The following is a 53,871-nucleotide window of genomic DNA, read 5'->3' on the forward strand; positions in this document are numbered from 1 at the left end:
GCTTCCACACCACCTTCCTGGTGCAGCACTGGGTCGGTAACGAGGGCATGCCGCGCCGCTACGCGGACTACCTGCCCACCGACGGCTTCACCACCCTCAACGTGATCTCGACGATCGGCGCGTTCATCCTCGGGGTCTCGACGATCCCGTTCGTGTGGAACGTGTTCAAGAGCTGGCGCTACGGCGAGCCAGTGGTGGTGGACGATCCGTGGGGTTACGGCAACTCGCTCGAATGGGCGACCAGCTGCCCGCCGCCGCGGCACAACTTCACCGAACTACCCCGAATCCGTTCGGAGCGACCGGCATTCGAGTTGCACTACCCGCACATGGTCGAACGGATGCGGGACGAGGCGCACATCGGTGGCGGCCCGCACCCGGCCCACGGCGACGTCACGGAGATCGACGACGTCGCGGTCCGTTCATGACCGGGGTGACACTCAGTACACCTCGCGCACATAGCGTTTGGCGGCGACCAACTCCCGCTTGTAGTCATGCGCACGTTTCGCCGGACATGCCGCCGTGCTCGCGGATGACGGCGGTGGGGGCGTCGTCGACGTCCTTGGCCATCCGGGTGGCATCGCCACAGACGAAGAAGTGCGCGCCATCCTCCAACCAGCGCCACACGTCGGCTCCGTAGTCGCGGATCTTGTGCTGCACGTACACCCGTTCCGGCTGGTCGCGTGAGAACGCCAGGTCGAGCCGGTTCAGCAGACCGTCGTTGACCATGTCCTCGAGATCGGCTCGGTAGTAGAAGTTCTCGGCTCGGTGCTGATCGCCGAAGAACAACCAGTTGCGGCCACCGTGGCCGAGTGCCCGGCGCTCCTGCAGAAATCCGCGGAACGGTGCGATGCCGGTCGCGGTCCCGACCATGATCATCGGCGTCGCTCCGTCCTCCGGCGGCCGGAAGTGCGGCGACGGCTGAAGGAAGACCGGCGCACCGGAGGCCCGATCGGCCGGGAACGTCGAGCACACTCCCCTCGTTCGATTCGGTCACTGCCCGGACACCGGACGACCGACACCGTCAACTGGACTTCGTTGGGGTTGACCAGCGGGCTGCTCGAGATCGAATACGACCGCGGCGTCAGTCGCACCATAGCGTCGCGCCACTGCGCCGCCTCGGCGCGGACTCCGAACTCCGCCACGACGTCCACACCGTTGCGGCCTCTGAGCCACCCGTCCAGCTCGGATCGACTGCGGCGCAGGACTCGCAACGAGCCCGCCCCGTCGCCGGCCTCGGCCACGAAGTCGAGGAGGTTGGGGGTGACGCGACAGATGTCGTAGTGCGTGGACAACGCATCGCGCAGTGCCATCTCGCGTCCGTCGACCTCGATCACGTCGTCGGTGGACAGAGCGGTGGCCGCGAGCAATCGCGCCACCGTCTCGTCGCTGTTGGTGGCGTACACCCCCAACGCGTCCCCGACCGAATACGAGACCCCGTGCGCGGAGACATCGAAACCGAACTGGTGCACCTCCTTTGCCGCTCCGGGCGCCGTGAGCACCACGTTCCGGCTCAGCGGAGCGTCGACCGGCTTGGCTCGGGTGAACTGTTCGACGGTGCGGGCGGGTGCGCGGCCCACGGCGGCCCTGACGTTCGCGGTATCCGCCGGTGTCGCCGTCACCAGGGTGGTGACCGTCTAGGCCCACCGCGCCATCGGTTCGTCGGCGGAGGACTCGCATTCGATGCGCTCGGTCAGCTTGGTGTCCCCCAGCTCGGCCAGGCGGGGGTCCACGGACTTGGCATGTCCGCAGAAGTTGTCGTACGAGCGGTCGCCGATGCCCAGCACCGCGTACCGCACCCCGTCCAGATCGGGGGCGTCGGCTGACGCCAGACGGTGCCAGAAGTCAGCACCGTTGTCCGGCGGTCCGCCGTCGCCGAAGGTGCTGGTCACGACCAGGACGTCACCGGCCGCGGCGAGGTCGGAGAGCTTACAGGCGTCCATGTTCATCACGCGCGCAGGCGCGCTCGAGGTGCCGAGCCGATCCACCACCCGCGCCGCGAAGTGCTCGGGATTGCCGGTTTGGGAGGCCCACAGCACCAGTGGCCGCGGGCCGGCCGCCGGCGATTCGGCATCGGCTGACTGCGCGCGGGAGTAGGTTCCCGCGAGCATCCCGTCGACGTACGCGCGCACCGATGCACTCACCGGCGCTTCGCTCGGCAGCACCGGGACACCCCGAACGACCGGTGGCAAGGCTCTGAAGAACCCTGCCAGATAGTGCTTCTCGACATCGGCGAGAACGGGCGACGGCTGATCGTCGAGCCCCAGTGCGGACCCGATCGCGTTCATCTGCGCGGTCGCGGTCGCCAGTTCCGACGGCGCAGGCGCCGGCCCCGCCGGACGCATGCTGACCGCGCAGGCCTTGAACTCGGGTTGCAGCGAGTCGGGGTCGACGGCATCGGTGGTGACGGCGTCGATCGCGACATACTCGCCGTGCTCGTCGTTCCAGTGGAACGGCACGAAGCAGTTGCTGGGACGCACCCGTTCGGTCACCACCAGGGGCAGCACCGCGCGACCGCGTCGCGACGCCAGCTCGACGGGCTGGCCGTCGACGAGGTTCTGCGCCTCGGCGTCGATCGTGTGAATCTCGACGAAGGGTCCCCCGTCGAGCTTGTTGAGCTTGGCCACCTTGCCCGTCTTCGTCATGGTGTGCCATCGGTGTTGCAGGCGGCCGGTGTTCAGCACCATCGGATAGTCGTCGTCGGGCATCTCGCTGGCGTCCAGGTGCGGCCGGGGGTGGAAGGCCCCGCGCCTCGACGGGGTCGGGAAGGCCAGCCTGGGGCGGTACCCGTGCTCGTCGACGTGCGGGTTCTGGCTGACGCCGTCGTTCAGATAGCGGATCGGATGCCGGTCGTCGTCCCCTCCTGACTGGTCGAGCGGTGGCGCGGGCAATTGCACCGGACCGTTCCGCAGGCGGTCGTAGCCGACGCCACGCAGGTCGTAACCCGTTCGGGGATTGGAGAACTCGCGGATCTCGTCGAAGACCTCCGCACTCGATGCGTAGGTGAAGTGTTCGCCGTAGCAGAGCTGCTCGGCGACCTGTCAGATCAGCGACCAGTCGGGCCTGGCGTCACCCGCGGGTGGAATTGACTGCTGCAGCAGGGTGACGCTACCAAGGGTGGGCCACGCGCCGACGGACTCACCGACGACGACGCGGTCCTGTGCCCGCTGCACGGACGGACCTACGACCTCAGATCCGGCGAGGAGACCACCGGCGGCGGTCCCGGCGCGTGCTCGCACGACGTGCACACCGACGCCGACGGGTCGATCAGGTTGACCCTCGAATGCCGCTGAGCGCGGCCCGAACTCACATGTCCGCGTGGCGACTGCGGATGAATCCGTAGGCGCCGTAGGCGGCCAGACCCAGCGCGGCGATGATGAGCAGCGTCTTGCCGAACGGTGCCCCGCCGAGCGTCTTCACCGCGGCATCGATGCCGGAGGCCTTCGCAGGATCGGCGGTGAACGTGGCGACGATGACCAGGATGCCCGCGCCCGCGAGAACCAGGCCCTTGGCGACGTACCCGACGATCCCGACCCACGTGACGGCGGTGCCGCCCGAGACGTTGAGGTCCTTGAGGAACTTCTTGCTGGCGCCCTTGTAGACGTGATAGCCGCCCACTCCGATCACCACGAGCGCTACCACCACTAGAACTGCCTTACCCCAAGCGGATTGCATCATCTGCGCGCTCAGGCCGGCATTCTGCTGGCCGCTGGACTGACCGCTGCCCATGGCGAACTTGCCCGCGGAGACGGCAATCGCGAGGTACACCACGCCGACGGCGGCGGACTTCACCCGGTGTTTGGCGTCGTCTCCGAGGAACGTCTCGACGAGGTACCACAGGCCGAGCGCGGCGAGGACGACGGCCGCCACCCAGAGCATGACTGCGCCACCGGGCTGCGCGGCCAATTTAGCCAGCGCCCCGGACTGATCGGCGTTGCCGCCGGTGCCGAGCGCCAGGCGCGCCACGATGAATGCGAGGAGCAGGTGCAGGAGACCGCTCGCCGCAAAGCCGCCGCGAGCGGCGCGCTCGAACCAGGCGTTGTCGTGGGCGGTGTGGGCCGCCGACCGGGTGTCGACCATGGGACGCGTGTACCCCTGGTGCGGTGAGCCAAACCACAAATTGACGATCGGGGCGATTATGGGGCCAATCAGCGGGTTTGACTGCCAGCACGGGTTCTGGCACTCCAGGAGAAGCTGTTGGGAGACACTTCCCAGCAACAGTTTCCCGACCGGGCGTGCGTTGGACGGTGGCGCGGCGGACTATCTGATCAAACCGTTCGAGTTCCCCCAGCTTCACGCCAAGCTCGAGGCCTTCGCCGCCAGGGCCGAGGCGCTGGCGTCCGCGACCGGAGCGGACCAATCACTCATCGACTCATTCTTCGGCGGGCCGGGGGGCCGTCGGCGCCACGCCCGACGATCAGCTGCCGAAGGGGCTCGGCGCCGTGACGGGTCAACTGGTAGTGGACGCGGTACGTGCCGCCGGTGAGGTGTCGGCCGCAGAATGCGCGGAACTGGTGGGCATCTCGCGGCTCAGTGCGCGCAGGTACCTGGAGCACTTCCTGAGTGTCGGCGCGCTCGAACTGCGCCTGCAGTACGGCGCCGGAAGACTCGAACGGCGCTACCGCGGATCGCGCGCACCATAGGCTCTGGCCATGGCCTTCCGTCGACTACCCGGCATCCTCCTCTGCGCAGGACTGCTGCTGACCGGGTGCGCCCCGGTCACCCCGGCGCCGGAGGAGTCCACCTCGGCGGGCAATGACGAGCGGGCGGACGCGGTGATGCGAATCGTCGACGACGTCATGAAGCAGTCGCACCTCTTGGCCGTCATCGTGCGGGTGACCGAGGACGGCGAGGAGGTCGTCACGCGCGCCGTCGGCGAGTCCATGACGGGCGTCCCCGCCAGGACCGACATGCACTTTCGCAACGGCGCCGTCGCGATTTCGTACGTGTCGACCCTGTTGCTGCGCCTCGTCGACGAGGGGAAGGTCCGCCTCGACGACAAGATCTCGACGTGGCTGCCCGACGTGCCGCACTCCGACCGGGTGACGCTGGGCCAGCTCGCCCAGATGACCTCGGGCTACGTCGACTACGTCATCGGCAACACGGCCATGAACGACGCCCTGTACGCCAACCCGTTTCGACAGTGGAGCACCGACGAGTTGCTCGCCTTCGCCGTCAACCGGCCGTTGCTCTACGAGCCGGGTACCAACTGGAACTACGCGCACACCAACTACGTGCTGCTCGGGTTGGCGCTGGAGAAGGCCACCGGTGAGTCGATGCCGAAACTATTGTCGGAGAAGGTTTTACAGCCGCTCGGCCTGACCAATACGGCGAACGCCGATACCGCCGAGATTCCGTCACCCGTGCTGCACGCCTTCACCTCGGAGCGCCGCGCGGCACTGCAGGTTCCCAGGGGCATCCCCTTCTACGAGGAGAGCACCTACTGGAACCCGTCGTGGACGATCACCCACGGCGCGATCCAGACGTCGAACATCTACGACCTCGAGGCCACCGCGGTGGGCATCGGCTCGGGTCAGCTGTTGAGTCGTGACTCGTACCAGAAGATGGTGTCCACCGATCTGCGAGGCAAGACCAGGGCGCAGCCGGGATGCGCCACGTGCGCTCCCATGGTCGACGGGTACACCTACGGTCTCGGCGTCGTCGTCTCCGGTGGCTGGCTGCTGCAGAATCCGATGTTCGCCGGGTACTCCGCCGTCGAGGCCTACCTGCCGGAGAAGAAGATCGCGATCGCCGTGGCCGCGACGTTCGCGCCCGAGGCCTTCGACGATCAGGGCAACTACTCGAACACCGCCGAGGTGCTGTTCCGCCGCATCGGCGCCGAACTGGCCCCGGATCGAGCCCCTCCCGTACCACCTGCGAAGTAGCCTCCCGCCCCAAGACGGGCGAGCCCCCGTATCCTCTAGCGGTGGCGAAGAAGGTGCTGTTCCTCTACAACGACCCGACTGCTCCCGAGGCGATGCTGGGCGGTGCATTCGGCGAATGCGGTTACGACGTCGAGACATTCGAGGTCGTCACCGCGGCCAGAGCAGTAGATCCGACGTTCGACGTGACGCTTCCCGATCCGCACGGTTACGACGCGATCGTCCCGCTCGGATCGCGCTGGTCGGTCAACGACGGCGACCGCGGAATGGACTGGATCACCTCCGAAGTCGCGATGGTGCGCGCTGCGCACACGGCGGGCGTGCCGATGCTCGGCGTGTGCTTCGGCGGCCAACTCCTCGCCCACGCGCTCGGCGGTTCGGTCACCCGGTCGCCCGCGCCCGAGATCGGTTGGTACGACGTCGAATCCGCCCGCGGCGACCTCGTTCCCAGCGGCCCCTGGTTCGAATGGCACTTCGACCGCTTCATGGTCCCGGAGGGGGCAGTGGAGATCGCCAGGAACGGCAATTGCTCCCAGGCCTTCGTCATGGGCCGGACGATGGGCCTTCAGTTTCATCCCGAGGTGGACGAGGGGCTGCTGGAGATGTGGCTGGAGGGCAACGGTAGGGAGGAGATCGCCCAATTTGGGCACACCGCCGACGAACTGCGCAACGCCACGACGCGGGAGCTCGAGAGCGCCACCAAGCGGGTACACGCCCTGGTCAGGGCTTTCGTGGACACGGTCGCCACCCGAGACGCCTGAACCGCAGGCCGGGTCAGCTCGGGTCGTGCCCCAGCTGGTGGGCCAGAGCCTGCCCGATCAGCGGTTGGCGGAACCGGTGGCCGACCGCCTGCAGCTTGGCCGGGTCGACGCGCTGATTCGCCTCGGCCAGTTCACGCGCGCCCTGGCGCCCCAGGAGCAACCGCGGGCCGAACGTGGGCACGGGCAACACCGCGGGGCGGTGCATCGTCCCCGCAAGTGCCTTGGTGTAGTCGACGTTTCGCACCGGGTTGGGGGCCACCGCATTCACGGGTCCGGTGAGTCGCTCGTCGTACAGCGCCCGGTAGTAGACGTCGATCAGGTCGTCGATGCCGATCCAGGACAGCCACTGCCGGCCACTGCCGAGCCGTCCACCCAACCCGGCGGCGAACAGCGGGCGCATCAACTTGAGAGTGCCACCGCGGGCCGCCTGCACGATCCCGGTGCGCACCGCGACGACGCGCAGGCCGGCATCGACCGCCGGCGCGCTCGCGGCCTCCCAGTCCGCGACCACGTCGGCAAGAAAACCGTCGCCTCGGGAACTGTCCTCGCTGAGCAGGGCGTCACCACGGTCGAAACCGTAGTAACCGATCGCCGAGGCGGTCACGAACGTCCGCGGACCACCCGTGCCGCGTGCCGCGACCTCGGCGAGTTTGCGCGTCGGCTCGATGCGGCTGTCGCGGATCGCCGCACGGTGCGAGTCGGTGAACCGGCCCGCGATCGACGTGCCCGCCAGGTGCACGACGGCGTCCACGCCGTCGAGCAGGTCCGAGGCGGGGGCGTCGGGATGCCACTGCCGTTCGTCGGGACCTTCAGCGGCGTGCCTGACCAACCGAATCACCCGGTGGCCTCCGGACGTGAGCAGCGCGGTCAGCGCCGAGCCGACGAGACCGGACGATCCCGTGACCGCGACGGTGAGCGGCGGCAGACCCGCCTCGGCGGCCTCGCGGTGCGCGGCGAGGTCGTCCGCCAGCTGGCGGTGGCGGTAGACGAAGGTCGATCTGAGCGCTGCCGCGGGGACCGCCGCCTCGACGCGGTCGTGGACCCGGGTGGCCCCTGGGCCCTCGGCGCTGAACGAGTGGGTGTGGCGCCAAGTCCCGATGATCCGGGGCGGCCACGATCTCAGCCCGTCCGAGGAGAGTTGATCGACGAATCGGTACGGCGGGTCGAAGTCCGCGGCCTCGTGTTGCGCGACCCAACGCAGACCGGCGGGCAGGCCGAGCACCGCGCGCCCGTCGGCCAACGACGTCGTCTCGGCGACGACCGTCATGGGCTGCCAGGGCGGAACCAGTCGCGGCATCGCGCCGGGGCGGGTATGCCAGGCGAACACCTCGTCCAACGGATGGTCGACGACACTCTCGTACTCGATTCCCACGATCTTCATTTGTAGCGGCTGCCTCGCGGGATTGCGAATCCGGCCAGCCGAAGTGGGCATGGCTCCGAATCTCGTAGGTGACTTCGAACGTCAAGGCGGCCGTCCTGGTGCTGCCCGGTGGGCGACCCAGGAGTGAGGCGCCGTCGCGGCCGTGGCAGCTGGCCAACCTTCGGATCGCACTGCTGGCCCGGTCGTTGCAACGCAGGGTCGGCGGGCAAGTGGAAGTCCGACGCGTGCAGTACCGGCTGCGGGGTTGGAACCCGCGTTCCCTCGACGCACTGCGCGACGCCAGAGAGGCACTGGACGAGATGCTCGACGGGGTCGGCGACGGTCCCGTCGTCCTGGTCGGACACTCGATGGGCGGGCGCGTCGCGGCACATCTCGCGGCTCAGCGGCGCGTCGCGGCCGTCGCGGCGCTGGCCCCGTGGTGGCCGGAGAATGACGGCGACCTGATCCCGCCGACGTGCAAACTGCTGACCATGCACGGGAGCGCGGACACCTGGACCGATCCCGCGGCGTCCCGGGCGCAGACGCTGCGCGCGTCCTCGCGCGGTGTGGACGCCGAGTGGGTGGACTTCCCGGGAGCCGGACACTTCCTGCTGCGGGACTATGCGCGGTGGCACACCCTCACCGCCGAGTTCGCGATGACGCAGTGGGCGGCGCGTTCGCAGGCTTAGGCTCGGGTGATCGGAAAGTCTGCTGATCGCACATTCGGGGACCGCCGCGAGGCTGGCCGGGCCCTCGCCGAGGAACTGGTCGGCCACTGCGCCGGAAGCGATGTCGTGGTGCTGGGCCTTGCCAGGGGTGGAGTGCCGGTCGGCGCCGAGATCGCCGCCGCACTGCAGGCTCCGTTGGACGTGTTCGTCGTCCGAAAGCTCGGAGTTCCGCAGTGGCCGGAGCTGGCCATGGGCGCGATCGCCAGCGGTGGCGGGGTCGTCGTCAACGAACAGGTGATTTGCAGCCTTCGGATCGGCGACGCGCAGCTGCAGGCCGTCATCGCTGCCGAGGTCGAGGAACTCGAGCGGCGTGAGACCGAGTATCGCGGCGCCACGTCACGTCCACGACTGACTGGCAGGACGGTGGTGCTCGCCGACGACGGAATCGCGACGGGTGCGACGATGCTCGCCGCGGTCCGGGCGGTGCGAGCAGCCCGCCCGGCGCGGGTGATCGTCGCGGTACCGGTCGGGCCGCCTTCGGTGGACGAGCGGCTGTGCGGTGAGGCCGACGACGTCGTGGTCGCAGTCACCCCTCGGCGCTTCGACGCCGTGGGTCAGGTGTACGCCGACTTCACACAGGTCAGCGACGACGAGGTGCGGGCCGCGCTTCGAACCTAATCGCGCTTGCCCTCTGCGTTGCCATCGTCGTGCGTGTCGAGGCCCACCGTGGACGGCTCGGGTTCGGCGACGACCTCGGTGGGTTCGTCTGGATAGTCCTCGGTGACCTCGGACTCCGTGACGGCCGGGATGACCGTGGTCTCGTCGTCGCGGTTCTCGACGTCCTGTTGGTCGGAGTCGGCACCTCGGGAGCGTTCCCGTAGCGCGTCGACGATCAGGAGCAGGACACCGATCACGCTCGCGCCGATGCACACCCACGCAATCAGTTCGTTACTGGTGACAACGGCGGTAACCAGGGCCGCGAGGCCGATGACGGCAAGGACTAGCGCAACGATCAGCATCAATCAGCCGATCAGTTGTTTCCCCGGTTGAACTGGTTGAACCCGCCGCCGTCGGTGTTCGCGGTGGAGTCAACCGGTGCAGCCGATCCGCGCTGGCCAAGTTCCTCGAGCTGAGACTCCAGATAGGTCTTGAGCCGCGTCCGGTACTCGCGTTCGAAGGTCCGCAGCTGTTCGAGGCGACCCTCGAGGACGGTGCGCTGTTGGTTGATGGTGCCCATGATCTCGGAGTGCTTGCGTTCGGCGTCGGCCTGCAGTGCGTCGGCCTTCTCCTGCGCCTGCCGAAGCTGCGTCTCGGACCGCGTCTGGGCATCCGAGAGCATGGCGTCGGCGCGGGCCTTGGCTTCGGAGACCGTGGTGTCCGCCGTCTGGCGGGCCTCGCTGACCATGGCGTCGGCCTGCGCGCGGGCGTCGGCGAGCAGCTTGTCGGACTCCGCCTTCGCGGTGCCGGTCAGGCGGTCCGCGGTGTCCTGCGCCAGTCCGAGGATCTTGGCCGCCCTGATGTGCGAGTCCTCGCTGACGTGGGCGACGGCGACGGGTTGCGGCGGGGCCTCGTACACCGGCTGCGGGGGCGCGTCGGGCTCGGGCTCCGGCTCGGGCTGCTGGTACTGCGGAATGGACTGTGTCGCTTGGACTCCGCTGCCGGACCGCGCACCCGCGAGGTCCTGGTCGAGTTCGGATACCCGCTGACGAAGGTCGGCGTTCTCCTCGATGAGGCGGGTCAGCTCGTTCTCAACCAGGTCGAGGAACGCATCGACTTCGTCCTCGTTGTATCCCCGCTTGCCGATGGGCGGCTTGCTGAACGCGACGTTATGGACGTCGGCTGGTGTGAGCGGCATTGTCTGCCCCCTTGAGGTTTGGACCGTCAACCGGTGTCAAAGTGTTAAGCCGTACTGGAAGTAACTGGCGCCCATCCTGTCACAGTAGACCCGGCGGTTGCGGGTGAGGTCCAGAAATAAGAGCGAAATTCAAAGTACGAGGCGCGGACAACCGCCCCGCCGAACCCGTTCTTGCTACCCCTGAACTACTGACTCCACGCCAGCTCCATACCGATGAATGCGGCGAGCAGAAGCACCATGATCGACAGGTCGAAGCGCACCGCACCTATCGTGAGCTGGGGAATGATCCGCCGCAAGAGCTTTACCGGCGGATCGGTCACCGTCATGATGACCTCCAGGACCACGACCATGAAGCCCCTCGGGCGCCAGTCCCGGCTGAAGGACCGAACGAACTCGACGACCACCCTTGCGATGAGCAGAAGCCAGAACGCGAACAGCACGAAGCCCAGGATCGAAAAGAACAGCGACAACTGCGCGACCTCACTCCAGGCGGTGGTGACCAACGGATACGGCTGGGATGCGAGTCGGACGGGACTCGATTCCCCGTCAGCCTACCCGTCGTCAACCGGACCATCGGGGTACCGGCGGGCGGTCACTGGTGGGCGTAGAAGCCCGCCTCGGCGATCCGCCTGCGCTCGTCCGCGGTGACGTCGACGTCGGCCGGCGACAGGAGGAAGACCTTCGTGGCGACCTTGTCGAACGACCCGCGCAAGGCGAACGCCAACCCCGCGGCGAAGTCGACGAGGCGCTTGGCGTCGGCGTTGTCCATCGACACCAAGTCCATGATCACCGGGGTGCCGTCGCGGAAGCGCTCGCCGATGGTGCGGGCCTCGCTGTAGTCCTTCGGGCGCAACGTGGTGATCTTCGCCAGCGGGCTGCCCGCTTCGAAGAGCTCGGCCATCCGGCGCGGCTCCATCGCCACGGCACCGTGGGTGGCGCCGCGCAGCGTGTTGAAGCGCGGACGCTCGAAGTCACGCCTGCCCCGGAAGGAGGGCTCCTCCAGGTAGCCGCCGCGGTAACCTGCAGGGGCAGCGGCCATTTCGCGCTCGAACTCGCGTCCACTGACGCGATCCATGCGGTCCTCGTAGCCACGGCTCTCGGCGGCGCGGGCATAGCCTTCGTCCTCGAACCGGTCCTCTCGGGGCCGGCGTGGGTAGGCACGCGACGAGCGATCTTCGTCGTCGTAGTACTCGTCGTCGTAATCGTCCATCGGCGCCATACCGAAGTAGGCCTTGACCTTATGCAGTGTGCTCATCGGAGACCCTTCTGATGACTGAAATCTGTGTTGTCCGTGATGAAGATGTGACTGGAGTGACTACTCAGGGTGACGTTAGAGGACGCTGACCCATAAGCGCGGTACCGACACGCACACACGTCGAGCCGTGTTTCACCGCCGTCTCGAGGTCGCCGGACATACCCGCCGAAAGACCGAGCCGCTGCTGGTAGCGGGTCTGTACCCGCGTCAGTTCGCTCGCCAAACGTGCGAACGATTCCTCCGCGTCGGCGTCCAGCGGTGGGATGGCCATCAAGCCGACGAAGTCCAGGCCCTCGGTCTCGTCGGCCTGCGCACACAGTTCGTCCACGAGATCCGGCCGATTGACGTCGACGCCGCCCCGGGCCGGATCGCCGTCGAGGCTCAACTGCAGATACACGCGCAGGGGCGCGGCACGCCTGCCCTCGGCCAGCGCCTCGGCTGCCCCGCGTCCCAGCGCTGCGACGAGGGCACCGCTGTCCACCGAATGGGCGGCGTACGCCCACCCGGCAACCGCGCGTGCCTTCTTGCGCTGAATGCTGCCGATCATGTGCCAGCGAATCGAGGGCACCGGGACTCGGCCCGCAGTGTGAGCGGCTATCTCGGTGACCTTCCTCGCCGCTTCCTGCTCGCGTGACTCGCCGAACGCGTGGCAGCCGAGTTCCATCAATTCGACGATGTCGGACACCGGAAAGAACTTCGTGACGGGGAGCAATTCGATGTCGGCCACGTCGCGACCCGCCGCCGCAGCGGCGTCGTCGACCCGCGCCCGCAGCGCGGCCAGGGACCCGGCGAGTTCGGCGGCGCGTGCGGCGGTCATTCCATCCACACCAGGGAGGCCAGCCGTCCGGTGGGAGCGGCGCGACGATGACTGAACAGATTCGGGTCGTCGACCGTGCAGCGCGGATCGACGTCGATCGCCGTGATGCCCAGTGCGGTGAGTTGCCTGGCGATTCCGGATCGCAGATCGAGCCCGGCGGTCCCGCGCGCCGTAGTGGTCCGACTACCGGGCACCGCCGCCTCGACTTCGTCGGCCATCGCGTCGGGCACCTCGTAGTTGCGGCCGCTGACGGCGGGGCCGAGCAGCACGGAGACGTCCTCGACGTGCGCACCTCGCGCCAACATGACCTCGACCGCTCGCGCCACGATTCCCTTCTGCGCGCCCACCCTGCCCGCATGCACGGCGACGACGACGCCCGCACGCGCATCGGACATCAGCACCGGGACGCAATCCGCGGTCACGACCGCCAAGGCCAGCCTCGGAGTGGTCGTCACCAATCCGTCGGCATCGTCGATGGCGCCCTCGACCGGGCCGTCCACGTCGACGACGCGGTCACCGTGGGCCTGGTTCATCCAGACGATTCCATCGTCGCCCAAGCCGATCGCCTTCGCAAGGCGGGCGCGGTTGGCGGCCACCGCGGTCGGGTCGTCCCCGACGTGGTCGCCCAGGTTGAACGTGTCGAACGGCGGAGCCGACGCGCCGCCAGCACGGGTGGTGGTCACACGTCGGATGCGAAACGTCACGGTTCCCAGTATCGACCCACGCGGTCGGCAGACTTCGGGGTCAGTGGCGCATGAAGGGTGGCACGTCGACGTCGTCGTCATCGTCACCGCCGCCGCCGCCGCCGCCGATGCTGACCGTCGCCCCATTGGTGTGCAACGGAACGCTTGCCGGATCGGGATCGAAGGCGGACGGCGCCCGCAGTCTGCCTGCGGTGCCCGACGCGACGGCCGGCCCGGCTCCCACCACGGGTTTGCGGCTGGGACCGGCGGCATCGAAGCCGGCGGCGATGACCGTGACTCGTACTTCGTCGCCGAGGGAGTCGTCGATCACGGTGCCGAAGATGATGTTGGCCTCGGGGTGCGCGGCGTCCTGGACCAACGAGGCCGCCTCGTTGATCTCGAAGAGGCCGAGATCACTGCCGCCGGCCACCGACAGCAGCACGCCCTGGGCGCCTTCCATGGACGCCTCGAGCAGGGGCGAGTTGATCGCGGTCTCCGCCGCCTTGAGGGCGCGCCCGTCGCCGCGCGCCGAGCCGATGCCCATCAGGGCGGTGCCCGCACCCGACATGACGCCCTTGACGTCGGCGAAGTCCACGTTGATGAGGCCGGGCGTCGTGATCAGGTCGGTGATGCCCTGGACACCGTTGAGCAGCACCTCGTCGGCGCTCCGGAACGCGTCCATCAACGAGACGGCGGCGTCGCCCATCTGGAGCAGCCGGTCGTTCGGAATCACGATGAGGGTGTCGCAGCTCTCCCGCAGCGCGGCGATGCCGGCCTCGGCCTGATTCGAACGGCGCTTGCCCTCGAAGGAGAACGGGCGCGTCACCACGCCGACCGTCAGGGCGCCGAGCTTGCGGGCGATCGTCGCCACGACGGGCGCGCCACCGGTGCCGGTGCCGCCGCCCTCGCCTGCGGTGACGAACACCATGTCGGCACCGCGGAGCAGTTCCTCGATGTCGTCCTTGGCGTCGTCGGCAGCCTTGCGACCGACTTCGGGGTCGGCGCCTGCGCCGAGGCCGCGGGTGGAGTCACGTCCGACGTCGAGCTTGACGTCGGCGTCGCTCATCAACAGCGCCTGCGCGTCGGTGTTGATGGCAATGAACTCGACGCCCTTGAGGCCTTGCTCGATCATCCGGTTGACGGCGTTGACGCCGCCGCCACCGATGCCGACCACCTTTATTACTGCGAGATAGTTGTGCGGGGGTGTCATCGGTAGTCTTCCTCCTGTGCAAACTCTCAACCTCAACCATAGGCTTAGAGTTATGTCAAGTAGTTTCGCGCAAACAGAACGGTAGGGCGAGTACGCGAGGTATCCGTGCAGGCGCGCCGAACGTGTCGTGGGATTTTCCGGCGGCCGACGCGCAGAGCCCTACTTGACGGTCGGCAAATCCGGACTGGAGACGTCGTAGGTGGTACCCGGCTGAGTCAGGAGCGCCCCCAACTTCAGCGCCTTCTCGTCGGTGCGGTCCGTGGTTCCCCAGATCACCTGCCGACCGTCGAACAGGGTCAGGGTGATGGCGGCGACCGACGGCGCCGCGATGCGGCTCACCTGGCCCGCCACTTCCGGCCGCAGTGCGGTGAGCACCTCGAGCGCCGCCAGGGTGGGCAGGTCGCTGGGCCCCGGCGTATCGGCGTCCAGGTACGGCAGGCCGGGAGGCGGAGGCGCCGTGGCGAAGTCGACGCCATCGCGGTCGAAGAGGTGCGGGCCGTCGGGATAGTCCTTGACCACCACCGGAACCCGCTCGACGATCGTGATCTTCAACGTCGACGGGTATTCGCGCTGCACCCTGGCGCTCGCCACCCTCCGAATGGTCGCGACGCGCTCGGCGACGGCGTCGGTGTCGATCTGCAGCAGCGGCGTGTCCGGCGGGACCGCGGCGGCCTGCTCGACCTCTTCCTGCGTGACGGTGTTCAAGCCCGTGATCGCGGTGACGCGCGCCGACATGATGGGCGTGAAGTACAGCAGTAGTCCGACACCGACGGCGATCACGCTGACCAGCGCCGACCACATGAGCGCCTTGAGGCCCCGAATGAGCCCGCGCGCAGGGGGTTTCGGCTCGTCGGCCAGCCGACCGGTGACCCGCCGCTTGGCCTCGCGCCGGGCGTGCTCGATCGCCATCGCACGGTCCTGCGCCGCGCGCCGCTCCTCGCGCTCACGCCTGGCCCGTCGCCGCGGACCCTCGAAGTCCGATGCCTCGTCCCCGGCGACCACGTCGTCGGCGATCGCATCGTCGGCGACGGCGTCTTGGTCCACCGGATCGCCGGACCCGTCGGCGGTGTCGGTCGGCCTGTCGGTCGGTCCCGTCACGACGACCGCGCCCCCGGCGCGTCCCCCGCCCGCGACTGCACCGCAGCCAGGATCTCCCTGCCGAGCAGCGTCACGTCGCCCGCACCCATCGTCACGACGACGTCACCGGGCCGCGCCGAGTTCGCCACCAGATCGGCGACGGCGGAGAAGTCGGGAACGTACCGCGTGGGGACGCTGACGTGCTCGGCGACGCTGGCCCCGCTGACCCCCGCGATCGGCTGTTCTCGTGCGGCGTACACGTCGAGCACGAAGACCTCGTCGGCGAGGCTCAGCGCCAGCCCGAACTCGCGGGCGAAGGTCTGGGTCCGCGAGTACAGGTGCGGTTGGAACACTACGAGGGAGCGGCCCAGTCCGGCGACGGCGCGCAGCGCCTCGAGGGTCGCGTGCACCTCGGTCGGATGGTGCGCGTAGTCGTCGAACACCCGCACGCCTGCCGCGGTTCCCACCGACTCGAAGCGGCGCCGGACGCCCTCGAACGCGGCGAGACCGTCGAGAACCGTCTCCGCGTCCGCGCCCGCCTCGACCGCCGCAAGCAGCGCGGCCAGCGCGTTGAGCGCCATGTGCCTGCCTGGCACGGCCAACCGCATCCCCCGGGGCTGGGATTCACCCCAAAGCTGGACCGTCGACACGCTACCGGTCCCCTGCTGTTCCCAATTCGTCAGGGCGCCAGCAAGATCCGAGCCACCGGCCCCTTCGCCGCTGCCGTAGCGCAGCACCCGTACCCCGTCGGCCGTCGCACGTTCCGCCAGCGCCTCGGCGCCAGGATCATCGGCGCACACGACGAGGGCGCCGCCCGGGCGCAGCCGCGCGACGAACTCGTCGAACACCGCGCCGTAGGCCTCCGCGCTGCCGAAGAAGTCGAGGTGATCGGCCTCGATGTTGGTGACCACCGCGACGTCGGGCGTGTATTCGAGCAACGAGCCGTCGCTCTCGTCGGCCTCGGCGACGAAGCATTCGCCGCTGCCGTGGTGCGCATTGGTTCCTGCTTCGCCGAGGTCGCCGCCGACCGCGAACGACGGGTCGAATCCACTGCGCTGCAGCGCCACGATGACCATCGACGTCGTCGTGGTCTTCCCGTGCGTGCCGGTCACCATCACCGTGGTGTAGCCGTCCATCAACCTGGCGAGGACCGCCGGCCGAAGGATGACGGGAATGCCGCGGCGCCGGGCTTCGACCAGTTCCGGGTTGTCTTTCGGAATGGCGGCGTGCGTGCTTACGACGACGCTCGGCCCACCGGGCAGCATGTCGAGCGACGACGCGTCGTGTCCGATCCGGACCTGGGCGCCGCGGGCGCGAAGCGCTGCCACGCCGCGCGACTCCTTGGCGTCCGACCCCGACACCAGACCGCCGCGGTCGAGCAGGATGCGCGCGATGCCGGACATTCCGGCTCCCCCGATGCCCACCATGTGCACTCGCTGCAATTCCGGTGGCAGTTCACGCGTGTTCATCGTGTCCGCCCTCGGTTTTCCCTGGCGACTTCGAGCGCCACCTCGGCCACCCGGCGCGCGGCGTCCCGGTGCCCGGCGAGGGCGGCAGCCGTGGTCATCGCCGCCAGCCGTCGTGGGTCCCCCAGCAGAACGCGGACCGTCTCCGCGACGAAGTCGGGTGTCAGATCCGCGTCCGCGACCAGAAGCCCGCCACCCGCGCCGACCACCGGCAACGCATTGAGACGCTGCTCGCCGTTGCCGATCGGCAACGGGACGTACACCGCGGGCAGGCCGACCGCCGTCACCTCGGCGACCGTCATCGCACCGGAACGGCAGATCGCCAGATCGGCGGCGGAGTACGCGAGATCCATCCTGGTGAGATACGGCACGGCCACATAGGGCCGATCGCCGGCGGCGGGCTCGCGGAGGTCGAGCACGTTCTTCGGGCCGTACGCGTGCAGCACCGAGATACCTGCTGCGGCAAGGTCTTCCGCCGCTGCGGCGACGGCACGATTGAGGGACTGCGCGCCCTGCGAGCCACCGAAGACCAGCAACACCCTGTCGTCGTCGGCGAACCCGAAGTGGGCGCGGGCCTCGGCCCGCAGGGCCGCCCGATCCAGCGACGTGATGGACTCCCGAACCGGCACGCCGACGACCTCGACGTCTCGCAGACCCGGGTCGGGCACCGCGGACAGCACACGACGCGCCGTACGGGCCCCGACCCGGTTGGCCCAGCCTGCGCTGGCGTTGGCCTCGTGGATGACGACGGGCACGCGGTGCCGACGAAGGGCGCCGCCGCGCGCAGCCAGGTAGGCGGGCAGCGCGACGTAGCCCCCGAACCCGATCACCACGTCGGCGGCCACGCCGTCGAGGACGGCCCGCGTCTCACGCACGGCCGTGCGGACCCGCAGCGGAAGTCGGGCCAGATCGCCCGACGGCTTGCGCGGGAACGGGACCGGCGTGATCAGCTCCAAGTGGTAGCCGCGCTCGGGCACCAGGCGGGTCTCCAACCCGCGATGGGTGCCCAGGGCGGTGATCCGTACCCCTGGGTCGATCGACACGAGGGCATCGGCGACGGCCATCGCGGGCTCGATGTGCCCCGCGGTGCCGCCACCGGCGAGGACCACGGAGATCCCGGTAGAGGGCTTGCTCACCCGTAACGCTGACCTTCCAGAGAGCGAGCCCGTCGGCTCGGTTGACGCTGACGGCCTCCATGATGCCCTGAGCCCCTCGCCGTCCGGTCGGCCGCATCCGCCGTGGTGCGCCTGCGATCCTCGGGAGGTTTGCGCGCCGGCTTCGGCTTGGCCTTCGAGCCCGCCTTCGACTTCGACTTGGGCTTCGACTTCGGCTTGGCGGGGGCGGGCTTGTCGTGGCGCGTGCGCAGCCTGTCGCGCGCCGCCTCCAACCGAGTCGGCACATAGGACTCGGGCAACGGCAGTCGCAGCAGGCGGTTGAACCGATCTTCCCGACCCGCGCGCAGGGCGGCCACCGCCTCTGGCTCGTGTCGCGCCGCATTGGTGATGATTCCCAACATGAATAGCGTTGTGGCCGTTGATGTTCCACCGGCAGAGATCAGCGGCAGCTGCAGACCCGTGACGGGCAGCAGGCCCACGACGTAGCCGACGTTGATGAACGCCTGGCCGAGCACCCACAGCGTCGTCGTGGCGGTCAGCAGTCGCAGGAACGGGTCCGCCGAGCGGCGCGCGATCCGCATCCCGGTGTAGGCGAACAGACCGAACAGGCACAACAGGCCGACGGCGCCGACGAAGCCCAGTTCCTCCCCGATGATCGCGAAGATGAAGTCGTTGTGCGCGTTGGGCAGGTAGTTCCACTTGGCGGTGCCCTGCCCGAGACCGTCCCCGAAGATGCCGCCGTTGGCCAGCGCGTAGCGCGCCTGGCGAGCCTGATAGCCCGAGCCCTGCATGTCGTCGCCGGGGTTCAGCCACGACTGCACGCGATCGGAGCGGTAGCCCTCCGACATCGCGAGGATGCCCGCGGCCACCACCACGGCGAACAGCGAGCTCAGGAACACCCGCAGCGGAAGTCCGGCGTACCACAACAGCCCCAGCAGGATGATGCCGAGCGACACGGTCTGGCCGAGGTCGGGCTGGAGCACGATGAGGAGCAGCGCCAGCACGGCGCCGGGCACCAGCGGGAAGAGCATCTCGCGCACCGATGCGCGCTCCAAGCGACGGGCGGCGAGCAGGTGGGCACCCCAGATCGCGAAGGCGATCTTGGCCAGTTCCGACGGCTGCATCGAGAAGCCGGCGATCACGAACCAGCCGCGAGAACCGTTGGCCTCCTTGCCGATTCCCGGAATCAGCACCAGAATCAGCATGACGATCGTGAGGGCGAACCCGGGGAACGCCAACTTGCGCATGAAGTTGACGGGCGTGCGCAACGCCACGTAGAAGGCGACGAGTCCGACGACCGTCCACAGCAACTGCTTGGCGAAGATCGCCCACGGCGAGCCGTCCTCGTCGTACGAGTGCACACCCGAGGCCGACAGCACCATGATCAGACCGAGGGTGATCAGAAGCGCGGCGACGGCGATCACCAGATGGAACGAGGTCATCGGACGACCGAGCCACGCTCCGAAGCGCGTCCGCGGGACGGCATCAGCCGTGACGGTGGTGGTGCCGCCATCTGCTGGGGGTTTGCTGCGCCGCAACCGGGCGAAGATCTGGTTCACCGTGACTACCGGGCCGCGTCGATCACATGAGTCACAAAAGCAACAGCAGGCTCATTTGTCCCTTGCACCCCAGAATCCTCCCCCGTCACAAGCCGCGGTGGGCGGACATCCGCCGCGTGTCGCGGAATGGGCCGGGCGGTCAGGCTCCGACGGTGGCCAGCCATTCGCTGTAGAAGAGCGCGACGCCGAGCCCGCAGGCGATGGCGGTGAGCAGCCAGAACCGGATTATCACCGTAGTCTCGGCCCAGCCCACCAATTCGAAGTGGTGGTGGAACGGCGCCATGCGGAACACGCGTCGGCCCGTCGTGCGGAACGCCAGGATCTGCACGACCACCGAGGTGACCTCGGCCACGAACAGCGCACCGAGCACCACGGCGAGCATCTCGGTGCGGCTGGTGACCGACAGCCCGGCGATGATGCCACCGAGGGCGAGTGAACCGGTGTCGCCCATGAAGATCTTCGCCGGAGCGGCGTTCCACCACAGGAAGCCGATGCAGGCGCCTGCCGAGGCCGCCGCCACCAGCGCCAGGTCGAGCGGGTCCCGGACGTTGTAGCAACCGAGGCCCGGGCTGAACGCGCACGCGTTGCGGAACTGCCAGAACGTGATCAGGACGTAGGCCGCCGTCACCATCGACATCGCTCCGGCGGCGAGGCCGTCCAGGCCGTCGGTGAAGTTCACCGCGTTCGACCAGGCACTGACGATGACGACGCAGAACAACACGAACACCGCGGGCGCCAGCGTCACCGTCGCGATCTCGCGGACGTACGACAACTCCGCACTCGCAGGAGTCAAACCGTCGTCGTTGCGGAACTGCAGGGCCAGCACGCCGAAGAGCACCGCTGCGACGAGCTGACCGACGGTCTTTGCCGTCTTGTTGAGGCCGAGGTTGCGCGAGCGCCGGATCTTGATGAGGTCATCGACGAATCCGACCCCACCGAGCGAGGTGGCGAGCCCGAGCACCAGCAGGCCCGAGGCGGACGGCCCCTCACCGTCGAGCGCGAGCCCCACCAGGTGCGTGCCGAGGTAACCGGCCCAGATGCCCGCCAGGATGGCGACGCCGCCCATCGACGGGGTGCCGCGCTTCTTGCGATGGCTGGGCGGACCGTCCTCGCGGATCTCGTGTCCGAAGCCCTGCCGCGTGAACAACCGGATCAACACGGGAGTCAGAAGGATCGACACCGCCAACGCAATGCCGACGGCGATGAGTATCTGCCTCATCCGGTGGCATTTCCCGGGTCGGCGACGAGCGACTCCGCCAGGTCGGCCAAACCCGCCGATTTCGAGGCCTTCACCAAGACCACGTCTCCCCCGCGTAGTTCGGACCTCAGGAGTGCCAGCGCGGCGTCCACGTCGGCGACCATGGTGGCTTCGCTACCCCACGACCCCTCCATCACCGCCCCGTGATACATGGCGCTCATTGACCTCCCGGTTCCGACGACGACCAGTCGTGACACATCTAAGCGCACGGCGAGTCGACCGATGCTGTCATGTTCGGCAATCGCGTCGTCACCGAGTTCCGCCATCTCACCGAGAACCGCCCAGCTCCTTCGCCGGTCGGCCCCCTTCTCCCGGCCGCCCTGCGCCATCCAGGCCAGGGCCTTCAAGCCCGCGCGCGTCGAGTCGGGATTGGCGTTGTACGCGTCGTTGATGACGGTCACGCCGTCCGCGCGCGTGCCGACCTGCATCCGGTGCCGGGACATCGGTCCGGCCGCCGCCAGCGCGGCCACCACCTGTTCGAGGTCGGCGCCGCACTCCAGCGCGACGGCCGCCGCGCAGAGCGCATTGGACACCTGGTGGTCTCCGTGCACGGCGAGCGCCACGTCGGTCTGCGCACCGCCGGCGTGCAGGGTGAAGCGCGCTCTGGCGAGTTCGTCGAGGACGACTCCGTCAGCCCAGATGTCGGCGGCAGGAGAGCGCCCGACGCGAACCACCCGCGCCGCGGTCTTGTCCGCCATCGCGGCCACCACCGGATCGTCGGCATTGAGGACGACCACTCCGGACGCCGGAACCGCCTGCGGCAGTTCGGACTTCGTTGCGGCGATCGCCTCGCGCGAACCGAACTCACCGAGGTGGGCGGTGCCGACGTTGAGCACCACGGCGATCGACGGCGGGGCGATCCGCGCCAGCGCGGCGATATTGCCCGGATGGCGCGCCGACATCTCCAGGATGAGGTAGTCGGTGTCGGTCGTGGCCCGCAACACGGTCCACGGGTGCCCGAGCTCGTTGTTGAACGAGCCTGGCGGCGCGACGACCTCGCCGAGGGGTGCCAGCACGGCGGCCAGCAGATCCTTGGTCGACGTCTTGCCCGACGACCCGGTGACGCCGACGATCCTTAGTCCACCGGCAACCAGTTCGGCGGCGACGGCGGCGGCCAGTTTGGCCAGCGCCTCGAGAACCGCCGCCCCCGATCCGTCGGAGTCGTACTCGAGCACGCTCGCACCGGAGTCGACGGCCGCGGCATGCGGTCGCACGACGATGGCGGGCACTCCGACCGGGCGGGCCGCCAGCACCGCCACCGCACCGGCGGCCACGGCGCCCGCCGCGAAGTCGTGCCCGTCGGACCGGGCACCAGGCAGGGCCAGGAACAGCCCACCGGCGGTGACGGCGCGCGAGTCGAACTCGACGGTCCCGGTGACGTGCGTCGTCTCGGCGTCCTCGGCCGAGACGTCGGTCAGTTCACCACCGACGATGCGGGCGATCTGGGCCAGCGTCAGATCGATCACGGCCGCGACCGCAGGGCCTGGAGCGCGCGCGCCAACTCCTCGCGGTCGTCGAACGGCCGCGTGCGGCCATGACTCGTCTGGCCCGCCTCGTGGCCCTTGCCCGCGACCAACACGACGTCTTCTTCTCTGGCCCAGCCGACGGCGAAGTCGATGGCGGCGCGGCGATCACCGATCTCCGCGATCTCCGCGGCACCGCCCGCCGCCCCCGCGACGATCGTCGCCCGGATGGCCGCCGGGTCCTCGTCCCGAGGGTTGTCGTCGGTGACGACGACGAGGTCGGCCAACTCGGCGGCCGTCTGACCCATCGGCGCACGCTTGCCCTGATCACGGTTGCCCCCAGCGCCGAACACCACCGCCAGCCGGCCCCGAGCCTGGGCCCGCAACGTCTCCAGCACCGCGCGCAGCGCGCCGGGCTTGTGCGCGTAGTCGACGAGGGCGAGAAAGCTCTGACCGCAGTCGATCGGCTCAAGCCGGCCGGGGACCGTCGCCGTCCGCAACCCTGGCGCCGCCTGCTCCGGTGACACGCCGACCGCATCGAGGAGCGCGGTCGCCAGCAGACAGTTCGCGACGTTGTAGCGCCCGGGCAGACCGATGCGCAGGCCGTGATGGACACCTGCCGGGTCGACCGCCAGGAACTCCTGACCGCCTCCTTCGACGGTGCCGACCTCCTCGACCCGCCAGTCCGCGTCGTGGCCGGAAACGCTCACCGTGACGGGTTGGCGAGCGCGAGCCGCGATGGTGCGCCCGGCGTCGTCGTCCACGCAGACCACGGAAACGTCTGCGTGCGTTGACGACCGAGGGTCGAAGAGCCGCGCCTTGGCGTCGAGGTAGTCCTCCATCGTCGGATGGAAGTCCAGGTGGTCGCGCGATAGGTTGGTGAAACCACCCACGGCGAAGTGCACGGCGTCCACCCGACCCAACGTCAATGCGTGGCTGGACACCTCCATCACCACGGTGTCGACGCCGCGTTCGACCATCACCGCGAGTAGGGCCTGCAGGTCGGGAGCTTCGGGCGTGGTCAGCGCACTGGGCTCGTCGCGACCGTCGATGCGGATGCCGACGGTGCCGACGAGGCCGGCCACCCGACCCGCGGCGCGCAACCCAGCCTCGACCAGATACGTGGTGGTGGTCTTGCCCGAGGTACCCGTCACGCCGATCACGCGCACGTGTTCCGACGGTCTGCCGTACACCGCGGCCGCCAACTCGCCGAGCACGGTCCTCGGCGCGGGGTGGACCAGTACGGGCGCTGCGACGCCACCGCCCATGACCTTCACCCCCGCCTCGTCGGTGAGCACTGCGACGGCTCCTTGCCGCACGGCGTCCGCGGCGTACCGGGCGCCATGCGACGACGCACCGGGAAGTGCGGCGAACAAGTCGCCGGGGCGGGCGTCCTGGCTACGCAGTGTCACGCCGGTGACCCGCACGCGTGTCGAGTCGGCCCCCGCCAGTGGGAGCGCCCGGACGCGCTCGGCCAACGCGACGAGGCCTTCACCGGCAGGACGCGAGGGACGCAAGTTCATGGCCATGACACCCTACCGGCCGAGGCTCGGGCCTCCGGCCGCTCAACCCTGCAGGACGAGCGGCGGACCGGGATCGGGCGACAGAGGCACGTTCTCGCGCTGCAGCAGCCACGCCGAGAGGTTGTGGATCAGCGGCGCAGCGGTCGTGCCTGGTGAACCGTCGGCGGTGCGATGCGGGTTGTCCATCATCACTCCGACGACGTAGCGCGGATCGTTCGCGGGCACCATCGCGGCGAAGGTGATCCAGTAGACGTCGTCGTAGTAGCAGCCGCAGCCCGGATTGATCTGCTGTGCGGTGCCGGTCTTGCCCGCGATCTGGTAGCCGTCCACCGCGGCGCCGGACCCGGTGCCCTGCTGCACACCGGCCGGGTCCTTCTGGATGGTGGCGCGCAACATGTTCCGCACGGTCTGTGCCGTTTGGGGTGAGACCACGCGCACACCTTCGGGTCGCGGCTCGTCGGTGCGCGAGCCATCCGAGGCGATGATGGACTTGATGATCCGCGGTGGAATGCGGACGCCGTCGTTCGCGACGGTCTGATACATGCCCGTCATCTGCAGCAAGGTCATCGAAAGACCCTGTCCGATGGGCAGGTTGGCGAAGGAGCTGCCCGACCACTGGTCGATCGGCGGAACCAGGCCGGCGCTCTCGCCGGGCAGTCCGACGCCGGTGCGCTGTCCGAGGCCGAACTTGTCGAGCATCTGGGCGTAGCGCTCCGGACCGATGCGCTGGGCCAGCATCAGGGTTCCCACGTTCGAGGACTTACCGAAGATGCCGGTGGTGGTGTACGGCATCACGCCGTGATTCCAAGCGTCCTTCACCGTGACGCCGCCCATGTCGATCGAGCCCGGCACCGACAACACCTCGTCGGGATTGGTCAGACCGTTCTCGATCGCCGTCGACGCCGTGATGATCTTGTTGACCGAACCGGGTTCGAACGGCGAGGAGACCGAGAGGTTGCCCAGTTGCCGGTCGTCCTGCCTACCGATGTCCTGGCTGGGATCGAAGGTGTCGTTGTTCGACATCGCAAGGACCTCACCGGTCTTCGCGTCGAGGACGACGGCCGAGACATTCTTGGCTCCGGACAGGTTCTTGGCCTGCTGCACCTGCTGCTGAATGTAGAACTGGATGTCATCGTCGATGGTGAGCTGGATCGTCGAGCCGTTGACCGCGTCGTGCCGGTTGCGGTAGCTGCCGGGAATCACGACGCCGTCGGAACCTCGGTCGTAGGTGACCGACCCGTCGGTGCCCGCCAGCTTGGCGTCGAGCGAATCCTCCAGGCCGAGGAGTCCGTGGCCGTCCCAGTCGATGCCGCCGACGATGTTCGCCGCCAGGGAGCCGCCGGGGTACTGGCGGATGTCCTGGCGCTCCGCACCCACTTCCGGGTACTTCGTGGTGATCGCGTCGGAGATGGCCGGGTCGACCGCGCGGGCGAGGTAGACGAAGGAGTCCTTGCCGGAGAGCTTCTTGTAGAGGGTGTTGGCGTCGGGCTTGTTGTTCAGCAGGCCCGCCACACCCTTGGCGATCTCGCGAAGACGCTTGATGGGTTCGGGCGCATCCGGCGCCTTGGCTTGGGCCTCGACGAGCTCCTTCTGGACCTTGACGGGCTGAAACGTCAACGCGCGCGCCTCGGTCGTGAAGGCCAGTTTGTCGTCGTTGCGGTCGACGATGCTTCCGCGTACGGCCTCCTCCACGTCGGTGACCTTCAGCTGACTGGCGGCCTCGGCGCGAAGCCCCTGGGCGCGCGGCACCTGGAGCATGAAGAGCTGGCCCGCCGCGATGACCAGGACGAGCACGATTACGACATTGCCCACCCGGTGACGGAACGCGAAGGAGGCACTCCGGAGCCCGTCGTCGGCGACGGGTTTGCGCGTGCGGCGCTCGTTCGCGGAATGGGGAGTCCCGGAGCGACTCATGCCGGGGCGCCTGGCACGGGGAGCGGGACGACCGGCTCGGGGACGGGTTCAGCGCCAGGCGGCGGGCCGGGCAGTGCGGGTGCCTGTGGCGACTCGAGGTGCGGGGCCGAGGCGTCCAGCGGTGCTGCCTGCGCCGGTACCGGTACCTCCGCCGGAGCGGGCGCGGGCGCGGGCGGTGCTGCCAGCACGGCGGTCGGGGGTACGGCGATCTCCGGGTTGGGCAGCGCCGCGGGCCTCGGCGGCAGGTGCACCGCCACCTCGCGCGGTTCGACGACGCGGGGTGCGGGCGGAGGCGGAGGCGCCGGGGGCCCGGGTTCGGGCAGAGGGCTGTTGAGCGGCGGTGGTTGAACGCCCTGGGCGGGCTTCGGCGTGCCGACGACCATCCAGTTGCCAGAGGGATCCTGCACCAGGTGCGCGGTGTCCCTGGAGGGAATCATCCCGAGATTTCGGGCCGCCTCGGCGAGGGCGGGCGCGGCCTGGGCTTCGAGCACGTCGCGCTCGAGGCCTTCCTTCTGCTGCAGCAGTGCCTGATTGACCTGGCGCGCTCGGCCCAGTTCGTAGGACCGCTCGGCGGCGTCGGTCGATAACCAGAGTGTGACGCCGAGACCGACGCCGAGCGCTCCGATCACCAGCACCACGAACGGCACCCTGGTGACGAACCGGCGTGGGTCGAGGTCGATGGCCGCCAGCTTGACGAGTAGCCGCTCCCACAGGGGCGGGCGAATGACTTTGGGAGCCTTGGCCTTACGCGCCTTGGCCCGTGCCTTGGCCTGGGCGGCGTTCTTCGGTCTGATCGGGCCCTCGATGGGACGGGGCGTCGGACTGTTGTGCGGCCGGGAGTGTTCGGGGCGCTGTGGGCGCTGCTCGCGGGTCGACCGGCGACCGCGCGGTGGCGCCTCGGCCGAACGCCGCTGAGCGGCGGCTTCGCGTGGCTTGCGTGGCTTGCGCCGGCGTTCGTTGCTGGTACGTGCCGGGTCTGGTCGCTTGGCCATCACGAAACTTCCCTTCCGACAACCTTTTCCAGAGCTCGCAACCGTACCGATGCGCTTCGCGGGTTGAGGTCGATCTCGTCTGCCCCCGCCTTCTCTGCCCCACGCGTCAACGAGACGAAGTAGGGCTCGTGGCCTGGGAGCTCGATGGGCAGGCCCGCCGGGGTTCGCGACGCCGTCGCGGAGGCGAACTCGCCCTTGACGATCTTGTCCTCCAGCGACTGGTAGGCCATGACCACGATGCGTCCGCCCTCGCGCAGCGCGGCGAGCGCGGCGGGCACGGCTGAGCGAAGGGAGTCCAACTCGCCGTTGACCGCGGTACGCAACGCCTGGAACGTGCGCTTGGCGGGGTGCCCACCGGTGCGGCGGGCGGGTGCCGGGATGACGTCGTAGAGCAATTCGACCAGCTCGGCGGTCGTCTCGAATGGCTTGCGGTCGCGCCGTCGAACGATCGCACCGGCGATGCGGCTGGCGAAGCGCTCCTCGCCGAACTCCTGCAACACCCTCGTCAGGGCTCTCTTGTCGTAGGTGTTCAGGATCTCGGCCGCCGTCAGGGGCGCGTCCTGATCCATCCGCATGTCCAGCGGCGCGTCGTGAGAGTAGGAGAAGCCGCGATCGGCACGGTCGAGTTGCATCGACGAAACGCCGAGGTCGAACAGGACACCGTCGACGTCACCGGCGCCAGTGCCGTTCTGGCCGGCGCGGTCTGCCCAGAAGCCGTCGTAGCGGGTCTGCACGAAGGTGACCCGGTCGCCGAACGGTGCCAGTCGTTCGCCTGCGATCGACAGCGCGGTGCGGTCACGGTCGAGACCGATCAGGTGCAGGCCGGGCAACTCGGTGAGGAAGCGTTCCGCGTGGCCACCCGCACCGAGCGTCGCGTCGACGAGGACGGCTCCGGCACCTTCGGCGTCGCGGCGGGTCAGGGCTGGCTTCAGCAGTTCGACGCAGCGGTCGAGAAGGACCGGGTCGTGCGGGTGATCGTCAGGCATCGCAGCACCCTCGGGACGTGTGCCCGCCCTTGCATCGAGGTCCCTGTCCGAGGTCGCGGACCTGGCGTTGGGGAAGTACGCCAGGGCCGGTTCGGGCAGAGGCCACCATGCACGGGCAGCTGAACTAGATGATGTCGCGCAGGGTGTCATCGCTGGCCGCGGAGAAGTTCTCTTCGTGGGTCTGCTGATAGGCCTGCCAGGCTCTTGCGTCCCAGATCTCCAGGAACTCGATCGAGCCGATCACCACGCAGTCCTTGGAGAGGTCTGCGTACTGGCGATGGTCGGCCGACAAGGTGATCCGGCCTTGCGCGTCGGGGTGTTGTTCGTCGGTTGCCGCAGCCAGGTAGCGCAGGTAGGCGCGAGCGTCCGGGTTGCTCCGCGATGCCTGCGACGCCCGCTCTGCGAGCTTCTCGAATTCCGCTCGCGGGTAGACAGCCAGGCTGTGATCTTGACTCTTGGTGACCATCAACCCTCCTGCCAGTGCTTCGCGGAATTTGGCGGGCAGCGTGAGCCGCCCCTTGTCGTCGAGCTTGGGCGTGTAGGTGCCGAGAAACATCCCGCCACCTCCAGCTGCCCTGCTCACGAAGCTCCGGCTGCTCCGTTGTCCGCCACATTACCCCACGATCCCCCACTTTGCTCCATTCACTGGCAAAAGTTCGGGGTCAAGCCCCACCGCCCACCACATAGCAGGTCTTCGCCGTGGCCTCGGCCGGTCCCGGACCACGGCGTGCGACGAATAAGTGCAGCTGGGCACCCATGGCGCCGGCAGTGGGGCGTGGTGGGGCGCATCGGTGGACCGGTCGGCCGGCGCGCGCCGGCTACGGCGTGTCGCTCGGCAAAGAAGAAGGGCAGCCCCTTACGGAGCTGCCCTGAAGTCCCGCGGACTTCATTCCTCGAAGCGGCGGCGGAACCTATCCTCCATGCGACTGGAGAACGAGTTGTTGCCCTTGGCACGCTTCTGCCGAGCGGAACCCGGCTCAGGAGCGGCACCGTCGCGGCCACCCGCCACCCTCGGACCCGTGATCGCGAACACCACGCCGCCGAACATCAGGATGAAGCCGAAAACGCTCAGAATCGGAAACCCGCTGATCTGAGTGGCGCGGAAGGCGACGCCGCATATCAGTAGCGCAAGGCCGACGATGAAGACGACCGCCCCTTGGAGTCGCCGCCGGGCCGATGGTGCCCGCAGGTTCCCGCCGCGCACGCTCGACGCGAACTTGGGATCCTCGGCATAAAGTGCGCTCTCGATCTGGTCGAGCATGCGCTGCTCATGATCGGAGAGTGGCATCCGTGCCTCCCATGTTGCGTCCCTGCTGCGCCCGCGAAACCGCGGCCGTGCCTTCGAATTCCGTACGCCCGCGTTTTGCGGGGCACCTGAACCACATGATACGAGCAGAATCCGACCCGTACCACCTTGTTCGCATCTCGATTGTAGTTGGTGGCCCGCCGGTGGCGAGATACTGCATCGCTGACCGGATAATGACGTCGACTCGGCAATAGCGCGAAGGGCACCAAAAGGTTGGCCACGTTCCTCATCGACCTGTCACCCGGCGACATGCAGCGACGCCTCGGGGACGCACTGGGCATCTACGTCGACGCGATGCGATATCCCCGCGGCACCGAGGATCAGCGCGCCTCGATGTGGCTGGAGCACACCCGCAGGAGGGGTTGGACGGCGGTCGCAGCCGTCGAGGCTCCGAACGATTCCGCAGATGACCAGGACGGACCGGCGTTGAGCGCTGCCCGCATGCTGGGCGTGGCCTACGGGTACTGCGGCGCGCCGGATCAGTGGTGGCAACAGCAGGTGGTGCAGGGTCTGGAGCGAGGCGGCGCAGGCACGGCAAGCATCGCAGAGCTGATGACCAGTTACTTCGAGCTCACCGAGCTGCACATTCACCCCGAGGCGCAGGGTCGCGGCCTCGGCGAGGCGCTCACCCGGCGTCTGCTGTCCGGACGTCGGGAACCCCACGTGCTGCTCTCGACGCCCGAGAGCAACGGAGAGGCCAACCGCGCCTGGCGGCTGTACCGACGGCTGGGGTTCACCGACGTCATCCGTGGTTATCACTTCGCGGGAGACCCGAGGCCGTTCGCCATCCTCGGCCGCGAACTGCCGCTGTAGGACGTGCCGGTCTGGCACCATATCGGGGTGCCACCCCGCCGCAAGCGCCTGCTCGCCCTGCTGTTGCTGGTGCTCATCGCGCCCATGATCGCCGGGTGCGTCCGGGTACGCGCGTCCATCACGGTGTCGCCAGACGACAGGGTGTCGGGCCAGATCATCGCAGCGGCCAAGCAGAAGAACGACGACGACAAGGGCCCCCAGCTGCTCAACAGCCTGCCCTTCGGCAACAAGGTGTCGGTCTCGTCCTACGCCCGCGACGACTATGTCGGCTCCCAGGCCGTGTTCTCCGACCTCACGTTCGCCGAGCTGCCGCAACTCGCGAACATGAACCGCGACGCCGCCGGCGTCGACATCTCGCTGCGTCGGGCCGGCGACCTCGTCATCCTCGAGGGCCGCGCCGACCTCACCTTGCTCAACGACCCCGACGCCGACGTGTCGCTCAACGTGGCCTTCCCCGGTGACGTCACGTCCACCAACGGCGACCAGGTCTCCTCGGACGTCGTCCAGTGGACGCTCAAACCGGGCGTCGTCAGCACGATGAACGCCCAGGCCCGCTACACCGACCCCAGCGCGCGGTCGTTCACCGGTGCAGCAATCTGGCTGGGTATCGCCGCCTTCTTGGTCGCCGGGATCATCGGGGGCGTCGCCTGGAGGAGCCGCGACCGCAGCCCCGTCATACCCAACCCGCACGAGCCACGCTGACGCCTGCGGTGCCCTGACTTGCTCCCAACCCGTCCGCACGCTCTAGGCTGAAGGCACTTTGGGGTAGTGAAAGGGGCCAGTGCTGAGCGTGGAGTCTGCCGCGGCACCGTCGGCCATGGAGTTGGTGGGCGCCGTAACCGAACGACTGCGGGAGTATCTCCGCGCTCGTCGACGCGACGCCGCATACATCGGTGATCACTACGCCGAGATGACGGCCGCACTCGAGGAGTTCGTCCTGCGCGGCGGCAAACGCCTGCGTCCCGCGTTCGCCTACTGGGGGTGGCGGGCCGTCGCGCCCGCCGGTCGCGCCGCCGACTCGGACGTGCTGCTCCTGTGCTCGGCACTGGAGTTGCTGCACGCGTGCGCGCTGGTGCACGACGACGTCATCGACGCCTCCGCCACTCGGCGCGGACTGCCGACGGTGCACCGACTGTTCGCCGACCGGCACCGGAAGCGGAACTGGCACGGCTCGTCCGAACAGTTCGGCTTGTCGACGGCCATCCTGCTCGGTGACCTCTCGTTGGTGTGGGCGGACGACATCATCACCTCGGCCGATCTGCCGCCCGACGCCCACCGCCGCGTCCAACGGGTTTGGGCCGACATCCGGACCGAGGTTCTCGGCGGCCAGTACCTCGACATCGTCGCCGAGGCCAGCGGTGCGGAGACGGTGGAGTCGGCGATGAACGTCAACACCTACAAGACCGCCTCCTACACGGTGTCGCGGCCGCTGCAGCTCGGCGCGGCGGCAGCGGCCGACCGACCCGAGATGCAGGCAACCTTCCACGCCATGGGTACGGACCTCGGCGTGGCGTTTCAGCTGCGCGACGACGTACTCGGCGTGTTCGGCGACCCCGCGGTCACCGGGAAGCCCTCGGGCGACGACCTGAGATCGGGCAAGCGCACCGTGTTGCTCGCCGAGGCCGTCGAGCGGGCCGACCAAACAGATCCCTTGGCGGCCAAGCTGTTGCGCACGTCGATCGGCACCGACCTGTCCAACGCGCAGGTGCGGGAACTGTGTCAGGTCATCGAATCGGTCGGTGCGCTCGCCGCGGTGGAGGACCGCATCGAACTCCTCACCGGACAGGCCCTGGCCCTGCTCGACGCAGCGCCCATCGACGTCACCGCCAAGGTCGGTCTGGCCGAGCTCGCCAGATTGGCGTCGAACCGGTCCGCCTGAGGCGAATGACGACTCCGACCCCCGCCCCGACTGCCCCGCGACAACCGAGAACCGGACTCGCCCAGCACGTCTCGCGACTGACCGCATTTGCCGCGTCGCAGGACGGCCGACCTGCCCTTCTCGGTTGCCTCGGCGCCGTATTGATCACCCTGGGCGGCCTCGGTGCGGGCAGCACCCGACTGCACGACCCCGTGCTCGAGTCGATTCAACTGTCGTGGCTGCGCTTCGGCCACGGCCTGGTGGTCTCCTCGGTGCTGCTGTGGGGTGGCGTCGCGGCCATGCTGGTGGCCTGGCTCTGGCTCGGTCGACGGGTCGTCGACCGCACCGCCACCAAGTACACGATGCTCGCGACGACGGGCTTCTGGCTGACCCCGCTGCTGCCGAGCGTGCCCGTGTTCAGTCGCGACACGTATTCCTATCTCGCGCAGGGCGCACTGCTGCGCGACGGTTTCGACCCGTACGTCGTCGGTCCCATCGAGAACCCCAACCCGCTGCTCGACGACGTGAGTCCGATCTGGACCACGACCACTGCTCCTTACGGCCCCGTGTTCATCCTGGTGGCGAAGTTCGTCACGATGGTGGTCGGCGACCACGTCATCGCGGGCACCATGCTGCTCCGGCTGTGCATGCTGCCGGGCCTGGTCATGCTGATCTGGGCGGCACCGCGAATCGCGCGCCACGTGGGAGCCAGCGGGCCTGCCGCACTTTGGATCTGCGTTCTCAACCCGCTGGTGATCATCCACCTGATGGGTGGCGTCCACAACGAGATGCTGATGGTCGGCCTGATGATGGCTGCCATCGCCCTGACCCTGCAGGACAGACCCGTCTGGGGCGTCGGCCTCATCGCGATCGCGGTCGCGGTCAAGGCGACGGCGGGAATCGCACTGCCCTTCATGGTGTGGATGTGGATGCGCCGATTGCGGGACGAACGCGGCCTCGGGTCGGTGCGCGCCTTCGGCATCGCCACGGCGGCGTCGGCGCTGATCTTCGTCGTGGTGTTCGCCGTCCTGTCCTGGCTTGCCGGCGTCGGACTCGGTTGGCTCACCGCGCTCGCCGGTTCGGTCAAGATCATCAACTGGCTCACGGTGCCCACCGCGGCGGCCAACCTCGTCAATGCGGTCGGTGGCCTGTTCCTGCCGGTGAACTTCTACGCCGTACTCGAGGTCACCCGGATCATCGGCATCGCCGTCATCGCCATCTCACTTCCCTTGCTGTGGTGGCGGTTCCGGCACGACGACCGTGAGGCATTGACGGGGATCGCGCTGGCGATGCTCGTCGTGGTGCTGTTCGTGCCCGCGGCGCTGCCGTGGTACTACACGTGGCCGCTGGCCGTGCTGTCGGCGCTGGCGCAGAGCAGGCAGGCGATCGCGGTGATCGCCGGCTTCTCGACGTGGATCATGGTGATCTTCAAACCCGATGGGTCACATGGCATGTATTCGTGGCTGCACGTCGCGCTGGCCACCGCGTGCGCAGTGGCGGCGTGGTACTCGCTGGCGAAGGCCCCGACCCCGGAGACGTCCGAAGCCGAGAAGGCGCAGAACGCTCAGTAGGCCATCGCCTGGGCGCGGCGCACCACCTCGCGCGCCTGGTGCGAGTGCAGCGCGTCGACCGGCCGGGCGTTGGGCTGGGCTTCTCCCAACCCGTCCCGGCTGATGGTGAGCGAGGCGTCGGGCGTGAACAGCCATCGCACGATCTCGGTGTCGTGGTATCCGCCGTCGTGCAGAACCACCAGGAGGCCCGACAAACTCTTGACGACGTGCCCGCTGTCGTCGAAGAAGATCTTCGGCACCACCAGAACCCCGTCGCGACGCACCCCGATGAGGTGCTTCTGCCGGAGATGCTGGTGCACCTTGGTCACCGGGATGCCGAGGATGGACGCCACGGCGGGTAGGTCGTAGACGGCTTCGTCGGGGTCCAGAACGTCGTCGGCAGCCGGAATGTTGCTCACGGGACCGAGTCTAAGATGCACGCGTGGGTACCAGTCAACGATCGGACCCGCTCGTCGGCATCGTCTTGGACGGGCGCTACCGCGTGGACGCCATCATCGCCACCGGAGGCATGTCCTCCGTGTACCGCGGACTCGACCTACGGCTGGACCGACCGGTGGCTCTCAAGGTCATGGATTCACGCTATGCGGGCGACCAGCAGTTCCTCGTCCGGTTCCAGCGCGAAGCACGCGCGGTGGCCCGCCTCAAGGACCCCGGCCTCGTCGCCGTCTATGACCAGGGCATCGACGACCAGCACCCGTTCCTGGTCATGGAGCTCATCGAGGGTGGCACGCTGCGCGAACTGCTCGCCGAACGCGGCCCGATGCCACCCCACGCCGTCGCCGCCGTGCTGTCGCCGATCCTCGGCGGTCTCGGCGCGGCGCACCGGGCGGGCCTGGTCCACCGCGACGTCAAGCCGGAGAACGTGTTGATCTCCGACGACGGCGAGGTCAAGATCGCGGACTTCGGTCTGGTCCGAGCCGTCGCCGAGGCCAAGATCACCTCGACCAGTGTGATCCTTGGCACTGCGGCCTACCTGTCACCAGAACAGGTGGGCACGGGTGACGCAGGACCGGAGAGCGACGTCTACGGCGTGGGCATCCTCGCCTACGAATTGCTTACCGGCACCACACCGTTCACGGGCGACAGCGCCCTCACGGTCGCGTACCAGCGGATGGACAACGACGTACCCCCGCCCGGCGCCGCGATCGCGGGCGTACCGCCGCAGTTCGACCAGCTGGTGTCGCGGGCGACGAGGCGAAGTCCCGGCGACCGGTACGCCGACGCGGGGGCCATGGGCGCCGAATTGCACACGATCGTCGACGAACTCGGCCTCCCGCCGTTCCGCGTGCCCGCACCGCGAAATTCGGCGCAGCACGTGGCGTCGGAGGAGTACCACAGCCGCATTCAGCAGGACGACCACACCACCCAGACCACCGCTCCGCCGACGCCACCGCGGCAGCACACCAGGGAGATGACGCGCGGAACCGACGACTGGGAGCCGATTCGGCCCGAAAGCCGTTCCGCACCAGGCCAGTTCGCCGGTATCGACATCGATGAGCTGGAGTGGGCCAGGCAACGCAGTCGACGCATCGTGCTGTTCTGGCTGGTGGCCATCCTCACGCTCACCGCGCTGGTGGCCGCCGGCGCGTGGACCCTTGGCAGCCACGTGCAGGGCCTGATCTAGTCCCGCAGCATCTCCGCGACGAGGAACGCCAGTTCCAGCGACTGCTGTGTGTTGAGCCGCGGGTCGCATGCCGTCTCGTAGCGGCCAGCCAGGTCGGAGTCCGAAATGTCTTGTGCCCCACCAAGACACTCGGTGACGTTCTCGCCGGTGATCTCGACGTGAATGCCACCGGGATGGGTGCCAAGCGAGCGGTGCACCTCGAAGAAGCCCTGGACTTCGTCGACGATGCGATCGAAGTGACGAGTCTTGTAGCCGGTCGACGACTCGTGGGTGTTTCCGTGCATCGGATCGCACTGCCAGATCACCTGATGTCCGGTAGCCTGCACCTTCTCGATGATCGGCGGCAGCAGGTCGCGCACCTTGCCGTTGCCCAGCCTGCTGACCAGCGTCAGGCGACCGGGCTGATTGTGCGGATCGAGCCGTTCGACGTACTCGACGGCCAGTTCCGGCGTCATGCTCGGACCGATCTTCACGCCGATCGGGTTGGAGATCACCTCGGCGAAGGCCACGTGCGCGCCGTCGAGCTGACGGGTGCGGTCGCCGATCCAGACGTAGTGCGCCGACAGGTCGTACAGCTTGGGCGTGCCGTCCTCGTCGGAGAGCCGCAGCATCGCGCGCTCGTAATCGAGCACCAGCGCTTCGTGGCTGGCGTAGATCTCCGCGGTCTGCAGGTTGCGATCGTTGACCCCACACGCGCTCATGAACCGCAGCGCACGGTCGATCTCGGCGGCCAGCGCCTCGTACCGGGCGCCCGCGGGCGAGGTACGGACGAATTCCCGGTTCCAGTCGTGCACCGACTCCAGCGACGCCAACCCCGACGACGTCAGGGCCCGCACCAGGTTCATGGCCGCACTGGCGTTGGCGTAGGCCCGCACCAGACGTGAGGCATCGTGGGCGCGGACCGATGCGTCGGGCGCGAACCCGTTGATCATGTCGCCGCGGTAGGACTTCAGCCCCAGCGCGTCGATGTCGGCGGAGCGCGGCTTGGCGTACTGACCCGCGATGCGGGCGACTTTGACCACCGGCATGCTCGCGCCGTAGGTCAGCACCACGGCCATCTGCAGTAGCGTGCGGATGTTGGCGCGGATGTGCGGCTCGGTGTTGTCGACGAACGTTTCGGCGCAATCGCCGCCCTGCAGCAGGAATGCCTCGCCACGCGCGACGTCGGCGAGGTGGCCCTTGAGCCGCTCGATCTCCGAGGGCACGGTCACCGGCGGCACGCTCTCCAGCACCGTCCGCATCGCCTTGGCCTGGTCGGCGGGCCAGCTGGGTTGTTGGGCGGCTGGCTTGGCCAGGGCAGCATCGAGCCGCTCGCGAAGGTCGTGCGATAGCGGCGGAAGCTCCGGCAGCTGGTCGATGGGTACGTCGACGGTCCAGTTCACCCGTCCATGGTAACCGCGCACGGATGCGGGTCTCGCCACCCGTGCCCGCCCATACCCGCAGTTCAGGCGCGTGCCGCCCAGGCCCCGTCGTCATCCTCGTCGGTGAGGTGCGCCGTCATGAGCCGGAACCTGGTCATGTTGTGTCGGGCGTCCACGAGCGCGTCGTGTGCGTCACGGGGTCGCGGGGGCATGCGCGGGGAACCCCGCTCCTCCCAGAACTGGTGCAGCTCCCTGGTGAACCTGGGGATCGCGGGCGGCAGGTCGGTCATCGGCCCCCAGAGCTGACAGAGCACGACGTGGTCGTAGGCGCCCACCCACGCCCAGAGTTCGATCGTCTCGTCACCGTCGATCTCGAAGAAGTCCTCGAGGTCCGACCGGATCTGTCGCCGGGACCGCCACAGTTTCGACGACGGCGACGGAAGCTTCGGCAGCACGTGCTTGCGCACCCAGGCGCCGGCCCGGTCGGGGTCGAATTCCGTTGATATCGCGTAGTATTCGCGACCGTCTTCGGCTGCCACCCCGATCGAGATCAGTTCGATGGTGCGGCCGTTGTCGATGAACTCGGTGTCGTAGAAGTACTTCATCCGGCCGCTTCCGTGGTCGCGGCGACCGGCGCCGGCGCCGGATGGATCTCCCGGTCGAGCTGAGCCTCGACCTCGTGATCGTCGGGGAAGTGCGGCTCGCCCGCGACGACATGCTGCAGCCACAGCTTGGCCTGGACGACGGGACGCCGCTGTCGACGCTCCCGCTCCATGGCGCGGTGCATCTTCTTCGGCCGCTTTCCGTAACGCCACCGCGCCCAGGGCGCGTGGGGGCGCGACAGCCTCATCGCGCCGATGATCAGGAGCGGGGTGATGAACATCCCGACCAGACCCGTCCACACCTTGCCCTTGAGGAGCACCACCACCGCGAGGCCGAGGGTGATGAGGGCGACTCCCACGACGGTGGCGCGGGCCAGCAGCGTCTGGTCCTCGCGCCAGATGTCGATGTCGAAGAAGGACAGCGGGTTGAAGCCGAGGATCAACAGCCCCGCCACGGCGATGGCCGCGAACACCGCGTCCACGGACGTCCGACCGTCTTCGGACCAGTACACGTCCTCGAGGTGCAGGATCAGGGCGAACTCATCGAGCACCAGGGCGGCGCCCATCCCGAAGAAGATTGCGGCCGCGGTGAATTCGGGCACGCCCCCGTCGACCGCGAGGGTCACCATCGTCACCCCGGACACCATGACGAGGATGACGCCGATGATCGCGTGGTGGATGTGGACGGTGCCGTGCCCGATATTGCGTGGCTGCCACCACTTGGGCGGCGTGTCGTTGTCGGCGCTGTGACGGATGTATCGGACGATCGTTCGGGTCACCAGAAACGTCAGCAGGAACGAGATCAGGCACCACAGCAGGGGCAATCGACCCGGCGGGATCGCCAAGTCGAGTCCGAAGTCGAACTTCCAATCGTCGAACACGGGCAAAACTTACGCCGACCAGCGCGCGTCGTGGACAGGATGGTCCCCGACGCGCCGACGGGCACCGATACTCTTGTCCGCGAGATGAGAATTCGGCAGCTCCCCAGCGGGACGTGGTGGCCAACCGTGGCATGGCGCCTGTTTCAGCTGCTAGTGATCGCCGGGGTGATCGCCGCGGGCCGTCAACTGCTGGCCACCACCCCGTACCGCATCGACATCGACGTCTACCGGATGGGCGGCCGGGCGTGGCTCGACGGCGCGTCGCTCTACAGCGACGGTGTGCTCTTCCACACCGAAGCGGGCCTGAATCTGCCGTTCACCTACCCGCCGCTCGCGGCCGCCGTCTTCTCCCCCTTCGCGTGGCTGTCGCTGGACGCAGCGAGTGCGACGATCACCGTCATCACCTTGTTGTTGCTGCTGGTCACCACGATGATCGTGCTCACCCGCCTGAGGGTGTGGGAGCGGTCGGCGGTGATCTCGGGAGCGGCGTGGCGCAGGAGATGCTGGCTGGCAGCGGCGATCGTCGCCCCGGCCGTGGTCTACCTGGAGCCCATCAGGTCCAACTTCGAGTTCGGCCAGATCAACGTCGTCCTGATGACCCTGGTGATCGCCGATTGCGTGCCGCGCAAGACTCCGTGGCCGCGGGGGCTGCTCCTCGGTTTGGCCATCGCGCTCAAGCTGACGCCCGCCGTGTTCCTGCTGTACTTCCTGCTGCGTCGGGACACCCGGGCCCTGTTGACGAGCGTGGCCTCCGCCATCCTGGCGACGGCGGTCGGGTTCCTGGTGGCCGCGCGCGACTCCTGGCAATACTGGACCGAGACGGTGCGTGACACCGATCGGATCGGCACCGCCACGTATCTCACCAACCAAAACATCGCAGGCACCCTGGCCCGCCTCGGCCTGGGCGAGACGCCGCGCTTCGTGATCTGGCTGCTCGCCTGCTTCGCCGTGCTGGGATTGACGGTGTGGGCGGTGCGCCGCGTGCTGCGCTCGGGCGACCAGTCCGTGCTCGCGCTGATCTGCGTCGCGATGTTCGGTTTGGTGGTGTCGCCAGTGTCGTGGTCGCACCACTGGGTGTGGGCGCTCCCCGCCGTTCTGGTGACGGGCGTGCTCGCGGTGCGCCACCGCAGCATTGCGATGGGCATGGTAAGCGCCACCGGAGTGCTCCTGACGTACTTTGCGCCGATCCACCTGATGACCGAACACCAGGAGACGTCCGCGGCGCTCTGGCGCCAGCTGCTCGGCGGCTCCTACGTCTGGTGGGCGCTTGCTCTCATCGTCGTCGCGGGGGCCGTCACCCTCCGGGGGCGGGACGGCACGCAGGTGATCAGTGACGCCGCGCCCGCGCACGCCTCGGGTTAACCCGCAGCAGCCGTGGGGATGCGCGCAGGCGGCTTGCAGTCCGACTCGTCGGCGCCACCCTCCAGCGCCTCCTTCACGTCCGCGGCGTACAGGTCGACGTACTCCTGGCCGGAGAGCTGCATCAGCTCGTACATCACCTCGTCGATGACGGCGCGTTCGATGAACCGGTTGCCCGCCAGACCTTCGAACCGGGTGAAGTCCATGGGCTTGCCGAACCGGACCTCGACCCGTCCGAACCGCCACATCTTGGACCCGGGCGGATTGACGGCGTCGGTGCCGACCATCGCCACCGGGATCACGGGAACGCCGGTTTCCAGCGCCAGCCGGGCGATACCCGTCTTGCCCTTGTAGAGGCGTCCATCTGGCGAGCGGGTGCCCTCGGGGTACATCCCGAGCACCTTGCCCTGGCCCAGGATGCGCCCCGCGGTGGCCAGCGCGGCGAGGGCGGCGTCGGCGTCGGTTCGGTCGATGGGCACCTGGCCGGCGGCGCTGTAGAACCAGCGGGTGAACCAGCCCTTGATGCCGGTGCCGGTGAAGTACTCGGCCTTGGCCAGGTAGGTGATTCTGCGCCGAACCACCAGGCACTTGTAGAAGCTGTCGGCGACCGCGAGGTGGTTACTGGCCAGGATGACGGCACCGGAACTCGGAACATGCTCCAGCCCTTGCACTTTCGGGCGGCCCAGCAATTGCAGCAGGGGGCCCATGAAGATGTACTTTAACAGCCAATACCACATCGAGCCTCCCGCGGCGGGCGCCCGGACGGAGCCCTGCGACAACTGTACCCAGTAGCCGCTCAGTCCTCGACGGTGACGGGGATGTGCTGATAGCGGCCGGGTCCGGGCGACGGCGGATCGCCGTCGGGTCCCGGGCCGTCCGGTCCCGACGGGTCTGTCGGCGGTGCCGGCGCGGCGGGTCCGCCTGCGTCGTCCGAATCCATGGCATCGGTCATCGCGCGGACGACGGCCAACAGGGCGACGCTGTGCTCGGCGATCACGGTCAGCAGCGGGTGCCGCTCACCGGTCACCAACGCGGCCAGGGCGCACACCGGGCACCAGACCTGTTCGCACTTGCCCTCACTGCCCGAGGCGGCGCGGGCGGCGGCCAGCCTCACGGCAGGGTCGAGGCGGTCCATGATCGACTGCGCCAACTGCCGCAGCTCGGTGGGTATGTCGGTGTGGGACTCACTCACGCCGGCCACACCTCCGGGTTGGGTCGAAAACGTACCGTCAGTTCGCTGCCGCGCAGCTGCGCGTCCACCACGGTGCATCTCCGCAGCACGGACGCCAACCGAACCCGGCGGCGCGTGCCTCCGGCGCCGATGATCAGGTCGTCGTCGACCCGGCCCAGCGCCAAGGCGCCCGGATCGACGTGCGGCAACTCTAGCCGCATCCGGTACACCGCTTCGAGCCCGGATCCGGATTCGCGGTCGACCACCGGCCGCACGGGTCCCGGCGGCGCCGAGCCCTCCCGCTGCCTGGCGCTGTCGAGTAGCTCGGCGAGCGCCTTCGGCCCGATCGGTTCCCCCGCCAGATGCGGGACGAGCACCAGCTTGACGTCACCGATCGTCGCGTTCACCTCGTCGAGGACGACGCGCTGCTCGGCGATCCGCTCGGTGTACCAGTCGAACGCCGGATGCTCGGGCAGGTTCCGATACTCGAACGAGTCATCCTGCACCAGAATCTGATTGACGATGAGTTCGTCGACCGATACCCCCATCAGCGCGAGCGAGCCCAGCGTACGGGCCGCCTCGGCGGCCACCACCCGCTCGGCGGTGAGCACGAGGTGCGCGCTCACGCGCGAGGAGTCGGTGAGCAGCTCACCGAGGCGATCGGTGGCCGCGGTGATCCGTTCCAGCAGCTCGACGACCCCCGACGAGGTGGCGTCACTGGCGGCCAGTGACAGCCTGCGGTGCCGCGGCCACGCCCGCTCGAGATAGAGGCCGAAGGTGGCGGGGAGGGTGAGCATGCGCATGGCATCCGCCGTGGACGCGCAGTCGACGACGACGTGATCCCACCGACCCGACGCGGCCAGCTCACCGACCTCGTCGAGCCCCAACACCTCCTGGATTCCCGGCAGTGCCGAAAGCTCTTCGGGAGCAACGTCTCCGAGATCGGACTCCGGAAAGCGGGCGGCGAGTACACCCGCCACCTGCCGCCACCGCTGTTCCAGTAGCGCCAGGGTGTCCAAGGCGAGGGCGTCGAGGAACCCTCCGCCTGCGTCGAATTCGTCGGCGAGGACCCTCGACGGGTTTCGCTCGCCCGTCGGGACCACGCTGGTACCCAACACGTCGCCCGTGGAGTGGGCCTGGTCGGTCGACACGATGAGCACACGCAGGCCGTTGCGCGCATCACGCACCGCAGTGGCCGTCGCCAGCGTGGACTTGCCCACTCCACCCTTGCCGACGAAGAGGCTGATCCTGGCGCTGCCGGTTGCGGGAGGTTCGACCGGGTCGCTGCTCTCAGTCAGCCTCGACTCGTTTCTTGAGATCCTTCAGTGCGGTGTCGGTGAGCCTGCGCTCGGCCTTGCGTTTGAGCAGACCGATCATCGGAATGACCAGGTCGACCGACAACTCATAGGTCACGTCGGTACCAGAACCCTTTGGAGACAACAGGTATGCCCCGTCTAGCGCCCTCAACAAGGAACTGGACACCAACGACCACTTCACCGAGGCGTAGTCGGGCGGCCAAGTGTAGGCCAACACCATGGTGTCCTTGAGCACGGCGGCGTCCAGTACCAGGCGAGCCGTCTTTGGATAACCCTCGTCGTCGGTCTCGAGGACCTCGGTCTCCTTGTACTCCGCCACCCAGTCCGGATACGAGCCGATGTCGGCGATGACGTCCATCACCGTCGACGGATCGGCGTCGATGTAGATCGTCTGCGCAGTCTTGTCCGCCACGTGATCTCTTCCCCGGGTCGCTCGTGCGCTGCTGGACTGACGTCCTTCGCACAGAAATGTACCCGCATCAATTGCCCTGAGGCTTGTTGCATACCCGTGGTTGGCTCGCTCACGCCAGCCGGGACACTCCGACCTTGCGCGACTCCTCGAGCGTCTGCTTGACCTCGAACGCCATCCTCTTGCCTGCCACGCGGCGCTGATGGTTCGCCTTGGCGAGGTTCATCTTGGCCAACTGCCAGGCCGCCACCCCCGAAGGTTCGGCATGCATGAAGTAGTGCAGGATCACGCCGTCGAAGGACGCCTCCAACCAGATCTCCATCGTGCCGGTGAGCGCACCCGTTACGGTCCAGCGCTGCCCCGCGGGACCCCTGTCCTCGACGACCGACAGCCGTAGGTCGGGCCACCAACGGCGCCAACTCGCGGGGTCCGCGACTGCCCTGCCCACGTCGGCCGGGTCTGCGCACACGAACGTCTCGTCCGCGACCTGGATGCTGTTCATCGCCCACCACCTTCACACATGCGCCCACGCCGGTCTTCGGCGGCCGACTACGCTGGATCGACAAAGTACCCGTCCGAGAGGGCCAAGATCGTGCGCGAGTTCAGTGTCCCCGTAGCGTTCAACGTCGGCGAGCACGACACCGTCGTCAGCTCCGTGTTCTCCCACGAGGCCGACGATCCCGACCAGGTCGTCATCCAGCGCCTCGTCGGCGGATCGTGGACCGACGTGACGTGTGCCCAGGTCGCCGACCAAGTGCGTTCGACCGCACTGGGTTTGATTGCCGAGGGCGTCGAGCCGGGCGACCGGGTGGCGATCCTGTCGGCGACGCGCTACGAGTGGCCCATCATCGACTTCGCGATCCTGTCCATCGGCGCGGTCACCGTTCCGATCTACGAGACCAGCTCGGCCGAGCAGGTGCGGTTCGTGCTGTCCGACTCGGGAGCGGTCGCGGCGTTCGCCGAGACCGAGGAGCACTTTCAGAAGATCGAGCAGCTGAAGGCCGAACTGCCCGATCTGCGCCACGTGTATCGCATCGACGGCACGGGTCCGGCCGCCCTCGACGAGCTCGCGCGGATCGGCAAGGGCACGGCGCCGGAATCTGTCCGGGAGCGACTCGAGGCCATCAAGTCCGCGGACGTCGCGACGCTCGTCTACACCTCGGGCACCACCGGCAAGCCCAAGGGCTGCCAGCTGACGCACTCGAACCTTCTGCACGAGATGCGCGGCGCCAAGGCATGTTTCCCGGCGCTGCTGGACAAGGGCGAGAAGCTCCTGGTGTTCCTCCCACTGGCCCACGTGCTGGCCCGCGCCATCACGATCGCGGCATTCAGCAACAAGGTCACGCTCGGGTTCACCAGCGACGTCAAGAACCTGGTGCCCACACTCGGGGTGTTCAAGCCGACGCTGGTGGTCTCGGTGCCCCGCGTGTTCGAGAAGGTCTACAACACGGCCGAGCAGAACGCCAATGACGGCGGCAAGGCCAAGATCTTCACCGCCGCCGCCAACACCGCGATCGAGTGGAGCCAGGCCCAGGCCACCGGTGGTGCGGGCCTGCTGCTGAAGCTCAAGCACGCGCTCTTCGACCGGCTGGTCTACGGAAAGCTACGGGCGGCACTGGGCGGCAACTGCCACGCCGCAATCTCCGGCGGTGCGCCGCTGGGCGCCCGACTCGGGCACTTCTACCGCGGCGTCGGCCTGACCATCTACGAGGGCTACGGCCTGACCGAGACCAGCGCGGCCATCACCGTCAACCGCGTGCGCGACGTGAAGGTCGGCTCAGTCGGAAAGTTGTTGCCGGGCAACAGCATGCGCCTGGGCGGCGACGGCGAACTCCTCGTCACCGGCGGTGTCGTGTTCAGCGGTTACTGGCACAACCAGACCGAGACCGACGCGGCGTTCACCGACGGCTGGTTCCACACGGGCGATCTCGGAGCGATCGACGACGAGGGCTTTCTCACCATCGTGGGCCGCAAGAAGGAGATCATCGTGACGGCGGGCGGCAAGAACGTCGCCCCAGCGCTGCTCGAGGATCGGCTGCGGGCGCATCCGTTGATCAGTCAGGCCATGGCCGTCGGCGACGCGCAACCGTTCATCGCGGCCCTAGTCACCATCGACCCCGAGGCCTTCCCCGGTTGGAAGCAGCGCAATGGCAAGGACGCGTCGGCCACCGTCGGCGATCTCGCCGAGGATCCCGATCTGCTCGCAGAGATCGACCTGGCCGTCAAGGATGCCAACCAGGCGGTGTCGCATGCCGAGTCGATTCGCAAGTTCCGCATCCTGCCCGTCGACTTCACCGAGGACACCGGCGAGCTGACCCCCACGTTGAAGGTCAAGCGCAAGGTGGTCGCCGAGAAGTTCGCCAGCGACATCGACGCCCTCTACGCCAAGGCCGGGCACTAACCGGCAAGCAGTTCCGAGAGGCGCTCCGCCTTGAACCGCCACTGGCAGTTGTCGACGACCCACTGTCGACCCGCGCTGCCCATCGCCGCGGCACGGTCTGGGTTCCCCAGCAGGTCTCCGACGGCGGCGGCGATCGCTCCGACGTCCCAGCCGTCGACCACCAGACCGGTCTCCCCGTCGACGACGGCCTCCGGTGCGCCGCCGGACCTGCCCGCGACGACCGGCACGCCCATCGCCGACGCCTCCAGGTAGACGATGCCGAAGCCCTCGACGTCGAGCCCGGAGCCACGGGTGCGGCAGGGCATCGCGAAGACGTCGGCCATCGCGTGGTGGGCAGGCAACTCGCCGGCAGGCACTCCCTCGGTGAAGACCACGTGCTCGGCGACGCCGAACCCGTAGGCGAGGCGGCGAAGGTCGTCCCGGTAGGGCCCACCGCCGACGATGACGAGGGTTGCCCCGGACACGCGCTGGCGGATCGCGGGCAGCGCCCGGATGAGCATGTCCTGCCCCTTGCGTCGCACCAGTCGCGAAACGCACACGACGACGGGGCGGTCGCCCAGCCCGTACCGGGCCCGCAGTTCGGCCCTGGCCACCGAGTCGGGCTCGAAGAAGTCCGTGTCGACCCCGGGGGCGAGGTGTTCCAGTGCGGCGGCAGGCCCGAACGCGGCGGCGAACCGGCTGCGGGTGTACTGGCTGATGAACGTGACGACGTCGGTGTCGTTTCCGATGCGCCGCAATGCCGTTCGCGCCACCGGAAGCATCGACCAGCCCACCTCGTGCCCGTGCGTGCTGGCGATCACCCGCTTCGCCCCGGCCTCCCGTGCCAGCGGTGACAGCAGCGCGAGGGGCGCGGCGGCGCCGAACCACACCGTGTCGATGTCGTGGCCGTTGATCAGCCTTCGCATCCGCAGCGCCACCGAGGGCTCCGGAATCATCAACGTCGTCGGGTGACGCACGACCTCGACGCCGGTGGCGCGGGCCCGCTCGTCGTAGTCACCGTCGCCCTCCCACTTCGGCGCGTACACCACCAGCGAGTGCCGACCGGCCTTGACGAGTTCCGCGACCAGATTCTCGAGATAGGACTGGATGCCTCCGCGACGCGGCGGAAAGTCATTCGTCACCAGCAGGACTCGGGCCATCGCGGAAGGCTATCCGCTGAGCCAGGCGCGCCACGCCGCGAGCACCTGGGGGGTGTCCGCGCCGAGGGTGTCCTCGATGGCGGTCGCCTGGTCGGGATGGCCGGTTCCGCATGCGGTGACGTAGAGCCTGCGCAGCGTCTCGGCGCCGTAGCGGCTCGCGACGAACCGACTGAACCACCACGCCCTGTCGTAGGCCAGCGATCGGACCGCGCCCGGAGTTTCCAGGTCGGCGTCCGTCGGAAGCTGCGCCAGTTCGGCGGCCCGCTCGGATCCGGGCATCGGTGTCGGTGGCCTGCCGACGAAGTCCGCGACGCCCTCGGTGAGCCAGCGCGGTGCGTCAGCCGCCGTACGTCCACGGGCGGCGTAGTGAAAGAGCTCGTGGCGTAGGACTATTCGCAGGGAGGCATCGCTCATCGAGCTCGCTCCGGGCGCGAAGACGATCCGCTGCCCCGTCGTCGCGGCGGCGATGTCCGGCTCACCGGCCGCGAGTGCGCGGAACTCCTCATCGGTGCGGGTGAGCACCACGACGACGTTGCGTTGCCAGTCGTCGCCCCAGAACGCCGTGACCGCGTCCGCGGCGCCGTCGAGTTCACCCCAGACCCGGCTCTCGAGATCGGCCGTGTGGGCTCCCCCGAGCGCCATCAGCGAGACGGTGCGGCCGTCGCCAAGGGTGAGTGGGTCGGTCGGCGTCGTCGGCACGTCGAGCGAGGCGTGCGTGGCGGTGGGCGGGCCTTGTTCCGGGTGTCGCGCATCGCCGAGCGGACTCGCGATCAGCACCACGGCGGCGGCCAACTCGGCCAGCAGCAGCAGGCCGACTAGCGGCCGCTCAGTAACGACGGACGTTGTGAATCGGCGCATTGCCCACCGGGGCGACCCGCACCGGTGTGCCGTACGTCGAGGCGTGCACCATCATCCCGTCGCCGATGTAGATGCCCACGTGCGAGGCGTCCGAGTAGTAGGTGACGAGGTCGCCGGGCTGCATCTGGTCCATCGACACCGGCTGCCCACCCTGCGCCAGTGCCTGGCTGGAGTGCGGGAGGTTGACGCCGGCCTGGCCGAAGGCCCACATGACGAGGCCCGAGCAGTCGAACGCACCTGGGCCCGCCGCGCCCCAGGAATAGGGCGAACCGATCCGGGTCAGCGCAGCCTGTACGGCGACCATGCCCTCTCCGTCGGCAGGAAGAGCGGGGACGGCACCCTCGGGTGGCGCCAAGTCACCGGGGTTGATGCCGCCGGGCGCGGCAGCGAGTACGTCGGCGCCGGCGGGAGGCGGCGGGGCATCCGGTGCGGGCGCGGGCGGAGCGGGCGGAATCGCGGCCAGGGCCTCGCGCTGAGCCGGAGTCAGTGCCGTGTATTGCGACTTGACGATGGCCATCTGCACTTGCAGTTTGCTTTGCTTGGATTGCAGGTCCGCGCGCACCGCTGCGGCCTGCTCGGCGGCGGTCTTGGCGTCGGCAGCCGAATTAGCGGACTCCAACTCGGCCTTGTTAGCCAGCACGCTGCTGCTCTTGAAATTCTGCATCTGCACCGACATCTCGGTGGCCATCACGCGCTGCACTGCCAGTTGATCGATGAGGCCCTGTGGCGAACTGGCGGTCAACATCGCGTCCAGCCCGTCGGTGCGACCACCCATGTACTGAGCCGCAGCAACCCTGTCGACCGACATCTGGAAGGTTGCCAATTGCGCCTTGGTCGTGTCGGCGGCGGCGAGGTCCGCGGCATGCTTCCGCTCGGCCGCCTGCTGCGCTTGCTGCTTGTTGCCGAGATCCAGCTCGGCGCTGTGCATCGCCTCGGTGGTCTGCTCGGCCCGTCGAGAGAGCTCGTTGAGCTTTGCCAACGCATCGTCTGCAGGGTCCGCCTGCGAACTTCCCGCGAGCACACCGCCAAAGACCATCAGCCCTGCTATGGCACCAACAATCGGTCGCCGAAGACCACGTGTGCTCCGGTGCATGGCGTCAAACCTCAAGATTTCGCGTCCTTCAAACTGCCGTAAGCGAGCCGCTCGAACTGCGTTAGGTCTCAGATAGGTTACGAAACGGCATCGGGGTTGTCCAACAGAGGACGCAAACTTAACAGGCGCGACGGGAATTTTTCGCTGCCCGCGGCTGTCGGCGTCGCTAGGCAACGCCGTCGGCGCGCCTCCGGTGAATCGGAACCAACCGTAGCCGAGGCGCCAATCCGGCGTCTGCGAGCACCTCTAGCGCTCGGCGCTCATCCGCCAGCAACGTCTCGGGAACGCCGAGTAAAACACTGACGACACAGTCCTTGCACCCGTGTCCGCGCACCGCGCAGTCGTCACAGTCGATGTGCAGGGTCCCGGCGTCCGACCCCGACGGTTCTGGCAGGTCCGGTCCTGTCTCTGCTCGAGTCATGGCCGCACTCCTCTCATTCGAGTCATGGCGCACGTTAACGACGACCACCGACAAGCTCGGAGACGCGAATGACATCGATGTGAGCAGGTGTCGGTCGGGGGGCCTACGGTCCCAGCCATGGGCCAGTTGAGCTTCGGCGACGTCGATGCGGTCTTCGATGGGCTGCCCGACGGGCTGGCCGACGTCTCGTTGCGCGACACGACCTTCGTCATCGTCGACCTGGAGACCACCGGCGGCCGGGCCCGGGGCGACGAGAATGGCGAGGGTTACGACGCGATCACGGAGATCGGCGCGGTCAAGGTGCGCGGTGGCGAGGTGCTCGGCGAGCTCGCCACCCTGGTGGACCCCGGTCGCTCGATCCCCCCGCAGATCGTCACGCTCACCGGCATCACGACGGCCATGGTGTGCAATGCCCCAACCATCGACTCCGTGCTGCCGGCTTTCCTGGAGTTCTCGGGCGGCGCGGTGCTGGTGGCCCACAACGCCGGGTTCGACGTGGGCTTCCTGCGCGCCGCTGCCGAACGCCTGCAGCTGCCGTGGAAGCGACCTCCCGTGCTGTGCACCGTGAAGCTGGCACGCCGGGTGCTGACCCGTGACGAAGCCCCAAGCGTCCGACTGTCGGCGCTGGCGCAGCTGTTCGGCGCGAGCACCAGGCCGACGCACCGTGCCCTGGACGACGCGCGCGCCACCGTCGACGTGCTGCACGCGCTCATCGAACGCGTCGGCAACCAGGGCATCCAGACCTACGCCGACCTCCGTTCCTATCTGCCCGACGTGACGCCCGCCCAGCGACGCAACCGACATCTGGCCACCGGACTGCCCAGGCGACCCGGCGTGTACATGTTCCGTGGCCCCTCCGACGAGGTGCTGTACGTAGGCACCGCCGTCGACCTGAGGCGTCGCGTCGGGCAGTACTTCACCGGCGCGGACCCGCGCACCCGCATGAAGGAGATGGCGTCGCTCACCACGCGGGTCGACCACGTCGAGTGCGCGCACGAACTCGAGGCGGGCGTGCGCGAGCTGAGGCTGCTCGCCGCGCACGCTCCCCCGTACAACCGGCGATCGAAGTTCCCGCACCGGTGGTGGTGGGTGGTGCTGACCGATGAGGCCTTCCCCAGGTTCTCGGTGGTCCGGTCGCCCACTCACGACCGGGCGATCGGCCCGTTCCGCGCTCGCGCCGACGCCGTCGAGACCGCCGCGCTGCTGGCCCGCTTCACCGGGGTGCGGACCTGCACCACCCGGCTGGCCCGTTCGGCGCTCCACGGGCCGGCCTGCCCCGAAGTCGAGCTGTCTCCGTGCCCGGCCGCACGCGACGTGCCGGCGGCCGTCTATGCCGCCGCCCCCGCACGGGCAGCCGATCTCATCGCGGGAGCGGACGACTCGGCGCTGTCGGAGGCACTCGCCCACATCGGCCTGTTGGCGGCGCGCGGCAAGTACGAAACCGCCGCACGGTTCCGCGATCACACCGCCACCGCGATCGACACCGTCTGGCGGGGCCAACGACTACACGCCCTGGTCGCGGTCGACGAACTCGTCGCCGCCAGGCCGGACGGCGCAGGCGGCTGGCACCTCGCGATCGTCAGGAGCGGTCAGCTCGCGGCCGCGGGCAACGCGCGTCGGGGAGTGCCTCCGATGCCGGTCGTCGACGCGATATGCGCTGCGGCACAGTCGATTCTGCCCGCTGAAGCGCATCTGGGCGGCGCCTTCGTGGAGGAGACCGCCCTCATTGCGCGCTGGCTGACCCAGCCGGGGGTACGCATCGTGCGCGCCGAGACGGCCTCCGGAATCGGCTATGCCACGCCGGTGGCCGCCGCGGGCAGGCACGCAGCGTGGGCGGCGACGGCGCGTTCCGCGCGAATCGCAGCCAGGCAGACCGAGGCGTCAGAGCTGATGAGTGAACCGCACCCAACGCGCGAGCAGCTCTTCGGCCGCCCCCGAGTCGATCGCCTCGGCGGCCCGCGCGAGGCCGGCCTCCCACGCAGGCACCCATTTGGCGTCACTGGATAGCCCGGCGTAAGCCACCATGGCGCCCGCGGCGTTCAGGATCACCGCGTCGCGGACGGCGCCCTTGTCGCCACCGAACACCTCGCGGACCGACGCGGCGTTGGCCTCGGCGTCGCCACCCGTCAACTCGCTCAGATGGGCGCGGTCGAAGCCGAAGGCGCCCGGGTCGAACGTCAACCGCTCGACGGTGCCCGCCTGTACGCGCCAGATGGTGCTCGTCGTGGTCGTGGTCAATTCGTCGAGGCCGTCGTCGCCATGCACCACCAGCACACTGGAACCGCGCGTGGCGAACACGCCTGCCATCACCTCGGCGAGGTCGCCCCACGCGCATCCGATGAGACCCGCCCGCGGCGCCGCCGGATTCGTCAGCGGCCCAAGGAGATTGAAGACGGTGGGGACGCCGATTTCGCGACGCACCGCCGAGGCGTGCCGGTACGACGGGTGGAACTGAGGGGCGAACGCGAAGCCGATGCCGACTTCGGCGACGCACCGCGCCACGTCGTCCGGACCCAGGTCGATGCGCACGCCGAGGGCTTCGAGCGTGTCGGCGCCGCCCGACAGCGACGACGCCGCCCGGTTGCCGTGCTTGACGACGGGCACGCCGCTCGCCGCCACCACGATCGAGGCCATCGTGGACAGATTCACCGTGTTGGCACCGTCACCGCCGGTGCCGACCACGTCCACGGCCGCCGTTCCGATGACGTCGGTCGGCACCCGGCGCGCGTGCCGGAGCATCGTGTCGGCGAGTTCCTTCACCTCCGCCGAGGTGGGGCCCTTCATCTTGATCGAGACCGCGAATCCGGCGATCTGAGCCGGCGTCGCCGCACCGGTCATGATCTGGTCCATGGCCCACCCCGCTTGCCCACCTTCGAGCGTGCGCCCGGTAGTCAGGCGGCCGAGAATCTGCGGCCAGGTCGTCGAATCCTCGGATGTCACGAATTGATTATTACGAATGTCGTGCCCCGGGTGGAGTTCAACAACTACAAAGCGTCATACTTCTTGATGTGACGAGTGCTGTAGGGACGTCGGGAACCGCGATCACTGCGCGTGTGCATTCGCTGAACCGTCCCAACATGGTAAGTGTCGGCACCATCGTGTGGCTTTCCAGCGAGTTGATGTTCTTTGCTGGACTGTTCGCGATGTACTTCACCGCGCGGGCGCAAGCCGCAGGTGACTGGCCACCATCGCCCACTGAGCTGAACCTGGTGCAGGCGGTGCCGGTCACGCTGGTGCTGATCGCCTCCTCGTTCACTTGCCAGATGGGTGTCTTCGCCGCCGAGCGCGGTGACGTCTTCGGACTGCGCCGCTGGTACCTGCTGACCTTCTTCATGGGCGCGTTCTTCGTCGCCGGTCAGGGCTACGAGTATTACCACCTCGTCACCACCGGGACCACGATTCCCGGCAGCGCCTACGGGTCGGTCTTCTACCTGGCGACCGGATTCCACGGCCTCCACGTCATCGGCGGTCTCATCGCCTTTCTTTTCCTGCTGGCGCGCACGCGCATGAGCAAGTTCACCCCGGCGCAAGCCACCGCTGCGATCGTCGTGTCCTACTACTGGCACTTCGTCGACATCGTGTGGATCGCGCTGTTCGCCGTCATCTACTTCGTTCGATGAGTTCCACGGACACGCCGCCGCCCAAACGGCCGATGAGAAGGGGTTCGATGAGCAGCAAGTCTCGCCGTCGGCTACGCCGACGTGTGTCGGCAGCACTTCTGCTGCTGACCGGACTTCTCGTGGCAGGTGGCATCGCGGCCACCCTGACGCCCAAGCCGCAGGTAGCCGTGGCCGATGAGTCGAGCCTGGCACTGTTGCGCACGGGCAAGCAGCTCTTTGAGACGGCTTGCGTGACGTGCCACGGCGCCAACCTTCAGGGCGTTCCCGATCGCGGACCGAGCCTGATCGGCACCGGCGAGGCGGCGGTCTACTTCCAGGTGGGCACCGGTCGCATGCCTGCGGTGCGCGGCGAGGCCCAGGCCCAGCGCAAGGACCCGGTCTTCGACGAGCACCAGGTCGATGCGATCGGCGCATACGTGCAAGCCACCGGCGGCGGACCCGTCACCCCCCGCGACGCCAACGGCGCCGTGGCCGACAGCAGTCTGATCGGCAACGACGTCGCCCGCGGCGGCGACCTGTTCCGGCTCAACTGCGCGTCGTGCCACAACTTCACCGGCAAGGGTGGTGCCTTGTCCTCGGGCAAGTACGCGCCGCCTCTCGACCAGGCCACCCCTGCGCAGATCTACACGGCGATGCTCACCGGCCCGCAGAACATGCCGAAGTTCTCCGACCGCCAACTCAGCCCGGAGGAAAAGCACGACATCGTCGCGTACGTCCGCATGGCCTCCAATACGCCCGACCCGGGCGGCTACGGCCTGGGCGGCTTCGGCCCCGCGCCTGAAGGCATGGCGGCTTGGATCATCGGGATGGTCGCCGTCATCGGCGCCGCTATGTGGGTGGGATCGCGCGCATGAGCGACGACGTGAAGGGCACTGACACTCCGGGCCAGGCCGGGGTTCCCGGTCAACCAACCGACGCCGAACTGGCGAAGATGTCGCGTGAGGAACTCGTCGCGCTCGGCGGCAGGATGGACGGCGTCGAGACCGTCTTCATGGAGGCGCGCTGGCCCATCGAGGGCACCAAGGCCGAGAAGCGGGCCGAGCGCACGGTGGCCTACTGGCTTCTGTTCGGCGGCTTCCTGGGGCTGGCACTGCTTCTGGTGTTCCTGTTCTGGCCGTGGGAGTACCAGCCGTACGGCTCCGCCGGCGAGATCGTGTACAGCCTGGCCACCCCGCTGTACGGGCTGACGTTCGGACTGTCGGTCCTGGCGATCGGGATCGGCGCGGTGCTCTTCCAGAAGAAGTTCATCCCCGAGGAGATCTCGATCCAGGACCGCCACGACGGCGCCTCCCCCGAGATCCAGCGCAGGACCGCGGCGGCCAACCTCACCGACGCGCTGGAGGGCTCGACCCTCAAGCGCCGCAAGCTGATCGGCTTGTCGCTCGGCATAGGGCTCGGCGCCTTCGGACTGGGCACTGCCGTGGCGTTCATCGGCGGCATCATCAAGAACCCGTGGAAGCCCGTGGTCCCGACGGCCGAAGGCAAGAAGGCCGTGTTGTGGACGTCCGGTTGGACCCCGCGGTTCAACGGTGAGACCATCTACATGGCACGCGCCACCGGCCAGCCCGGCAGCTCACCGTTCGTCAGGATGCGCCCGGAGGACATCGACGCCGGAGGCATGGAGACGGTGTTCCCGTGGCGGGCGTCCGACGGTGACGGCTCCACGTTCGAGTCTCACGAGCTGCTCACCGAGATCGCCATGGGCGTGCGAAACCCGGTCATGCTGATCCGTATCCGGCCCGAGGACATGAAACGGGCCGTCAAGCGCCAGGGCCAGGAGAGCTTCAACTTCGGCGACCTGTTCGCCTTCACCAAGGTGTGCTCGCACCTGGGTTGCCCCTCCTCGCTGTTCGAACAGCAGACCTACCGCATCCTCTGCCCGTGCCACCAGTCGCAGTTCGACGCGCTGCACTTCGCGAGGCCCATCTTCGGCCCGGCGGCCCGCGCCTTGGCACAGCTACCGATCACCATCGACAAGGATGGGTATCTGGTGGCAAACGGAGACTTCATCGAACCCGTCGGACCGGCATTCTGGGAGCGAACATCATGAGTCCCAAACTCGCTGACTTGGCAGCAGATCAAGGCAATGCGATCGATTCGCGGTATCACCCGTCTGCGGCGGTGCGGCGTCAGCTGAACAAGGTGTTCCCGACGCACTGGTCGTTCCTGCTCGGGGAGATCGCGCTGTACAGCTTCATCGTGCTGCTGCTCACCGGGGTGTACCTGA

49 protein-coding genes and 5 pseudogenes are annotated in these 53,871 nt (G+C 68.4%); 18 read left to right on the top strand and 36 right to left on the bottom strand.

Going from position 1 to position 53,871, the window contains the following annotated elements; translation table 11 throughout:
- Positions 1-425 (top strand): annotated as a pseudogene (locus VET27_RS23570) (cytochrome ubiquinol oxidase subunit I); the annotation flags it as partial.
- A gap of 12 nt (positions 426-437) precedes the next feature.
- Here the strand turns inward: VET27_RS23570 and VET27_RS23575 are convergent.
- Positions 438-3,107 (bottom strand): annotated as a pseudogene (locus VET27_RS23575) (molybdopterin dinucleotide binding domain-containing protein); the annotation flags it as partial.
- A gap of 196 nt (positions 3,108-3,303) precedes the next feature.
- The gene (locus tag VET27_RS23580) at positions 3,304-4,077 is read right to left on the bottom strand and encodes a DUF1206 domain-containing protein (RefSeq protein ID WP_526522046.1); all 774 of its coding nucleotides are present in this window, start codon (positions 4,075-4,077) and stop codon (positions 3,304-3,306) included.
- Between the two features lie 157 nt (positions 4,078-4,234).
- Here VET27_RS23580 and VET27_RS23585 point away from each other — a divergent pair.
- From VET27_RS23585 to VET27_RS23595, 3 genes and pseudogenes are all read left to right on the top strand, one after another.
- Positions 4,235-4,640: pseudogene (locus VET27_RS23585) on the top strand (two-component system response regulator); the annotation flags it as partial.
- A 9-nt stretch (positions 4,641-4,649) separates the two neighbouring features.
- Positions 4,650-5,882: a serine hydrolase domain-containing protein gene (locus VET27_RS23590; protein WP_526522048.1), complete on the top strand. Its 1,233-nt coding sequence runs from the start codon at positions 4,650-4,652 to the stop codon at positions 5,880-5,882.
- Between the two features lie 41 nt (positions 5,883-5,923).
- Positions 5,924-6,640 (top strand): type 1 glutamine amidotransferase, encoded by a 717-nt coding sequence (locus VET27_RS23595; protein WP_526522050.1) that lies wholly within the window; start codon positions 5,924-5,926, stop codon positions 6,638-6,640.
- 13 nt (positions 6,641-6,653) lie between these two features.
- On the opposite strand, the gene VET27_RS23600 is transcribed toward VET27_RS23595, so the two are convergent.
- The gene (locus VET27_RS23600; protein WP_526522131.1) at positions 6,654-8,012 is read right to left on the bottom strand and encodes a TIGR01777 family oxidoreductase; all 1,359 of its coding nucleotides are present in this window, start codon (positions 8,010-8,012) and stop codon (positions 6,654-6,656) included.
- Positions 8,013-8,089: 77 nt separating this feature from the next.
- Between VET27_RS23600 and VET27_RS23605 the strand changes: the two genes are divergently transcribed.
- Together VET27_RS23605 and VET27_RS23610 are read left to right on the top strand one after the other, a co-directional pair.
- Positions 8,090-8,689, top strand: a complete 600-nt coding sequence (locus VET27_RS23605) for an alpha/beta hydrolase (protein ID WP_526522052.1) — start codon at positions 8,090-8,092, stop codon at positions 8,687-8,689.
- Between the two features lie 6 nt (positions 8,690-8,695).
- Positions 8,696-9,346, top strand: a complete 651-nt coding sequence (locus tag VET27_RS23610; protein WP_526522054.1) for a phosphoribosyltransferase — start codon at positions 8,696-8,698, stop codon at positions 9,344-9,346.
- Here the strand turns inward: VET27_RS23610 and VET27_RS23615 are convergent.
- The 19 genes from VET27_RS23615 to VET27_RS23705 all read right to left on the bottom strand — a co-directional run bounded on the left by VET27_RS23615 (position 9,343) and on the right by VET27_RS23705 (position 29,129).
- The gene (locus tag VET27_RS23615) at positions 9,343-9,687 is read right to left on the bottom strand and encodes a hypothetical protein (RefSeq protein WP_526522056.1); all 345 of its coding nucleotides are present in this window, start codon (positions 9,685-9,687) and stop codon (positions 9,343-9,345) included. The genes VET27_RS23610 and VET27_RS23615 overlap by 4 nt on opposite strands.
- An 11-nt stretch (positions 9,688-9,698) precedes the next feature.
- Complete coding sequence (wag31, locus tag VET27_RS23620; RefSeq protein WP_526522058.1) at positions 9,699-10,523, bottom strand: DivIVA-like cell division protein Wag31; 825 nt, start codon at positions 10,521-10,523, stop codon at positions 9,699-9,701.
- A 185-nt stretch (positions 10,524-10,708) separates the two neighbouring features.
- Positions 10,709-10,993 (bottom strand): YggT family protein, encoded by a 285-nt coding sequence (locus VET27_RS23625; protein WP_140699302.1) that lies wholly within the window; start codon positions 10,991-10,993, stop codon positions 10,709-10,711.
- A 122-nt stretch (positions 10,994-11,115) separates the two neighbouring features.
- The gene (locus tag VET27_RS23630) at positions 11,116-11,778 is read right to left on the bottom strand and encodes a cell division protein SepF (RefSeq protein ID WP_526522060.1); all 663 of its coding nucleotides are present in this window, start codon (positions 11,776-11,778) and stop codon (positions 11,116-11,118) included.
- Between the two features lie 64 nt (positions 11,779-11,842).
- Positions 11,843-12,595, bottom strand: coding sequence for a YggS family pyridoxal phosphate-dependent enzyme (locus VET27_RS23635; protein ID WP_526522062.1), 753 nt, complete (start codon positions 12,593-12,595; stop codon positions 11,843-11,845).
- Positions 12,592-13,299 carry a peptidoglycan editing factor PgeF gene (gene pgeF / locus VET27_RS23640; protein ID WP_526522064.1) on the bottom strand — a complete coding sequence of 236 codons (708 nt, stop codon included), beginning with the start codon at positions 13,297-13,299 and terminating at the stop codon, positions 12,592-12,594. The genes VET27_RS23635 and pgeF overlap by 4 nt, the downstream gene beginning before the upstream one ends.
- 40 nt (positions 13,300-13,339) lie before the next feature.
- Positions 13,340-14,488, bottom strand: a complete 1,149-nt coding sequence (gene ftsZ, locus VET27_RS23645) for a cell division protein FtsZ (protein ID WP_526522066.1) — start codon at positions 14,486-14,488, stop codon at positions 13,340-13,342.
- Between the two features lie 159 nt (positions 14,489-14,647).
- Positions 14,648-15,586: a cell division protein FtsQ/DivIB gene (locus VET27_RS23650; protein ID WP_526522068.1), complete on the bottom strand. Its 939-nt coding sequence runs from the start codon at positions 15,584-15,586 to the stop codon at positions 14,648-14,650.
- Positions 15,583-17,034: a UDP-N-acetylmuramate--L-alanine ligase gene (gene murC / locus VET27_RS23655; RefSeq protein ID WP_526522070.1), complete on the bottom strand. Its 1,452-nt coding sequence runs from the start codon at positions 17,032-17,034 to the stop codon at positions 15,583-15,585. The genes VET27_RS23650 and murC overlap by 4 nt, the downstream gene beginning before the upstream one ends.
- On the bottom strand, positions 17,031-18,167 hold the full coding sequence (gene murG, locus VET27_RS23660; protein ID WP_526522072.1) for an undecaprenyldiphospho-muramoylpentapeptide beta-N-acetylglucosaminyltransferase: 1,137 nt from the start codon (positions 18,165-18,167) through the stop codon (positions 17,031-17,033). The genes murC and murG overlap by 4 nt, the downstream gene beginning before the upstream one ends.
- Positions 18,164-19,684 (bottom strand): putative lipid II flippase FtsW, encoded by a 1,521-nt coding sequence (gene ftsW / locus VET27_RS23665; RefSeq protein ID WP_526522133.1) that lies wholly within the window; start codon positions 19,682-19,684, stop codon positions 18,164-18,166. Before ftsW ends, murG begins: the two co-directional genes overlap by 4 nt.
- Before the next feature lie 160 nt (positions 19,685-19,844).
- Positions 19,845-20,924, bottom strand: coding sequence for a phospho-N-acetylmuramoyl-pentapeptide-transferase (mraY, locus tag VET27_RS23670; RefSeq protein ID WP_526522074.1), 1,080 nt, complete (start codon positions 20,922-20,924; stop codon positions 19,845-19,847).
- Positions 20,921-22,429 carry a UDP-N-acetylmuramoyl-tripeptide--D-alanyl-D-alanine ligase gene (locus tag VET27_RS23675; protein ID WP_526522076.1) on the bottom strand — a complete coding sequence of 503 codons (1,509 nt, stop codon included), beginning with the start codon at positions 22,427-22,429 and terminating at the stop codon, positions 20,921-20,923. Before VET27_RS23675 ends, mraY begins: the two co-directional genes overlap by 4 nt.
- Positions 22,426-23,949 (bottom strand): UDP-N-acetylmuramoyl-L-alanyl-D-glutamate--2,6-diaminopimelate ligase, encoded by a 1,524-nt coding sequence (locus VET27_RS23680; RefSeq protein ID WP_526522078.1) that lies wholly within the window; start codon positions 23,947-23,949, stop codon positions 22,426-22,428. Before VET27_RS23680 ends, VET27_RS23675 begins: the two co-directional genes overlap by 4 nt.
- 42 nt (positions 23,950-23,991) lie before the next feature.
- The gene (locus tag VET27_RS23685) at positions 23,992-25,863 is read right to left on the bottom strand and encodes a peptidoglycan D,D-transpeptidase FtsI family protein (protein ID WP_526522080.1); all 1,872 of its coding nucleotides are present in this window, start codon (positions 25,861-25,863) and stop codon (positions 23,992-23,994) included.
- Positions 25,860-26,855, bottom strand: coding sequence for a cell division protein FtsL (gene ftsL / locus VET27_RS23690; RefSeq protein ID WP_526522082.1), 996 nt, complete (start codon positions 26,853-26,855; stop codon positions 25,860-25,862). The genes VET27_RS23685 and ftsL overlap by 4 nt, the downstream gene beginning before the upstream one ends.
- Positions 26,855-27,991 carry a 16S rRNA (cytosine(1402)-N(4))-methyltransferase RsmH gene (gene rsmH / locus VET27_RS23695; RefSeq protein ID WP_526522084.1) on the bottom strand — a complete coding sequence of 379 codons (1,137 nt, stop codon included), beginning with the start codon at positions 27,989-27,991 and terminating at the stop codon, positions 26,855-26,857. The genes ftsL and rsmH overlap by 1 nt, the downstream gene beginning before the upstream one ends.
- On the bottom strand, positions 27,966-28,397 hold the full coding sequence (mraZ, locus tag VET27_RS23700) for a division/cell wall cluster transcriptional repressor MraZ (protein ID WP_526522135.1): 432 nt from the start codon (positions 28,395-28,397) through the stop codon (positions 27,966-27,968). Before mraZ ends, rsmH begins: the two co-directional genes overlap by 26 nt.
- A gap of 330 nt (positions 28,398-28,727) precedes the next feature.
- Positions 28,728-29,129: an SCO2097 family morphological protein gene (locus VET27_RS23705; protein WP_526522086.1), complete on the bottom strand. Its 402-nt coding sequence runs from the start codon at positions 29,127-29,129 to the stop codon at positions 28,728-28,730.
- 231 nt (positions 29,130-29,360) lie between these two features.
- On the opposite strand from VET27_RS23705, the gene VET27_RS23710 reads away from it, so the two are divergent.
- From VET27_RS23710 to VET27_RS23725, 4 genes are all read left to right on the top strand, one after another.
- A complete protein-coding gene (locus VET27_RS23710) occupies positions 29,361-29,960 on the top strand; it encodes a GNAT family N-acetyltransferase (protein WP_526522088.1) in 600 nt (199 codons plus the stop codon).
- Between the two features lie 84 nt (positions 29,961-30,044).
- Positions 30,045-30,662: an LppM family (lipo)protein gene (locus VET27_RS23715; protein WP_526522137.1), complete on the top strand. Its 618-nt coding sequence runs from the start codon at positions 30,045-30,047 to the stop codon at positions 30,660-30,662.
- Positions 30,663-30,777: 115 nt separating this feature from the next.
- Positions 30,778-31,839: a bifunctional (2E,6E)-farnesyl/geranyl diphosphate synthase gene (gene idsA2, locus VET27_RS23720; protein WP_526522139.1), complete on the top strand. Its 1,062-nt coding sequence runs from the start codon at positions 30,778-30,780 to the stop codon at positions 31,837-31,839.
- A 5-nt stretch (positions 31,840-31,844) separates the two neighbouring features.
- Positions 31,845-33,389 carry an alpha-(1->6)-mannopyranosyltransferase A gene (locus VET27_RS23725; protein ID WP_526522090.1) on the top strand — a complete coding sequence of 515 codons (1,545 nt, stop codon included), beginning with the start codon at positions 31,845-31,847 and terminating at the stop codon, positions 33,387-33,389.
- Here the strand turns inward: VET27_RS23725 and VET27_RS23730 are convergent.
- A complete protein-coding gene (locus VET27_RS23730) occupies positions 33,383-33,787 on the bottom strand; it encodes an Rv2175c family DNA-binding protein (protein WP_526522092.1) in 405 nt (134 codons plus the stop codon). The genes VET27_RS23725 and VET27_RS23730 overlap by 7 nt on opposite strands.
- A gap of 23 nt (positions 33,788-33,810) precedes the next feature.
- Between VET27_RS23730 and VET27_RS23735 the strand changes: the two genes are divergently transcribed.
- The gene (locus VET27_RS23735) at positions 33,811-35,013 is read left to right on the top strand and encodes a protein kinase domain-containing protein (RefSeq protein ID WP_526522094.1); all 1,203 of its coding nucleotides are present in this window, start codon (positions 33,811-33,813) and stop codon (positions 35,011-35,013) included.
- Here the strand turns inward: VET27_RS23735 and VET27_RS23740 are convergent.
- The 3 genes from VET27_RS23740 to VET27_RS23750 all read right to left on the bottom strand — a co-directional run bounded on the left by VET27_RS23740 (position 35,010) and on the right by VET27_RS23750 (position 37,857).
- Positions 35,010-36,395 carry a class II 3-deoxy-7-phosphoheptulonate synthase gene (locus tag VET27_RS23740; RefSeq protein WP_526522096.1) on the bottom strand — a complete coding sequence of 462 codons (1,386 nt, stop codon included), beginning with the start codon at positions 36,393-36,395 and terminating at the stop codon, positions 35,010-35,012. The genes VET27_RS23735 and VET27_RS23740 overlap by 4 nt on opposite strands.
- 62 nt (positions 36,396-36,457) lie before the next feature.
- Positions 36,458-36,979: a polyadenylate-specific 3'-exoribonuclease AS gene (locus tag VET27_RS23745; RefSeq protein ID WP_526522098.1), complete on the bottom strand. Its 522-nt coding sequence runs from the start codon at positions 36,977-36,979 to the stop codon at positions 36,458-36,460.
- The gene (locus tag VET27_RS23750) at positions 36,976-37,857 is read right to left on the bottom strand and encodes a hypothetical protein (RefSeq protein ID WP_526522100.1); all 882 of its coding nucleotides are present in this window, start codon (positions 37,855-37,857) and stop codon (positions 36,976-36,978) included. Before VET27_RS23750 ends, VET27_RS23745 begins: the two co-directional genes overlap by 4 nt.
- 84 nt (positions 37,858-37,941) lie before the next feature.
- Between VET27_RS23750 and VET27_RS23755 the strand changes: the two genes are divergently transcribed.
- Entirely contained in the window at positions 37,942-39,219 is a 1,278-nt protein-coding gene (locus VET27_RS23755; RefSeq protein ID WP_526522105.1) for a glycosyltransferase 87 family protein, read from the top strand.
- Here VET27_RS23755 and VET27_RS23760 read toward each other — a convergent pair.
- From VET27_RS23760 to VET27_RS23780, 5 genes are all read right to left on the bottom strand, one after another.
- Positions 39,216-39,953 (bottom strand): lysophospholipid acyltransferase family protein, encoded by a 738-nt coding sequence (locus tag VET27_RS23760; RefSeq protein WP_526522107.1) that lies wholly within the window; start codon positions 39,951-39,953, stop codon positions 39,216-39,218. The genes VET27_RS23755 and VET27_RS23760 overlap by 4 nt on opposite strands.
- A gap of 59 nt (positions 39,954-40,012) precedes the next feature.
- Entirely contained in the window at positions 40,013-40,408 is a 396-nt protein-coding gene (locus tag VET27_RS23765; protein WP_526522109.1) for a hypothetical protein, read from the bottom strand.
- On the bottom strand, positions 40,405-41,685 hold the full coding sequence (locus VET27_RS23770; protein WP_526522141.1) for an ArsA family ATPase: 1,281 nt from the start codon (positions 41,683-41,685) through the stop codon (positions 40,405-40,407). Before VET27_RS23770 ends, VET27_RS23765 begins: the two co-directional genes overlap by 4 nt.
- Positions 41,678-42,115, bottom strand: coding sequence for an SRPBCC family protein (locus VET27_RS23775; RefSeq protein WP_526522111.1), 438 nt, complete (start codon positions 42,113-42,115; stop codon positions 41,678-41,680). Before VET27_RS23775 ends, VET27_RS23770 begins: the two co-directional genes overlap by 8 nt.
- Positions 42,116-42,224: 109 nt before the next feature.
- Positions 42,225-42,614: a polyketide cyclase / dehydrase and lipid transport gene (locus VET27_RS23780; protein WP_526522113.1), complete on the bottom strand. Its 390-nt coding sequence runs from the start codon at positions 42,612-42,614 to the stop codon at positions 42,225-42,227.
- Positions 42,615-42,704: 90 nt separating this feature from the next.
- Between VET27_RS23780 and VET27_RS23785 the strand changes: the two genes are divergently transcribed.
- Entirely contained in the window at positions 42,705-44,513 is a 1,809-nt protein-coding gene (locus VET27_RS23785; protein WP_526522114.1) for an AMP-dependent synthetase/ligase, read from the top strand.
- On the opposite strand, the gene VET27_RS23790 is transcribed toward VET27_RS23785, so the two are convergent.
- The 4 genes from VET27_RS23790 to VET27_RS23805 form a co-directional block, all read right to left on the bottom strand.
- Positions 44,510-45,652 (bottom strand): glycosyltransferase family 4 protein, encoded by a 1,143-nt coding sequence (locus VET27_RS23790; RefSeq protein ID WP_526522116.1) that lies wholly within the window; start codon positions 45,650-45,652, stop codon positions 44,510-44,512. The genes VET27_RS23785 and VET27_RS23790 overlap by 4 nt on opposite strands.
- 9 nt (positions 45,653-45,661) lie before the next feature.
- Entirely contained in the window at positions 45,662-46,510 is an 849-nt protein-coding gene (locus tag VET27_RS23795; RefSeq protein WP_526522118.1) for an eCIS core domain-containing protein, read from the bottom strand.
- Entirely contained in the window at positions 46,479-47,603 is a 1,125-nt protein-coding gene (ripC, locus tag VET27_RS23800) for a peptidoglycan hydrolase RipC (RefSeq protein WP_526522120.1), read from the bottom strand. The genes VET27_RS23795 and ripC overlap by 32 nt, the downstream gene beginning before the upstream one ends.
- Positions 47,604-47,769: 166 nt before the next feature.
- Complete coding sequence (locus VET27_RS23805) at positions 47,770-48,024, bottom strand: hypothetical protein (RefSeq protein WP_526522122.1); 255 nt, start codon at positions 48,022-48,024, stop codon at positions 47,770-47,772.
- Positions 48,025-48,141: 117 nt separating this feature from the next.
- Here VET27_RS23805 and VET27_RS23810 point away from each other — a divergent pair.
- Positions 48,142-49,968: pseudogene (locus tag VET27_RS23810) on the top strand (DEDD exonuclease domain-containing protein); the annotation flags it as partial.
- Here the strand turns inward: VET27_RS23810 and trpD are convergent.
- A complete protein-coding gene (gene trpD, locus VET27_RS23815) occupies positions 49,906-50,964 on the bottom strand; it encodes an anthranilate phosphoribosyltransferase (RefSeq protein ID WP_526522123.1) in 1,059 nt (352 codons plus the stop codon). The pseudogene VET27_RS23810 and the gene trpD sit on opposite strands and share 63 nt — an antisense overlap.
- A gap of 68 nt (positions 50,965-51,032) precedes the next feature.
- On the opposite strand from trpD, the gene ctaE reads away from it, so the two are divergent.
- The 4 genes and pseudogenes from ctaE to VET27_RS23835 form a co-directional block, all read left to right on the top strand.
- A complete protein-coding gene (ctaE, locus tag VET27_RS23820) occupies positions 51,033-51,644 on the top strand; it encodes an aa3-type cytochrome oxidase subunit III (protein WP_526522125.1) in 612 nt (203 codons plus the stop codon).
- 47 nt (positions 51,645-51,691) lie between these two features.
- Positions 51,692-52,498, top strand: a complete 807-nt coding sequence (gene qcrC, locus VET27_RS23825; RefSeq protein WP_526522127.1) for a cytochrome bc1 complex diheme cytochrome c subunit — start codon at positions 51,692-51,694, stop codon at positions 52,496-52,498.
- Positions 52,495-53,694: a cytochrome bc1 complex Rieske iron-sulfur subunit gene (gene qcrA / locus VET27_RS23830; protein ID WP_526522129.1), complete on the top strand. Its 1,200-nt coding sequence runs from the start codon at positions 52,495-52,497 to the stop codon at positions 53,692-53,694. Before qcrC ends, qcrA begins: the two co-directional genes overlap by 4 nt.
- Positions 53,691-53,871: pseudogene (locus VET27_RS23835) on the top strand (cytochrome bc1 complex cytochrome b subunit); the annotation flags it as partial. The gene qcrA and the pseudogene VET27_RS23835, both read left to right, overlap by 4 nt.

It is taken from the genome of Mycobacterium sp. (assembly GCF_035633495.1).
In the GTDB taxonomy this organism is placed as follows: Bacteria; Actinomycetota; Actinomycetes; order Mycobacteriales; family Mycobacteriaceae; genus Mycobacterium.

Bases quoted from the DNA above. Each gene is read 5' to 3' on its own strand.
- VET27_RS23580 (WP_526522046.1), bottom strand. From the start codon at position 4,077: ATGGTCGACACCCGGTCGGCGGCCCACACCGCCCACGACAACGCCTGG.
- VET27_RS23590 (WP_526522048.1), top strand. From the start codon at position 4,650: ATGGCCTTCCGTCGACTACCCGGCATCCTCCTCTGCGCAGGACTGCTG.
- VET27_RS23615 (WP_526522056.1), bottom strand. From the start codon at position 9,687: ATGCTGATCGTTGCGCTAGTCCTTGCCGTCATCGGCCTCGCGGCCCTG.
- wag31 (WP_526522058.1), bottom strand. From the start codon at position 10,523: ATGCCGCTCACACCAGCCGACGTCCATAACGTCGCGTTCAGCAAGCCG.
- VET27_RS23630 (WP_526522060.1), bottom strand. From the start codon at position 11,778: ATGAGCACACTGCATAAGGTCAAGGCCTACTTCGGTATGGCGCCGATG.
- VET27_RS23635 (WP_526522062.1), bottom strand. From the start codon at position 12,595: ATGACCGCCGCACGCGCCGCCGAACTCGCCGGGTCCCTGGCCGCGCTG.
- ftsZ (WP_526522066.1), bottom strand. From the start codon at position 14,488: ATGACACCCCCGCACAACTATCTCGCAGTAATAAAGGTGGTCGGCATC.
- murC (WP_526522070.1), bottom strand. From the start codon at position 17,034: ATGAACACGCGTGAACTGCCACCGGAATTGCAGCGAGTGCACATGGTG.
- mraY (WP_526522074.1), bottom strand. From the start codon at position 20,924: ATGAGGCAGATACTCATCGCCGTCGGCATTGCGTTGGCGGTGTCGATC.
- VET27_RS23680 (WP_526522078.1), bottom strand. From the start codon at position 23,949: ATGAACTTGCGTCCCTCGCGTCCTGCCGGTGAAGGCCTCGTCGCGTTG.
- VET27_RS23685 (WP_526522080.1), bottom strand. From the start codon at position 25,863: ATGAGTCGCTCCGGGACTCCCCATTCCGCGAACGAGCGCCGCACGCGC.
- ftsL (WP_526522082.1), bottom strand. From the start codon at position 26,855: ATGGCCAAGCGACCAGACCCGGCACGTACCAGCAACGAACGCCGGCGC.
- rsmH (WP_526522084.1), bottom strand. From the start codon at position 27,991: ATGACACCCTGCGCGACATCATCTAGTTCAGCTGCCCGTGCATGGTGG.
- mraZ (WP_526522135.1), bottom strand. From the start codon at position 28,397: ATGTTTCTCGGCACCTACACGCCCAAGCTCGACGACAAGGGGCGGCTC.
- VET27_RS23705 (WP_526522086.1), bottom strand. From the start codon at position 29,129: ATGCCACTCTCCGATCATGAGCAGCGCATGCTCGACCAGATCGAGAGC.
- VET27_RS23715 (WP_526522137.1), top strand. From the start codon at position 30,045: ATGATCGCCGGGTGCGTCCGGGTACGCGCGTCCATCACGGTGTCGCCA.
- idsA2 (WP_526522139.1), top strand. From the start codon at position 30,778: ATGGAGTTGGTGGGCGCCGTAACCGAACGACTGCGGGAGTATCTCCGC.
- VET27_RS23725 (WP_526522090.1), top strand. From the start codon at position 31,845: ATGACGACTCCGACCCCCGCCCCGACTGCCCCGCGACAACCGAGAACC.
- VET27_RS23745 (WP_526522098.1), bottom strand. From the start codon at position 36,979: ATGAAGTACTTCTACGACACCGAGTTCATCGACAACGGCCGCACCATC.
- VET27_RS23755 (WP_526522105.1), top strand. From the start codon at position 37,942: ATGAGAATTCGGCAGCTCCCCAGCGGGACGTGGTGGCCAACCGTGGCA.
- VET27_RS23760 (WP_526522107.1), bottom strand. From the start codon at position 39,953: ATGTGGTATTGGCTGTTAAAGTACATCTTCATGGGCCCCCTGCTGCAA.
- VET27_RS23780 (WP_526522113.1), bottom strand. From the start codon at position 42,614: ATGAACAGCATCCAGGTCGCGGACGAGACGTTCGTGTGCGCAGACCCG.
- VET27_RS23790 (WP_526522116.1), bottom strand. From the start codon at position 45,652: ATGGCCCGAGTCCTGCTGGTGACGAATGACTTTCCGCCGCGTCGCGGA.
- VET27_RS23795 (WP_526522118.1), bottom strand. From the start codon at position 46,510: ATGCGCCGATTCACAACGTCCGTCGTTACTGAGCGGCCGCTAGTCGGC.
- ripC (WP_526522120.1), bottom strand. From the start codon at position 47,603: ATGCACCGGAGCACACGTGGTCTTCGGCGACCGATTGTTGGTGCCATA.
- VET27_RS23805 (WP_526522122.1), bottom strand. From the start codon at position 48,024: ATGACTCGAGCAGAGACAGGACCGGACCTGCCAGAACCGTCGGGGTCG.
- qcrC (WP_526522127.1), top strand. From the start codon at position 51,692: ATGAGCAGCAAGTCTCGCCGTCGGCTACGCCGACGTGTGTCGGCAGCA.
- qcrA (WP_526522129.1), top strand. From the start codon at position 52,495: ATGAGCGACGACGTGAAGGGCACTGACACTCCGGGCCAGGCCGGGGTT.